The organism is Pseudomonas sp. MCal1, assembly GCF_026341415.1.
Taxonomy (GTDB): domain Bacteria; phylum Pseudomonadota; class Gammaproteobacteria; order Pseudomonadales; family Pseudomonadaceae; genus Aquipseudomonas.
The window spans coordinates 1-55704 of record NZ_JAKUMP010000005.1 but is presented as its reverse complement, the minus strand read 5'-3'; the positions used below and the strand labels follow the sequence as shown (position 1 = coordinate 55704).

The 55704-nt window shown below is 59.8% G+C and carries 58 protein-coding genes and 2 tRNA genes (1 of these 60 only partly in view); 40 read left to right on the top strand and 20 right to left on the bottom strand.

Features of this window, described 5'->3' with window-relative positions; translation table 11 throughout:
- The 31 genes from MKZ87_RS10135 to MKZ87_RS09985 all read left to right on the top strand — a co-directional run.
- Positions 1–1596: the 3' portion of a VapE domain-containing protein gene (locus tag MKZ87_RS10135; RefSeq protein WP_266200797.1), read on the top strand. Its footprint begins 624 nt before the window's first position; 1596 of the gene's 2220 nt are visible here — the last part of the coding sequence; its start codon lies off the left edge, out of view; its stop codon occupies positions 1594–1596.
- A complete protein-coding gene (locus MKZ87_RS10130; protein ID WP_038362361.1) occupies positions 1589–1948 on the top strand; it encodes a hypothetical protein in 360 nt (119 codons plus the stop codon). Before MKZ87_RS10135 ends, MKZ87_RS10130 begins: the two co-directional genes overlap by 8 nt.
- Positions 1949–2474: 526 nt before the next feature.
- The gene (locus MKZ87_RS10125) at positions 2475–2819 is read left to right on the top strand and encodes a phage holin family protein (RefSeq protein ID WP_266200796.1); all 345 of its coding nucleotides are present in this window, start codon (positions 2475–2477) and stop codon (positions 2817–2819) included.
- Positions 2820–2985: 166 nt separating this feature from the next.
- Complete coding sequence (locus MKZ87_RS10120; protein ID WP_266200795.1) at positions 2986–3588, top strand: terminase small subunit; 603 nt, start codon at positions 2986–2988, stop codon at positions 3586–3588.
- Between the two features lie 4 nt (positions 3589–3592).
- Positions 3593–5617, top strand: a complete 2025-nt coding sequence (locus MKZ87_RS10115) for a phage terminase large subunit family protein (RefSeq protein WP_266200794.1) — start codon at positions 3593–3595, stop codon at positions 5615–5617.
- Between the two features lies 1 nt (position 5618).
- Complete coding sequence (locus MKZ87_RS10110; RefSeq protein WP_266200793.1) at positions 5619–5825, top strand: phage head-tail joining protein; 207 nt, start codon at positions 5619–5621, stop codon at positions 5823–5825.
- Positions 5825–7309: a phage portal protein gene (locus tag MKZ87_RS10105; RefSeq protein ID WP_266200792.1), complete on the top strand. Its 1485-nt coding sequence runs from the start codon at positions 5825–5827 to the stop codon at positions 7307–7309. The genes MKZ87_RS10110 and MKZ87_RS10105 overlap by 1 nt, the downstream gene beginning before the upstream one ends.
- Positions 7306–8448, top strand: a complete 1143-nt coding sequence (locus MKZ87_RS10100; RefSeq protein WP_266200791.1) for a head maturation protease, ClpP-related — start codon at positions 7306–7308, stop codon at positions 8446–8448. The genes MKZ87_RS10105 and MKZ87_RS10100 overlap by 4 nt, the downstream gene beginning before the upstream one ends.
- Positions 8445–8789, top strand: coding sequence for a head decoration protein (locus MKZ87_RS10095; protein ID WP_103520674.1), 345 nt, complete (start codon positions 8445–8447; stop codon positions 8787–8789). The genes MKZ87_RS10100 and MKZ87_RS10095 overlap by 4 nt, the downstream gene beginning before the upstream one ends.
- Before the next feature lie 62 nt (positions 8790–8851).
- A complete protein-coding gene (locus MKZ87_RS10090; protein ID WP_098964724.1) occupies positions 8852–9847 on the top strand; it encodes a major capsid protein in 996 nt (331 codons plus the stop codon).
- Positions 9848–9849: 2 nt separating this feature from the next.
- A complete protein-coding gene (locus MKZ87_RS10085) occupies positions 9850–10170 on the top strand; it encodes a head-tail joining protein (RefSeq protein ID WP_145594951.1) in 321 nt (106 codons plus the stop codon).
- Complete coding sequence (locus MKZ87_RS10080; RefSeq protein ID WP_266200790.1) at positions 10167–10823, top strand: hypothetical protein; 657 nt, start codon at positions 10167–10169, stop codon at positions 10821–10823. The genes MKZ87_RS10085 and MKZ87_RS10080 overlap by 4 nt, the downstream gene beginning before the upstream one ends.
- 1 nt (position 10824) lies before the next feature.
- Complete coding sequence (locus tag MKZ87_RS10075; protein WP_266200789.1) at positions 10825–11364, top strand: hypothetical protein; 540 nt, start codon at positions 10825–10827, stop codon at positions 11362–11364.
- The gene (locus MKZ87_RS10070) at positions 11361–11945 is read left to right on the top strand and encodes a phage baseplate assembly protein V (protein ID WP_266200788.1); all 585 of its coding nucleotides are present in this window, start codon (positions 11361–11363) and stop codon (positions 11943–11945) included. The genes MKZ87_RS10075 and MKZ87_RS10070 overlap by 4 nt, the downstream gene beginning before the upstream one ends.
- Positions 11946–11998: 53 nt before the next feature.
- Positions 11999–12229, top strand: coding sequence for a hypothetical protein (locus MKZ87_RS10065; protein WP_266200786.1), 231 nt, complete (start codon positions 11999–12001; stop codon positions 12227–12229).
- Between the two features lie 5 nt (positions 12230–12234).
- Positions 12235–12561 (top strand): GPW/gp25 family protein, encoded by a 327-nt coding sequence (locus tag MKZ87_RS10060; protein WP_266200784.1) that lies wholly within the window; start codon positions 12235–12237, stop codon positions 12559–12561.
- Positions 12558–13442 carry a baseplate assembly protein gene (locus tag MKZ87_RS10055; RefSeq protein WP_266200783.1) on the top strand — a complete coding sequence of 295 codons (885 nt, stop codon included), beginning with the start codon at positions 12558–12560 and terminating at the stop codon, positions 13440–13442. The genes MKZ87_RS10060 and MKZ87_RS10055 overlap by 4 nt, the downstream gene beginning before the upstream one ends.
- Before the next feature lies 1 nt (position 13443).
- A complete protein-coding gene (locus MKZ87_RS10050) occupies positions 13444–14052 on the top strand; it encodes a phage tail protein I (RefSeq protein ID WP_266200781.1) in 609 nt (202 codons plus the stop codon).
- The gene (locus MKZ87_RS10045; RefSeq protein WP_266200779.1) at positions 14045–16021 is read left to right on the top strand and encodes a phage tail protein; all 1977 of its coding nucleotides are present in this window, start codon (positions 14045–14047) and stop codon (positions 16019–16021) included. Before MKZ87_RS10050 ends, MKZ87_RS10045 begins: the two co-directional genes overlap by 8 nt.
- A 2-nt stretch (positions 16022–16023) precedes the next feature.
- Positions 16024–16467, top strand: coding sequence for a phage tail assembly chaperone (locus MKZ87_RS10040; protein ID WP_266200777.1), 444 nt, complete (start codon positions 16024–16026; stop codon positions 16465–16467).
- A gap of 103 nt (positions 16468–16570) precedes the next feature.
- Positions 16571–17737, top strand: a complete 1167-nt coding sequence (locus MKZ87_RS10035; protein ID WP_266200775.1) for a phage tail sheath family protein — start codon at positions 16571–16573, stop codon at positions 17735–17737.
- Positions 17738–17749: 12 nt separating this feature from the next.
- Positions 17750–18253, top strand: coding sequence for a phage major tail tube protein (locus MKZ87_RS10030; RefSeq protein ID WP_047598893.1), 504 nt, complete (start codon positions 17750–17752; stop codon positions 18251–18253).
- Between the two features lie 12 nt (positions 18254–18265).
- Positions 18266–18586 carry a phage tail assembly protein gene (locus tag MKZ87_RS10025; RefSeq protein WP_266200771.1) on the top strand — a complete coding sequence of 107 codons (321 nt, stop codon included), beginning with the start codon at positions 18266–18268 and terminating at the stop codon, positions 18584–18586.
- A 148-nt stretch (positions 18587–18734) separates the two neighbouring features.
- The gene (locus MKZ87_RS10020) at positions 18735–21329 is read left to right on the top strand and encodes a phage tail tape measure protein (RefSeq protein WP_266200769.1); all 2595 of its coding nucleotides are present in this window, start codon (positions 18735–18737) and stop codon (positions 21327–21329) included.
- Between the two features lie 12 nt (positions 21330–21341).
- A complete protein-coding gene (locus MKZ87_RS10015) occupies positions 21342–22187 on the top strand; it encodes a phage tail protein (RefSeq protein WP_266200768.1) in 846 nt (281 codons plus the stop codon).
- Positions 22162–22368 (top strand): tail protein X, encoded by a 207-nt coding sequence (locus MKZ87_RS10010; RefSeq protein WP_266200767.1) that lies wholly within the window; start codon positions 22162–22164, stop codon positions 22366–22368. The genes MKZ87_RS10015 and MKZ87_RS10010 overlap by 26 nt, the downstream gene beginning before the upstream one ends.
- An 86-nt stretch (positions 22369–22454) precedes the next feature.
- Positions 22455–22778 carry a hypothetical protein gene (locus MKZ87_RS10005; RefSeq protein WP_266200766.1) on the top strand — a complete coding sequence of 108 codons (324 nt, stop codon included), beginning with the start codon at positions 22455–22457 and terminating at the stop codon, positions 22776–22778.
- A gap of 74 nt (positions 22779–22852) precedes the next feature.
- A complete protein-coding gene (locus tag MKZ87_RS10000; RefSeq protein WP_266200765.1) occupies positions 22853–23902 on the top strand; it encodes a phage late control D family protein in 1050 nt (349 codons plus the stop codon).
- 31 nt (positions 23903–23933) lie between these two features.
- Positions 23934–24497, top strand: coding sequence for a glycoside hydrolase family 19 protein (locus MKZ87_RS09995; RefSeq protein WP_266200764.1), 564 nt, complete (start codon positions 23934–23936; stop codon positions 24495–24497).
- The gene (locus MKZ87_RS09990; protein ID WP_266200762.1) at positions 24479–25021 is read left to right on the top strand and encodes a lysis protein; all 543 of its coding nucleotides are present in this window, start codon (positions 24479–24481) and stop codon (positions 25019–25021) included. Before MKZ87_RS09995 ends, MKZ87_RS09990 begins: the two co-directional genes overlap by 19 nt.
- A 150-nt stretch (positions 25022–25171) precedes the next feature.
- Complete coding sequence (locus MKZ87_RS09985; RefSeq protein WP_085683134.1) at positions 25172–25966, top strand: DNA adenine methylase; 795 nt, start codon at positions 25172–25174, stop codon at positions 25964–25966.
- 59 nt (positions 25967–26025) lie between these two features.
- On the opposite strand, the gene MKZ87_RS09980 is transcribed toward MKZ87_RS09985, so the two are convergent.
- Positions 26026–26835: a hypothetical protein gene (locus MKZ87_RS09980; protein ID WP_143492411.1), complete on the bottom strand. Its 810-nt coding sequence runs from the start codon at positions 26833–26835 to the stop codon at positions 26026–26028.
- A gap of 107 nt (positions 26836–26942) precedes the next feature.
- The gene (locus MKZ87_RS09975; RefSeq protein ID WP_085683133.1) at positions 26943–27623 is read right to left on the bottom strand and encodes an SOS response-associated peptidase; all 681 of its coding nucleotides are present in this window, start codon (positions 27621–27623) and stop codon (positions 26943–26945) included.
- Positions 27624–27718: 95 nt separating this feature from the next.
- On the opposite strand from MKZ87_RS09975, the gene MKZ87_RS09970 reads away from it, so the two are divergent.
- Both MKZ87_RS09970 and umuC read left to right on the top strand, forming a co-directional pair.
- The gene (locus MKZ87_RS09970; protein ID WP_085683350.1) at positions 27719–28144 is read left to right on the top strand and encodes a LexA family protein; all 426 of its coding nucleotides are present in this window, start codon (positions 27719–27721) and stop codon (positions 28142–28144) included.
- Entirely contained in the window at positions 28137–29414 is a 1278-nt protein-coding gene (gene umuC / locus MKZ87_RS09965) for a translesion error-prone DNA polymerase V subunit UmuC (RefSeq protein WP_266200760.1), read from the top strand. The genes MKZ87_RS09970 and umuC overlap by 8 nt, the downstream gene beginning before the upstream one ends.
- A 49-nt stretch (positions 29415–29463) precedes the next feature.
- Here umuC and MKZ87_RS09960 read toward each other — a convergent pair whose 3' ends face one another.
- Complete coding sequence (locus MKZ87_RS09960) at positions 29464–30369, bottom strand: DUF3800 domain-containing protein (protein WP_266200758.1); 906 nt, start codon at positions 30367–30369, stop codon at positions 29464–29466.
- A 617-nt stretch (positions 30370–30986) separates the two neighbouring features.
- On the opposite strand from MKZ87_RS09960, the gene MKZ87_RS09955 reads away from it, so the two are divergent.
- The 3 genes from MKZ87_RS09955 to MKZ87_RS09945 all read left to right on the top strand — a co-directional run bounded on the left by MKZ87_RS09955 (position 30987) and on the right by MKZ87_RS09945 (position 33590).
- Positions 30987–32828 carry a potassium transporter Kup gene (locus MKZ87_RS09955; protein WP_371918965.1) on the top strand — a complete coding sequence of 614 codons (1842 nt, stop codon included), beginning with the start codon at positions 30987–30989 and terminating at the stop codon, positions 32826–32828.
- A gap of 172 nt (positions 32829–33000) precedes the next feature.
- The gene (locus tag MKZ87_RS09950) at positions 33001–33291 is read left to right on the top strand and encodes a Phd-YefM (protein WP_085697396.1); all 291 of its coding nucleotides are present in this window, start codon (positions 33001–33003) and stop codon (positions 33289–33291) included.
- An 11-nt stretch (positions 33292–33302) separates the two neighbouring features.
- Positions 33303–33590, top strand: a complete 288-nt coding sequence (locus tag MKZ87_RS09945) for a type II toxin-antitoxin system RelE family toxin (RefSeq protein WP_007954964.1) — start codon at positions 33303–33305, stop codon at positions 33588–33590.
- 54 nt (positions 33591–33644) lie between these two features.
- On the opposite strand, the gene MKZ87_RS09940 is transcribed toward MKZ87_RS09945, so the two are convergent.
- The 5 genes from MKZ87_RS09940 to MKZ87_RS09920 all read right to left on the bottom strand — a co-directional run bounded on the left by MKZ87_RS09940 (position 33645) and on the right by MKZ87_RS09920 (position 39105).
- Positions 33645–33971 carry a DUF3077 domain-containing protein gene (locus tag MKZ87_RS09940; RefSeq protein WP_085702628.1) on the bottom strand — a complete coding sequence of 109 codons (327 nt, stop codon included), beginning with the start codon at positions 33969–33971 and terminating at the stop codon, positions 33645–33647.
- A 560-nt stretch (positions 33972–34531) separates the two neighbouring features.
- Positions 34532–35827, bottom strand: coding sequence for a virulence factor family protein (locus MKZ87_RS09935; RefSeq protein WP_085697398.1), 1296 nt, complete (start codon positions 35825–35827; stop codon positions 34532–34534).
- Positions 35827–38466 carry a bifunctional lysylphosphatidylglycerol flippase/synthetase MprF gene (mprF, locus tag MKZ87_RS09930; protein WP_085702629.1) on the bottom strand — a complete coding sequence of 880 codons (2640 nt, stop codon included), beginning with the start codon at positions 38464–38466 and terminating at the stop codon, positions 35827–35829. Before mprF ends, MKZ87_RS09935 begins: the two co-directional genes overlap by 1 nt.
- Positions 38467–38746: 280 nt before the next feature.
- Positions 38747–38823: transfer RNA gene (locus MKZ87_RS09925), tRNA-Met, on the bottom strand.
- A gap of 205 nt (positions 38824–39028) precedes the next feature.
- Positions 39029–39105, bottom strand: a tRNA-Met gene (locus tag MKZ87_RS09920).
- A 280-nt stretch (positions 39106–39385) separates the two neighbouring features.
- On the opposite strand from MKZ87_RS09920, the gene dinB reads away from it, so the two are divergent.
- The gene (gene dinB / locus MKZ87_RS09915; protein WP_085683305.1) at positions 39386–40447 is read left to right on the top strand and encodes a DNA polymerase IV; all 1062 of its coding nucleotides are present in this window, start codon (positions 39386–39388) and stop codon (positions 40445–40447) included.
- Between the two features lie 48 nt (positions 40448–40495).
- Here the strand turns inward: dinB and MKZ87_RS09910 are convergent, their stop codons facing one another.
- From MKZ87_RS09910 to MKZ87_RS09895, 4 genes are all read right to left on the bottom strand, one after another.
- Positions 40496–41449 carry a hypothetical protein gene (locus tag MKZ87_RS09910; RefSeq protein ID WP_085697400.1) on the bottom strand — a complete coding sequence of 318 codons (954 nt, stop codon included), beginning with the start codon at positions 41447–41449 and terminating at the stop codon, positions 40496–40498.
- A 17-nt stretch (positions 41450–41466) separates the two neighbouring features.
- Entirely contained in the window at positions 41467–43182 is a 1716-nt protein-coding gene (locus MKZ87_RS09905; RefSeq protein ID WP_085697401.1) for a proline--tRNA ligase, read from the bottom strand.
- 115 nt (positions 43183–43297) lie between these two features.
- Entirely contained in the window at positions 43298–44857 is a 1560-nt protein-coding gene (locus MKZ87_RS09900) for an AmpG family muropeptide MFS transporter (RefSeq protein WP_085697402.1), read from the bottom strand.
- Positions 44858–44900: 43 nt separating this feature from the next.
- Positions 44901–45242, bottom strand: coding sequence for an MGMT family protein (locus MKZ87_RS09895; protein ID WP_170929714.1), 342 nt, complete (start codon positions 45240–45242; stop codon positions 44901–44903).
- Between the two features lie 177 nt (positions 45243–45419).
- Here MKZ87_RS09895 and MKZ87_RS09890 point away from each other — a divergent pair, with 177 nt between their 5' ends.
- Positions 45420–46427 carry a DUF481 domain-containing protein gene (locus tag MKZ87_RS09890; protein ID WP_007954986.1) on the top strand — a complete coding sequence of 336 codons (1008 nt, stop codon included), beginning with the start codon at positions 45420–45422 and terminating at the stop codon, positions 46425–46427.
- Positions 46428–46545: 118 nt separating this feature from the next.
- On the opposite strand, the gene MKZ87_RS09885 is transcribed toward MKZ87_RS09890, so the two are convergent.
- A complete protein-coding gene (locus MKZ87_RS09885) occupies positions 46546–46755 on the bottom strand; it encodes a cold-shock protein (RefSeq protein WP_002554837.1) in 210 nt (69 codons plus the stop codon).
- Between the two features lie 353 nt (positions 46756–47108).
- Between MKZ87_RS09885 and dcd the strand changes: the two genes are divergently transcribed.
- Together dcd and MKZ87_RS09875 are read left to right on the top strand one after the other, a co-directional pair.
- A complete protein-coding gene (gene dcd, locus MKZ87_RS09880; protein ID WP_007954988.1) occupies positions 47109–47675 on the top strand; it encodes a dCTP deaminase in 567 nt (188 codons plus the stop codon).
- A 106-nt stretch (positions 47676–47781) separates the two neighbouring features.
- Positions 47782–47991: a hypothetical protein gene (locus tag MKZ87_RS09875; RefSeq protein ID WP_085697404.1), complete on the top strand. Its 210-nt coding sequence runs from the start codon at positions 47782–47784 to the stop codon at positions 47989–47991.
- 39 nt (positions 47992–48030) lie between these two features.
- Here MKZ87_RS09875 and pdeM read toward each other — a convergent pair whose 3' ends face one another.
- Genes pdeM through MKZ87_RS09840 form a run of 7 tightly spaced genes read right to left on the bottom strand, consistent with a single transcriptional unit; the run spans position 48031 to position 55416 of the window.
- Positions 48031–48687 carry a ligase-associated DNA damage response endonuclease PdeM gene (pdeM, locus tag MKZ87_RS09870; protein ID WP_085702630.1) on the bottom strand — a complete coding sequence of 219 codons (657 nt, stop codon included), beginning with the start codon at positions 48685–48687 and terminating at the stop codon, positions 48031–48033.
- Positions 48687–51173: a ligase-associated DNA damage response DEXH box helicase gene (locus MKZ87_RS09865; protein ID WP_085702631.1), complete on the bottom strand. Its 2487-nt coding sequence runs from the start codon at positions 51171–51173 to the stop codon at positions 48687–48689. Before MKZ87_RS09865 ends, pdeM begins: the two co-directional genes overlap by 1 nt.
- Positions 51174–51232: 59 nt before the next feature.
- Positions 51233–51997 (bottom strand): ABC transporter ATP-binding protein, encoded by a 765-nt coding sequence (locus tag MKZ87_RS09860; RefSeq protein ID WP_085697407.1) that lies wholly within the window; start codon positions 51995–51997, stop codon positions 51233–51235.
- A 13-nt stretch (positions 51998–52010) separates the two neighbouring features.
- Entirely contained in the window at positions 52011–53129 is a 1119-nt protein-coding gene (locus MKZ87_RS09855; RefSeq protein ID WP_085697408.1) for a succinylglutamate desuccinylase/aspartoacylase family protein, read from the bottom strand.
- A 12-nt stretch (positions 53130–53141) separates the two neighbouring features.
- Positions 53142–53852, bottom strand: coding sequence for an ABC transporter permease (locus MKZ87_RS09850; RefSeq protein WP_011332767.1), 711 nt, complete (start codon positions 53850–53852; stop codon positions 53142–53144).
- Positions 53849–54577: an ABC transporter permease gene (locus MKZ87_RS09845; RefSeq protein ID WP_085697409.1), complete on the bottom strand. Its 729-nt coding sequence runs from the start codon at positions 54575–54577 to the stop codon at positions 53849–53851. The genes MKZ87_RS09850 and MKZ87_RS09845 overlap by 4 nt, the downstream gene beginning before the upstream one ends.
- A 56-nt stretch (positions 54578–54633) precedes the next feature.
- Positions 54634–55416: a transporter substrate-binding domain-containing protein gene (locus tag MKZ87_RS09840; protein WP_234204592.1), complete on the bottom strand. Its 783-nt coding sequence runs from the start codon at positions 55414–55416 to the stop codon at positions 54634–54636.
- Positions 55417–55704: the final 288 nt, after the last annotated feature.

Genomic DNA, 55704 nt, shown 5'->3' with positions numbered 1-55704 from the left:
GCCACCGGCGCCAGCCTGCACATGGCGACTTCGCTGACCGTGGCGGTGGCATTCGACGCGGGTAACCTGCTGGCCGTGTGTAAGGCCATGCGCGAGCGGTTTGCCGGTTGCCCTCTGATCATTTGCAGGGATGATGACTGGAAGACCACGAAGCCAAACGGCGACGCCTGGAACCCAGGTGAAGAGAAGGCCAATAACGCGGCACTGATCGTCGGTGGCCAAGTGGTTGCGCCGATCTTCTCCAGTGAACGGGAAGTGAAGTGGACCGACTTCAACGATCTGCATGTCGCTGAGGGTTTGGAGGCGGTGCGCCGTCAGGTATTGGCCGTGGTCAAGCCACCGGCTGCAGGTGGTTGGAAAGATCTACTAGCTCGCAGCGATAGCGGCGCTCTGATCGCACACATGCAGAACGTTGAATTAATACTGGCCAATGATCCACGTTGGGCTGGGGTCATCAGCTACAGCGCCTTCAGTTCGAAGCTCGTCAAGCTACGTGCGGCGCCTTATGGCGGCGGCACGGGAGACTGGGCTGACATCGATGACGTGCGGGTGATGAAGTGGCTCGCGCAGCAATACAACCTTCGCGTCAAGGCGTCCCATGTGATCGAGGCGGTCAGTGTGGTCGCACATGATCATGCGTTTCATCCGGTGCGGCAGTACCTGCGCAAGCTCGAATGGGATCGCGTGCCACGTCTGGAAAGCTGGCTCACCGATGTCATGGGTGTGAAGGCCACCGACTACTCGTCCAAGGTTGGCAAGCGCTGGATGTTGTCGGCCGTGGCGCGAGTGATGAAGCCAGGCTGCAAGGCTGACTCGGTGATGATCCTTGAAGGTGCGCAGGGCGCCGGTAAGTCGACGGCGATGAGCATCCTCGGTGGCGAGTGGTTCATGGATACGCCGTTCGCGCTGGGCGACAAGGACGGCTTTCAGGCGATCAGGGGCAAATGGATTGTTGAGCTGGGCGAGTTGGACAGCTTTAACAAGGCCGAGAGTACCAAGGCCAAGCAGTTTTTCTCGGCGTCCACGGACACTTATCGCGAGAGCTACGGCCGTCGCACGATGGACGTGCCGCGTCAGTGCGTGTTCGTGGGTACGACGAACCAGGACGAATATCTCAAGGACGCTACCGGTAACCGCCGTTATTGGCCGGTGGCATGTACCAAAGTGGATCTGGAGTTGTTGCGCTCGATCCGCGACCAGCTTTGGGCCGAGGCGGTTTTCTGCTACGACGCGGGCGACCTCTGGTGGGTAACGCTGGATGAGGCGGCATTGTTCGCGGAGGAGCAGGACGAGCGCTTCGTAGTGGACGAATGGGAAACACCAATCTTGACCTGGTTGGAAGAGTCGCAGATTGGTGAGACCACGACCGGCAGCGAGGTGCTGACTCAGGCTCTCAAGCTCGACCCGGGACATTGGGGTAAGCCGGAGCAAATGCGTGTCGGTGCAATCCTGCATCGGTTGGGCTGGAGACGTTTCCGGCTCGGTGCAATGACCAAGAGTCGGCAGCGGTTGTGGGGCTACAAAAAGCCAGCGGACTGGGGGAAGGCGCCTGCCTTGGAGTTAGAAGCTTCAGAGGAGCCTTGTTTCGGTGATTAAGGAAATCGATTCGCTGCTTAGGCTGTGGGCGCAGGAGCTGCATTCCGAACATTCGAAAGGGGGGCTTGCTGGGGGGAACATGGTTGCCATGATGATGGAAAGCAATGGGCAACTGATTCGTGGACGGCGGGCCTTTCGTGCGCCGCTGGAGAGTTCACTCGACATCGAGCTGATCGTGAACAAGCATCTTCCGCCTGAGCTGGTGACGGTTGTTCGGGAGCATTACTGCACGCTCGACGTTGATATGCGCTTGCGGTACGCGCATTGCGGTTGTGGCCGTGACACGTACTACCAGCGCCTGCATGAGGCACACCTGCAGATCTTCGGCGTGATGATGGGGATGGCTGCGTGACCCCAGGCTTTCGTCAGGCTGTTGCTGTCCCACCGGCCCGCCTTGTCCCACTATGTTTAGACGTAGTGGGACAGGTGCGGGCCTTGTCTTTGCTGGGCTGTCCCACCGTCCCACCTTGCAACGTCACCCGCCCGCATATGCGTAGCAGACACAATGCACGCGCGCTTCACGCGCAAGCGTGTTTATAAATTTCTCTCTTTACACGAGAAAATAGATAAATAAGTAGGACGGTGGGGCCAAGCCCCGAATCTAGGTGCTCTCAGGCGTCCCACCTCAATTTTAAGAGGTGGGACAGATGGGACGCCGCCGAAACAACAGAATGCCGTGGTGAGTTATTCGCTCACATTCGCTAGACGTTCACCCCTCATTGACCACTTATTCACCGGGTGGCATTAAACCGGGGTTGCTGCCACCGGAATCGACCTGTAAAAAGTAGTCATCTTCGATAGGTGCGACCGCAGAGAGCGGCACGTACCAACCACCAAACCCGGCCATTGCGCCGGGTTTTTGCGTTTAGGGGTTGGCGATGACAAGCGAGCAACAAGCACTGGCAGAGATGCCGATCTGGTTAGTGATCGTCCTGGCCCTGGTCGGTGGCGTATCGGGAGAAATGTGGCGGGCCGACAAGGATGGGGCGCGAGGCTGGGCATTGTTGCGCAGGCTGGCACTTCGGTCAGGTGCCTGCATTGTCTGCGGGGTGTCGGCGATGATGTTGATGATCGCCGCCGGTATGACGATCTGGACGGCGGGGGCCTTGGGTTGTCTCACAGCGATGGCGGGTGCTGATGTGGCCATCGGGTTGTACGAACGCTGGGCTGCTAAACGGCTGGGCGTCAGCGAAGTCCCGCCCGCCGGGGGCGCGCAGGGTTGATGCACCGATCTGGGGCGCCCAAAATCGCCGGGGACCCTAGGGGTATCTGAAGGACACGGGGTCGGAAACCCGCGGGAAAGTGTTAGCGGGAGCGCCCCCAGCTTACTGAAATTCAATCCATTGAAATTGAAAGGTCTGCATTGAAAAGCCGTTGAAAGGAGGGCTTATGACAGAACCAACTTACCTGTCGAAAAGCGCCTTCGCGGCTCGGATCGGCAGGGCACCGAGCTACATCACCTGGTTGAAAAACAACAACCGCCTGGTGCTGTCGCCGGACGGAAAACTGGTGGACGTTCAGGCCAGCGAAGCGTTGATTCGCGACACCGCTGACCCGAGCAAATCCGCCGTCGCTGATCGGCACCAACAAGACCGGATTCAGCGTGACGTTTACAGCCAACTGTCGACTCAGACCGAGCCGACTTCCACGGCTGCGCCGCCGCAGGTGCTTACCGGCGACGGCAAGCTCCCCGACTTCCAGAAGGCCCGCGCCCTGCGCGAGCACAACATGGCCAAGCTGGCGGAGATCGAACTGGGCAAAGCCCAAGGCTCCCTGGTCTCCAAGGAGGCTGTCGAAACCGGTGCCTACAACGCCGGCCGATTGCTGCGTGACCAGCTGTTCGGGCCATTGCCGCAACTGTCACACGACCTTGCGGCAATGACCGATCCCTGGCTGATCGAGAAACACCTGACAGCCACCTTCCGTCGAACGCTGGAGGAAGCCGAGCGGCTCTCTTCAGCCGATCTTGAACACGCCATGACAACGGACTGAATCTATGCACACGGAATTTCCTGATGGTGCAGAGGTGTACCGTGAGGCTTATTTCCGTGGACTGCGCCCCGATCCCGATCTTTGGATCGACGAATGGGCCGACGAGTACATGCGAATCCCGCGTGACACCGGCGCCCCTGAACCCGGCCAGTACCGCACCTCACGGACACCTTATGCCCGCGAGCCAATGCGCTGCCTGTCGCCGGCTCACCCTTGCAGGCGCGTGGTCACCATGGTGGCCTCGCAGCTGATGAAAACGCAGATCGCCCTGAACTGGATGGGTGGCCTGATACACATGGCGCCGTCGAACATCCTGGCGCTGCTCCCCAGCCTTGGCCTATCTAAGCGGGTGTCTGGGCGGATCAGCAAGACCATCAAGGCCACCCCCGTTCTGCGCGAGCGCGTCGCGGCCACACGCTCGCGGGACGCACGCAACACGATGGATACCAAGGAATTCGAGGGTGGCTCGCTTTACGTCACCACCGCCGGTTCTGCGGCCAACCTGTCGGAGCTGTCGGCGCGTTACATCTACGGCGATGAAGTTGACCGCTGGGAGAACGACGTCGGTCAGGAGGGTGACCCCATCAAGCTGGCAGAGACACGGGCGACCAACTTCGGTCGCAACGCCAAGATCTACTTCTCCAGCTCGCCGACGATCAAAGGTGCCTCGCGGATCGCCGATCTGTTCGAGTCCAGCGACCAGCGCTACTACTACGTGCCATGCCCTACCTGCGGTCATATGCAAGTTCTGGAATGGGAACGGCTGCACTACAGCAAGGACTTCGGCACTGTGCATTACGAGTGTGCAGCACCTGAGTGCGACGTGCTGATCGAGGAGCACCACAAGAGTGACATGCTTGCCAGAGGCGAATGGCGCGCTCATGCCGGTGGCGACGGCAAAACCGTTGGTTTTCACCTCAATGCACTGTACTCGCCGACCGGCTGGATGGATTGGGCCGGCCTAGCCGTGGAGTTTGAAGACGCAAAAAAAGCCCAGGCCCAAGGTGACACGAGCCTGATGCAGGTGTTCTACAACACCCGTCTGGCCAAGGTTTGGGACAGCGCACTCGAACAGACCAAGGCGGAAGTGCTCATCGCCCGGGCGCGGCTGGAGACCTACACCCTCGGCGCGATGCCGGCCGGCGTGCTGATGCTGACCGGGGCCGTCGACGTTCAGGCCAATCGCCTAGAGCTGATGGTGATGGGCTTCGGCGTCGGCATGGAACGCTGGGTGGTCGATCACCAGGTCATCTGGGGCGATCCAGCAGACGACCGCACCTGGGCTGTGCTGGACGAGAAACTCAAGGCGCGTTACCGGCATCCTTGCGGTGTCGGGCTGGCGATTCTCGCCGTCGGCGTCGACTCCGGCGGTCACCACACCGACGAGGTCTACCAGTTCTGCCGCGTTCGCCGCTGGCGCAATATCTTCGCCATCAAGGGGGCGAGCAAGCCGGGCCGCCCGGTCATTGCACAGCGTCCGTCCATGGTCGACGTGACGTGGAAGGGGCAGACCGAACGCAACGGCGCCGAGCTGTGGTTCGTCGGTACCGACACAGCGAAAGACTGGATCTACAACCGCTACCCGTTCCCGGATGGTCCGGGTTCGCTGCATTTTGCCAACGACCTGCCGGACGAGTTCTTCGCCCAGTGCGTTGCCGAACGCAAAGTCGTTCGCTACGTGCGCGGACACAAGCGCATCGAATGGGTGAAGGGCAAGGCCGAGCGCAACGAAGCGCTCGACCTGATGGTGTACTGCCTCGCGATGGCGCATTACCTCGGCATCAATCGTTACCAGGAACACGACTGGGATCGGGTGCGCCAAGCGCTGGCCCAGTCCGGCTTGTTCGACGACGCTTTAGGCATCAAGCCTGTTCAGGGCGAGCGACTTGATGGCGAGCAAACACCAGCGCCTGCAGCTGTGCGCCAAGCTCAGCCCGCGCCCCCACCCGCTGCACCGGCTGCGCAATCGCGACCGGCAGCTCCCCCTCAACGCCGTAGTTCCACCAGCGGTTACCTGAAGAGACGCTGATATGTCCTTTACTCAAAAACACCTCGACGCCATCGAGCGCGCCATTGCGCGTGGCGAAAAGACCGTGCGCTACAGCGACCGAACGGTGGAATACCGCGACGTCGACGAACTGCTCCGCGCCCGTGAAGAAATCCGCAGCTCGCTCACCAGCGCTGCCGGCCCGCGCTCGCGGGTTGTGCGGCTCAGTCATGGAGGCAAGGGAATCTGATGGCTCGACAATTCCCGGCGCTCTCACGTAGCGGATTCTTGCTGCCATCGAACATCAAGGCCAGCTACGAAGGCGCCGGGGAGGGTCGCCGATCTGCTAGCTGGGATGCCACCGACAACGGCATCAACAGCATCAACACCCCGGCGCTGCGCAACCTGCGTGCCCGCTCACGGGCGGCGGTGCGCAATGACCCGTATGCGGCCAACGCCATCAACAAACGGGTCAGCAACCTAATTGGCACCGGCATCACGCCACGCCCAAAGGTCAAAGACGAAGCACTGCGCAACCTGCTGCAGGAACTATGGGACGACTGGGCTGACGAGTCGGATGCCGACGGTCTGTGCGACTTCTACGGCCAGCAGGCGCTGGTGGCTCGCACCGTGGAAACGGCGGGCGAGTGTTTTGTCCGCTTGCGTCCGCGCAGTCTGGACGAAGGCCTGGTGGTGCCGCTGCAACTGCAGACCCTGGCTCCGGAGTTCGTGCCGCACGACAAGTTCGAGATGACAAAGACCGGCAACATCATTCGCGCCGGAATCGAGTTCAACCCGGCCGGTAAGCGCGTGGCTTATTGGATGTACCGCTCGCACCCGCGTGATGCGTCGTCGCTCAACAGCGGCTACAACCAACTGGTGCGTGTACCGGCCAGCCAAGTACTGCACATCTTCGAACCGCTGGAACCGGGACAGTTGCGCGGCGTGCCGCGCATGTCTCCGGTGCTCAAGCGCCTGCGCAGTCTCGATAACTACGACGATGCGGTGCTGTTCCGACAGGAGGTCTCCAATCTGTTCGCCGGTTTCATCAAGCGCCCGTCGCCAGACATGGGGCAAGCGCCGCGTGACCCGGTTACCGGCCAACTGATCACCGCTGACCGCGACGGCTTCACACCGATGGTGGCACTCGAACCCGGCACGATGCAGGAGCTGGGCGCAGGTGAGGAGGTCGAGTTCTCCAAACCACCGGACGCCGGCAACAACTACCCGGACTTCATGCGTCAGCAACTGATGGCAGCGGCAGCGGGCACCGACACCCCCTACGAGATCCTCACCGGCGACATGAAAGGCATTAACGACCGTGCGCTGCGCGTCGTGCTCAACGAGTTCCGGCGCCGCCTCGAACAGCTGCAATTCAATGTCTACATCCACCAGCTTTGCCGGCCAGTCCGCGCCGCTTGGTTGGACATGGCGGTATTGAGCGGTGTGATCGAGTTGCCGGACTACGCCAAGCGCCGTCGTGAATTTCTGCGCACCCGCTGGGTGCCTCAAGGCTGGGCCTACATCCAGCCGGTGCAGGACGTGCAGGCGCGAATGCTTGAGGTCAATGCCGGGTTCGGTTCGCGCAGTGAGATGTGTCTGCGAACTGGTTACGACTCCGAAACGGTCGACGCGGAAAACGCCGCCGACGCTCAACGTGCCCGCGAATTGGGCCTCAATTATCGAACGCTCGTCGAGGTTGATATTGAACACGACGATCAGGAGAAACCATGAAACTGCCGTTCTCTCTACGAATCTTCAACAAACTGGACGGGCAACTGCCCGTGCAAGACAAACACTGGTACAGCCTCCGGGCCAGCGGTGAAGCCGAACAGCGCACTATCGAGGTGTACGTCTACGGCGAGATCGGCACCTGGGGTATTACGGCCAATCAGTTCGTGCGTGACTTGGCCGCGTTGGATGACGGTACTTCACCGATTGTAGTGGCGTTCAATAGCATCGGCGGCGACCTGTTTGATGGTCTGGCCATTCATAACGCCCTGTCGCGTCTGGGTGAGCGCTGCACCGGTCGTGTCGATGCCCTGGCCGCCAGTGCCGCGAGCGTTGCAGTCTGCGGCGCTCATCGGGTGGTAATCGCGGAAAACGCCGCACTGATGATCCACAACCCGTGGACTTATGCCTCGGGTGATGCCGAAGATATGCGCAAGGTAGCGACCGCTTTGGATCAAGCGCTGGAACTCATCATCACGGCCTACAAGGCCAAGGCACCGGATATCGACGAGGTAGAGTTGCGGCGCCTGGTCAATGCAGAAACCTGGCTGACAGCTCGCGAAGCGGTGGCCCTCGGATTGGCCGATGAAGTCGGCGACGGTGTGCAAATCAAGGCGTGTCTGGGGCAGGGCACGTTCATGCAGAAATACCAGCACACGCCCCAGGCGCTGCTGGATCTGCTCAACGAACCCGCGAAACCGACCGAGCCTGTGGTTGACAAGCCTGAGCCATCGGCACCTGGTGCGGATGCTGCGGCGCTGGCTCTGCTGATCACCCAGTCATGCACTCAGGCCGGTATCAGTAACTTGATCGAACCGCTGATTGCAGCGACCAAGCTGGTTGACGAAGCGACTGTGCAGGCCGCGATCACCCAGGCCAAGTCGATCCGCGATCTGTGCGTTGCTGCCCGGCTACCAGAGTTTGCGGTGGAGTTTGTACAGGCCGGACTGGACACCGGTGCCGTGCGTGCGCGGCTCTTCGACAAAGTCGTAGGGAAGGGCGGGGGCTTTGAGATCGACAACAGTCTGCCGCAGAACGAAGACCTGGCTCCCAAAATTCAAGCCAAGCAACCCGATCCGCCGTCCATTTGGGCGGCGCGTCAGGCCGCTCAATCTCAAGCCTTTAAAGGAGTAAGACCATGACTATCAAACGCGAACCGATGCATGCAGGTGAATTCCTGCTGTCCGAGGGCGCCGGAACCATCTCGCGAGAGGCAATCAACGTCGCTGCCGGTCACGCACTGGAGCCGGGTCAGATCCTCGGCCTGGTAACTGCGAGCAGTGAGTTCGCTCCGTACAACCCGACCGCCGAAGATGGCACGGAAAACGCCATCGCAATTCTCTACGGCCCGCTCGGTGAGTCGGATGTCGTTCGTCGCGGCCGCGCCGTGGTGCGGTTGGCCGAAGTCAGCGAGGCACACCTGACCGGCCTGGATCTGGCCGCCGAGAAAGCACTCGCCACTCATTTCGTGATCGTCCGCTAAGTCGATCCTTCTTTTATATGCATCCCGCCGCGTGCGGGATTTTTCGTTTCTGGAGAGTACCTATGGCCGATATCGCCATTTTTGACGACGAAGCATTCAGCGTCGATTCGCTGACCGCTGCACTCAACGATCAGCCTTACTTGCCCGGGCGCATCAGCGCGTTGGGACTGTTTCGCGAGGAAGGCATCACCACCCTGACCGTTCAGATTGAAAAGGACGGCGATACCCTGGCCCTGGTGCCGGCTGGTGAGCGAGGCACCTCCGGTCTGGTGGTTGCGGGCAGCAAGCGCACCCTGATCCCGTTCAACACCGTGCACCTGCCGGAGCGCTTCACGATCAAGGCCGACGAGATCCAAGGCATCCGTGCATTCGGTACTCGTACTGAGTTGCAGGCGGTGCAGGACGTGGTCAATGCACGTCTGGCCAAGGCACGGCGCCAGTTGGACGCCACGCACGAATTCCAGCGCATGGGTGCATTGAATGGCCAGATCCTTGATGCCGATGGGAAGACCGTACTGCTGGACCTCTATGACCGCTTCGGCGTGGATCGCCAGAAACTGTCCATGGGCTTGGCGGATTCGAGCACTGAACTGCGGGTCAAGTGCGGTGAAGCCCTGGACATGCAGGAAGACGCGCTCGGCAGCGTGACCAGCACCGGCTCCCGTGCCTTCTGCGGCAAGAACTTCTGGAACAAGCTGATCGTTCACAAGTCGGTCAAGGAGACCTACCTCAACAGCCAGCAGGCAGCAGCCCTGCGCGGTGATGCTCGTGAGAGCTTCGAGTTCGGCGGCATCATCTGGGAGCGCTACCGTGGCAAGGTGGCCGGTGTATCGTTCGTGCACGACGACAAGGCGCTGCTGATTCCCGAAGGCGTGCCCGACCTTTACATCTCGGTGTTCGCACCGGCTGACTACATGGAAACGGTCAACACCCAAGGCATTCCGTACTACAGCATGATCGAGCCGTTGCCGTTCAAAAAAGGTATGGCTGGTGAAGCCCAATCTAACCCGCTGCACCTTTGCACGCGGCCACGTGCGCAGATTCTCTTGGAACTCTGACCATGTCCTTCCGCGAATTGCTGGAAGACGTCGACGACACGGTGTTCGAAACCCTCGGCGACACGGCTCGGATTGAGGGCTACGACGAGCCGGTGCTGGGCATGTTCGCTGCACCGTGGTTGCAACCCAAGATGGGCAATACCAGGACGGCGTTGCGTGAGCCAAAGTTCGAGATCCGCGTCCGCGATTCGCATGGGTTGAAAAAAGGACTGTTGGTCAGCGTGGAGTTGCCGGCGTTGGACGGCGGTGGAGACTACGACCTGCTGCAGCTGGAGCCGGGCGGTGACGGTCTGGTTGCCTTGATTCTGAGGAAACGCTCATGAGCGTCGGCAGCTACTTCAAACCCTCGGCTGGTGGCGGGATGATCTCGCTGCAAACCTCGGCGGCAGACCTGAAAGCCTTTCAGGATTTCGCCGCCGTGCTGCCAAAGGCAGCGGCCAACGCCCAGCGCCGAGCGATCAACAAAACCTTGCGCTGGCTTGCCACACACATCGCCCGCGCCGTCGGCCGGCAGGAACGCATTGCGGTCGCTGCTGTGCGTCAGCGACTGCGGGCCTATCCGGTCAGCGGTGGGGCGAACAGCGGCAAATTGTGGTTCGGCCTCAATGCCATGGAGGCCAGTCGCATTGGTCGCCCTCGGCAGAGTCGGTCCGGTGTGTCCGTGGCCGGTCGACGCTTTCAGGGCGCGTTCTTCAAGAAGGTCTACGGCAACAGCGCGGACGTCTGGATCCGCACAGCGAGCAAGCATTTCGACGCCAGTGACTACCCCGACAGTGATGTCAGCGGGGCGGGTGGCGCCAGTTCAGGCTGGATCGCCGAACACGGTAGCCGTTTTCCGTTGGCGAAAGCCAAGGTATCGCTCGAGCAGGCGCGGCCACACTTCGAAAGCTGGATTCGCAAGGCTGACGAACAGTTGGTGCATGTCCTGCAGCAGGAACTCAATTTTGAAGTGCAGAAGCACTTGAAGGGGAAATGACGTGACGGATGAAGTCGACGAGCCGTTCAGTCTTGAGCAGTTGTATCAAGCCATTGAGCGGCGCATTCAGGATCATTTGCCGGACCTTCAGATCGTCGCGACTTGGCCCATCATCGAAAGCAGTATTCCACTGCCAGCGGTGCTGGTCGAACTGGCAGAGATGGAGCCAGGCATCGACCCTGGAACCGGTGAGACGGGCCTGTCGTGCAAGTTCGAAGCGCGGGTGATTACCGACCCGATTCAGCCCGATCACCATCAGCAAGCAGTGTTTATCGTCGGGCAATTGGCTGTGTTACTTCGGATGCAGTCCTGGGGTATCGAGGTCGAACCGGCCGAGTTTGTTCAGGCTATGCCGGACTGGACCAAGCCCGAGCTGGACGGCTACACGGTCTGGGTCGTGGAGTGGACGCAGCAGATCTACCTTGGCGAAGCGCAATGGCCGTGGCCAGATCAGCCACCGGGCACGCTGCTGTTCGGCGTTGAGCCAGACACGGGCCTGGCCAACAAGGAGAAGTATTTTGCTCCGGAGAATCTGCCATGAGCGGCTACGTCAGCGCCCAGCATGATCGCATGCTCGCTGGGCTTGTGAAGGACTGCTATGTGGTGGCGGTGGATCTCGCCGCGTCACCACCGGTGTGCCGGGTGTCGGACGGAGAATGGGTCAGTGGTTGGGTACGCTGGCACAGCATCGCCGCCGGCAAGGCGCGGCACTGGCGGGCGCCCAGCCTTAACGAGCAGGGCACCTTGATCAGTGCCAGTGGCGAGGTGGCGCAGGGCACATTCATTCCCGGCCTTTATGGTAATGGCGGCGCGCCGCCGGACAATCGCGATCACGTCGAAGTCTGGCGTTTCGACGATGGCGGATCTCTGGTCTACGACTGGCAGACGAGTAGCTACACCGTCAGCGTGCCAAGCGGTACGGTCACGATCAAGGTCGGATCAACCCTGGCCGAAGTCACCGACAATGCCATCGTGGTGAAGTCCGGAACGATCGATCTGGAGGGCGTTTTGAATATCAAAGGGCAGGTCAACATCGACGGCCCGCTGCACGCTACCCAAAGCATCACCAGCGATGCCGATATCCTGGCTGCCGGCCAAAGCGACAACCATCACAAGCACTAACTCAACATTTACTCAGCCCGCCGTGTGCGGGCTTTTTCATGCCTGGAGTTCCCATGGCCAAACACCAAGATGAAACGACTGCGTCTGAGTCCACTCCCATCAGCCCAGTGCTGATGCCCATGACCGTGACCTTCCGCGACAAGCTCTACACCTCGCGCACGGTTGTCCTGCCGGACGGCCGCACGCTCGCCGTGGCGAAGAACAAAGTCACGGTCGATAGCGCCGACGATGTGGCGTTAAAAACGCTTAAAGCCCATGCCGAGTTCGAGCAACTCAAGGAGTAAATCCGATGATCGGAATGGATCGCCACACCGGGCAACCCATCTCCGGCATCGAGCATTTACGCCAGTCCATCGGGGACATCCTCGGCACGCCATTGGTGAGCCGCCGTGAACGTCCGGAGTACGGCAGCAAGCTCCGGCGCATGGTCGACCTGCCTGTCAATGAGGGCTGGAAAAGCGCCGTGCAGGCTGAAGCCGCCCGGGCGCTGGATCGTTGGGAGCCACGTTTGAAGCTGGAACGGGTGCGTGTGCTGTCCGTGCTGGGCGGCAAAATCAACATACAAGTCAGCGGCGAATACCTCGGTGTGCGCGGCACGTTGGAGGTGTGGGTATGAGTACCCTGGTGGATCTGTCGGAGCTGCCGGCACCGGACGTGCTGGAACCGCTGGATTTTGAAGAAGTGTATGGCGAGGCACTCGACGTGTTTCGCGGCCACATGGGCGGGAACTGGACGGCCTCTCTGGAAAGTGATCCGGTGACCAAGCTGTTGGAGGTCGCCAGCTACATCAAGCTCGGCAACCGGGCACGGGTCAACGACGCGGCCAAATCGCAACTCCTGGCCTATGCGACGGGCGCCGATCTGGAGCACCTTGCGGCTAACGTCAATCTCAAGCGCCTGGTGATTCAACCTGCCGATCCGCTGGCGGTACCACCGGTCGAGGCGGTGATGGAATCACACGACGCTCTGCGCGAGCGCGTGCAATTGGCCTATGAGGGACTGACCACGGCAGGGCCGCGTAACAGTTACATACTGCATGCGCGCAATGCTTCAGCGCTGGTGGCAGATGCAACGGCTGAAAGCCCGTCACCGGCCTGTGTGGATGTCACGGTGTTGGGCCTTGAAGGTGACGGCACGGCCAGTCCTGAACTGTTGAAGTTGGTCGCCACGGCGGTGAATGACGACGATGTGCGCCCGGTGGGTGATCGCGTCACGGTGCGCGGCGCGCAGATCCTGCGCTACCGCGTAGACGCCGTGCTGCACATGAAAGGTGCTGGGCCGGAGAACGACGCCGCGCTTACCGAGGCGATTAAGCGGCTTGAGGCCTGGATCAATCCACGCCGCCGGTTGGGCGTCGAAGTGGCGCGTTCTGGCGTCGATGCGCAGCTGCACGTTGCCGGCGTGGCCCGTGTGGAGCTGACGGACTGGCTGGATCTCAAACCGACCAAGGCGCAGGCGGCGTACTGCACCGGTTATTCCGTCGTGCTGGGAGATTGATATGCGCAGTCTCTTGCCGCTAAACAGCACTCCCCTGGAGCGGGGTATCGAGGCGACGTTCGCCGAAAACACGTTGATTCCGCTGCGCACCTTGTACAACCCCGACACCTGTCCGGTGCACCTGCTGCCGCATCTGGCCTGGGCCTGGTCGGTCGACCGCTGGGACCCTTCGTGGTCGGAGTCGGTCAAGCGTGCCGCCATCAAGGCCTCGTTCTTCATCCACAAGCACAAGGGCACCATCGGCGCCTTGCGTCGAGTGGTTGAGCCGCTGGGCTACCTGATCGAGATCGTCGAATGGTTCAACACCGTGCCGCAGGGCGTGCCGGGCACCTTCGCGCTGAAGGTGGGGGTGCTGGACACCGGCATCACCGAGGAAATGTATCTCGAACTTGAACGCTTAATCGACGACGCCAAGCCCGTCAGCCGACAACTTACCGGCTTGGCCATCAGCCTGGAAACCCAAGGCAATTTAGACATTGCCGTGTCCCTCTACGACGGCGACGAAATCGACGTTTACCCGCCCGTCATGCGTGACATTGAGGTCACCGGCAGTATTGGCGTGGTCGGCCGCGAACACACCATAGACACTCTGGACGTTTATCATGATTGATGCGAATTCGCAGTTTTTCGCGATCCTCACGAACGTGGGGATGGCCAAACAGGCGAACGCCGACGCGCTCGGCATTGCCTGGAAGATCACGGAAATGGGGGTTGGCGATGCGAACCCGGGCGGGTTGGCCGACCCGCCGAATCCGATCCCGTCGGCCGATCAAACTAAGTTGCTCAACGAGTGGCGGCGCAAACCGTTGAATCAGCTACGGGTTGACCCGGTCAACTCGGCGGTGATCATCGCCGAGCAAATCATTCCGGCCGACGAGGGCGGTAAGTGGATTCGCGAAATCGGTCTCTACGACGCGGACGGAGATCTGGTGGCGGTGGCCAACTGTGCGCCGAGCTTCAAGCCGCTGCTGTCGCAAGGCTCCGGCCGCACGCAAGTGGTGCGGATGAACTTCGTGGTCAGCAGCACGGGCAACATCACGCTCAAGATTGACCCGGCGGTGGTGCTGGCGACCCGTGAGTGGGTGCTTGCGCAGATTCTGGAGGAATTGAGCAAGCTCGATATCAAACAGTCAGTGCGCGCTGCCACCACGGCCAACATCAATCTGGTCGGTTTGCAGGTGGTGGACGGTGTTTCGCTGAACGCTGGCGATCGGGTGCTGGTGAAAGACCAGACAGTGGCCAAGGACAACGGCCCGTATGTGGTGGCTGTGGGTGCGTGGGTACGGGCCAAGGATGCGGACAACAGCGCCAAGGTTACGCCGAATCTGACGGCGGCGGTCGAGGTCGGCGCGACGCAGGCCGACACGATTTGGCAACTGGTGACGGATGGCCCGATTGTCGTAGGCACCACTGCGCTGACATTCAAGAACATTACGGACGGTTTTGCCCGGTTGTTCTCACCGACGTTCGCCGGCAACCCCACGGCCCCGACGCCGGCACAGTTCGATAGCAGCAAGTCGCTGGCTACGACTGAGTTTCTCAGGCGTCGTGGTTTCGAGTTCTCGGGATTCACGACCAACGACGCGAGCCTTGTGCTTTCGGCGACGCACGTCGGCGGCCTACACAGTTTCTCCGCCGCCACGCAACTCACGGCAACCTTGCCACCGACGGCGGGTGTAGCGCAGGGGGCGACGATCACGCTGGTCAGTGCCGGTCCGGGTGGCTTGAAAATCGTGGGTTCGGGCGCTGACGTGGTGTACACCTCGACCGGTGCGGCCGGGCCTCTGGTGCTGGCCCTGGGCGACACGGCCGAATTTATCCGCCTGCAAGACCAGTGGCGACTGGTCGGCGGTTCGGTGCTGTTGCGCTTTGCGGGGACTATGAGCGGCGCGCACTTCATCACGCAGGCGCAGTTCGATAACGGCAAGGCGCTGGCAACGACGGAATTTGCGCAGCGGGCGCAGGGGAATTTTGCCGGGCGCGTGGATATTGGAGCATTGCCCGCAACGCTCAGTGCCTCGGCCGCCGGCTGCCGTATTGTGCTAGCGGCGTCAGGGACGCTGACCATGCCGCCAGTCGCTTCGGTGCCCACTGGCACGAAGTTTTTTCTATTCAACACGACGCCGGGTGTGGTCACCCTTGCTCGGCAGGGTACGGACGTTATTGCCGCGATGTCCGTTATCTCCCAGACTTCCGTGACTCTCCAATCGCTTTCTACCATCGTGATTACGGCGGGGAACGGGCAGTGGGTCGTTGAAGAAGGTATGTCTGCTCTGAAATATTCGCCCGAGTTCGCTTGCAGCAGTGGCGTGACTGGCTGGGTTAAGAACCCTAGCGGCTTGATCGAGCAGTGGGGCCAAGGGAAAACGGATGCAAACGGTCTAGTTTATGTGTCTTTCCCCTTGGCATTTACTGGGGCCGGGGTGCGTAACATTTCTATATTGCATCAAGGTGGATTGCCCGTGATGTCCTGTGTCGTCGCAGGGTCTGTGACGAATGCCGGCTGTACCCTTCGCGTTGCGCAAGCTTCGGGCGGTCAAGCTGATTGGTCGGTAATGTGGCGAGTGATAGGGTTTTAATCATGGATAAAGTAATTTTTTTTAGTCCCACCACCTGCGGCGCTTACAGGTTGGATGTGCATGGCGCGAACATGCCGGCGGACGTGGTGGAAGTGTCGGAAAGTGTTTGGCAAGCGCTGCTCGATGAGTTGGCGATCAGTCCAAAAAAAATGTCGTCGCGGCCTGACGGTCAGCCGGTGCTGATTGATCCCCCGCCGCTCGATGCTCAAGAACTGGCGGAGGTAGAACGTACCTGGCGCGATGCGCAATTGGCGCTGACTGATCCGCTGGTTTCCCGGCACCGCGACGAGATCGAGGAGGGCGGCGCGACCTCGATCACCGCTGAGCAGTACGCGGAGCTGCAGGCTTACCGCCGGCAGTTGCGCGACTGGCCGCAAGGCTCGCAATTCCCGCTAGCCGAACATCGACCAATCGCACCGCTGTGGTTGACCGAATCACTTCAATAACCGCCCCGCACTGACGGGGCGTCTTTCATTCCGCCACGCATAACATCAACACCTTGAGCCTCGCACACACGCGGGGCTTTTTCGTTTCTGGAGAACGAGCCTTATGAGTTTCTTTCACGGCGTCACGACCACCTCGGTCGATACCGGCGCACGCACTATCTCGCTCCCGTCCTCGTCGATCATCGGCCTGTGCGACACCTTCAGCCCTGGCTTGGTGGGTGGCGGTACGGCCAAGGCCGGCGAACTCAAGCTGATCACCACCGAACGTGAAGCCATTGCAGCGTTCGGCGCCGATTCAGCGATCACCAAGGCCTGCAAGGCGATTTACGCCAAGGCCAAGGCAGTAATCGTCGCCATCGGTGTGCCGAAGATGGACGACCCGGCGCTGCAGACCTCGGCCATCATCGGGGGTGAGTTGGCGTCCGGTCAGCGTACCGGTCTGCAGGCGCTGCTCGATGGCAAGAGCCTGTTCAACGCCCAGCCGCGATTGCTGATCGCCCCCGGCCATTCGGCTACGCAAGCAGTGGCCACGGCCATGGATAGCCTGGCGCAAAAGCTACGGGCTATCGGGATCATTGACGGGCCATGTACCACCGACGAGGCCGCCATGGCCTACGCGAAGAACTTCGGCAGTCGCAATCTGTTCATGGTCGACCCCGGTGTGCAGTTCTGGGACACCGGCGAAAGCAAGACGCTGGACGCGCCTGGTTCGGCCTGGACTGCCGGCCTGTTTGCCTGGACCGATGCCACCTACGGTTTTTGGGCTTCGCCGTCGAACAAGGAGCTTACCGGCATCACCGGTACCACCCGTGCGGTCGAGTACCTGGATGGCGATGAGACCTGCCGAGCCAACCTGCTTAACAACGCGAACATCACCACGATCATTCGTGACGACGGTTTCCGTCTCTGGGGTAACCGCACGCTGTCGAGCGATCCTAAATGGGCGTTCGTCACCCGCGTGCGCACGCTGTTCATCCTCATGGATGCGGTACAGGCCGGCCACAAATGGGCAGTCGATCGCTCGATCACCAAGACCTACGTCAAGGACGTCACCGACGGCCTGGAAGCGTTCATGCGCGACCTGAAAAATCAAGGCGCGGTGATCAACTTCGAGGTGTTCCCGGATCACGAATTGAACACGGCCAGCCAGATCGAGCAGGGCAAGGTGTACTGGCGGATCCGCTTCACCGACGTACCGCCGGCTGAAAACCCGAACTTCCTTTTCGAGGTCACCAACGAGTGGATGACCGAAGTGCTTGAACCTGCCTAAGGAGGCACCCTGATGATTCCTGAAGTTCTTTCCAACTGCGCCGGGTTTATCGACGGCGTCAGTTTTGCTGGCGAAATGCCGAGCCTTACGCTGCCCAAGGTGGTGCTTAAAACCGAAGCCTACCGAGGCGGCGGCATGGCCGGCGAGGTCGAGATCCCGACCGGCGTGGAAAAGCTCGAAGCCGGTTTCACCACCAACGGTGTGCGCCGCGAAGCGCTGAAGTTTTTCGGCCTGTCTGACCGCACCGCCTGTAGTGCGGTGTTCCGCGGCTCGTTCAAAGGCCTCAAAGGCAAGGTCACCCCGGTGATCGTCACCATGCGTGGCGGTATCAAGGAAGTCGACATGGGCGACTGGAAGCCCGGCGACAAGGCCGAGACCAAACACAACATGGCACTGACCTACTACAAGCTCGAAGTCGCCGGCCGCGTGGTTTACGAGATCGACATGCTGGGGATGGTCCTAGTCGTCGATGGCGTCGACCAGCTCGCTGACGAACGTTCGGCCCTTGGCCTTTAAGGACACGATGAAATGACGCAAACCAATCAAGCTACTCAAGAAAAACCACTGCCAAGCTGGCTGCAACTGACCGAGGAAGGTTTTCGCATCTCACTGCGACACCCCACCGAACTGTCGGGTGTGCTGGTCGACACGCTGACTATTCGTGCGCCGTGCGTTCGAGACATTCGAGCCGCGCAAGCGACCAGCAACGGCGATGAAGAAAAGCGCGAAATGTCGCTGTTCTCCTCGCTGACGCAGACCCCGGAACAGGATCTGATGGCCCTCAAACTGGTCGACTACATGCGCCTGCAGAAAGGCTATTTTCGTCTGGTCCAAGACGACGAGATTTGACGGGCCGACGTTGAAGGGACTGGCCAAGCGACTGGCCAAGGAGACGGGTTTCTCGGCAGCCGAGATCATGGCCATGCCCTTCAACGACATCGTGTGGTGGCTCACGGACTGAGCCATTTCCAATCATCCTCGACCCAGGGACACGCACATGGCGAAGAACATCGCACTCGGCTTTGTCATCGGCGGCGCCGTCGACCCGACGGTGGGCAAAGCGTTCAAGGACGTCGAAAGCAAGATCAAGCACCTGGACACGGTGGGCAGTAAAGCCCGGGTGCTGCAGAACACCATCGGCGACACCATGCGTCTGCGTGAGGAATGGCGCAAGGCGCACGCAACTGGCGCCGCCGGTGCCGACAAGCTGTTGTCCAAATACGAAAAGAACCTCGACCTTCTCAAGAAACAGGGCGTCGAGGTCGGACGGCTGAGTAAGGCCTACGCCACGATGGGTCGCGTTGCGGCCGGCGCTGAACTCAAGGCGCTCGGCCATCGGCAACTGGACGAAGGTCGGCAGGGGATGAAAACCACCCTCGGCCAAGCCGGTGCACTTACTGCTGCCGTAGCGATTCCTACCAAGGTCAGCGCGGATTACGGCGCGATCATTCGTGACATCGCGATCAAGGCCAATATTGCCAACACACCAGAAGAAACGCAGCTCTCCAAAACCGTGATCGACACATCGCGGGATACTGGCATGGCGCGCAATCAGGTGGCCGAGGTAGTCAACGCCCTGGTCGGCGCCGGTATGGAGTTGGACAAGGCGTTGTCCTATGCACCGACCGCAGCCAAATTCGCGGTGGGCCAAGGATCGGAAGGCACTGAAACGGCGAAGATGATCAACGCTTTGGGGCAGAACGCCAAGATCACTGACCCCAAGGTAATGCAGCAGGCGCTGGAGGCCATTGCTTACCAGGGACAGGCAGGCAGTTTTGAAGCGGTTGACATGGCCAAGTGGTTTCCTGAGTTGCTGGCCGGCATGGGCAAACTGGGTATCACCGGCATGGATTCGGTAACGCAACTGGGCGCGATGCTGCAGGTGCAAATGAAAACGGCCGGTGGTTCGGACGAGGCGGCGAACAACCTCAAGAACTGGATGGAGAAAATTGGCTCTGGTGAAACGGTCAAGGCTTACCAGAAGGCTGGGATCGACTATAAGGGGTCGATGCAGACCGGTTTGCAGAACGGCAAATCCACCTTGGAATCCAGTTTCGCTCTGGCACAGAAGTACATCGAAGCGACCGATCCGAAGCGGGCCGCCGAGATGGCCAAAGCCGTGGCCGGCATCAGCAAGGAGAGTGATCCGGAAAAGGCCAAGGGCATGATGAAGTCCCTGGAAGAGGCCTTGCGCACGGGCGACCTGTTCGCCGATATGCAGGTCAAGGCCGCTTTGACCGCGTACATGCAGAACAAGGATCTGTATGAGCAGTTGAAGAAGGATTCGGCCAATGCCACCGGGATCCTCGACAAGAACCTGGCTGAGCGCCGGCAAACGTCCGCGCAAAAATGGTCCGAGATGGCCCAGAGCATGGACGATGCCATGCGCAGCATCGGTGATGCGATTCGCCCGGTCACTGATGCGGTGGCGGAGGGCATTACCAATGTCAGTCGTCAGCTCGCAGGCCTGTCCGATGAGTCGCCACGTTTGGTGACGGCCATTGGCACCGCTGTAGCAGGCCTGGTCGCGCTCAAGGGGGCTGTCAGCGCATTCAAGATGGGTAAGGGCCTGATGAATATCGGGCGCGGCACCTTGATGGGCAACCCGAACATTCCGCAAAAAGTCATTGTCACCAACCTGCCTGGTGCTGGTGGTGGGCTAAATGGCGGTGATCTTGATGTCGGTGGAGAAGGTAAGAAGGGCAAGGGGGGGAAAGGCGGCGGGAGAGGAGGAGGTGGTGGGCGGGGTGCCAAGATCGTGGGCGGCATGAAAGGCCCAGCAATCCTTGCAGTCGCGCAGGCGGGTTATCAAGCTTATGACACCTATGAGAACGCCGAGACGCAGGATGAAAAAGCCGAAGGCTATGGAAAGGCTGCAGGTGGTTTGGCCGGCACGTTGGCCGGCGCCGCTGCTGGTGCGGCCATCGGTACGGCGGTGCCGATCATTGGCAACATCGTCGGCGGTTTGATCGGTGGTTATCTCGGGTACATGGGCGGCGACGCACTCGGCGGCTTTGCGGGCAAAGAGATGTTCGGAACCCCAGACTCACTCAAGAAAGTGCCGGACGCCGGCCCACTGATGATGGTCAATGCTGGGCAAAACATCCCGCCAGTGATGGGCGATATCGCCCGTTCATTCGCGCCGGTACCGGTTGTCAAAGATATGGTTCAGCCGCAACCTAAAATGTTGCCGCTGCTGACTGGAGCGGCGCTTGTGCCTCAAGCAGCTCACGACAGTACCAAGCCTACGCAAGTGTTGCCTCCACTCGTTCCAGCGCCGCCTGTTTCCAGGCCACTGCTGCCTGAGCGTGAGTCGGCTGCAACAGCATTGGGAGACGTCACGCGAGCACTGAGTCAGCCGGTATCTCCAGCGGTACCGGCGATGCTCGCACCGCCTGCTGCTGCGAAACCTCAGTCGACCAAGGTCGAGCAACGGTTCGATATTCAGGCACCTCTGCATGTCACCGTGCAGGGCGATGTGAAGGACCCGGCGCAACTGGCGCGAGAGCTTCAACCCTACATCGATCAGCAGTGGCGTCAGTCCACGCAGCAATTGCAAAACCGCTCGCTGTTCGATGAACCGCATGTGTAACGAGGAGGGCCAATGGCCTACATGGAACAGCTGCAGTCGGGATTGAAAAATCTGGCGGCAGCAGGAGAGAGCGGTCGGCGCAGTCTCGACGGCATGATGGGGCCAGTCAACGGTGCCATCAGCGAGATCAGCGGCGCGGCCTCGGAGCTGGAAGGGATTCCCTTTGTCGGTCCGGCGATTGGAGCAAAGCTGCAGCGTGTCATGCGCGGCGTCAACGCGGCTCAGGCCAAGGTCGGCCAGGTGGTGGCCACGTACAACAAAGCTACGCGTGCCGTATCGCAGATTGATGAGCGCATGGGCGAGCTGAAGGAACAGGCCGCCCGGGCGTCCACCGCAATCAACAAGGTCGCCGGCAAGGTCAGCCCGTCGCTGGCCAACATCGTCCCGACCGGTTCGCTGGGTGGTGATGCCACCCCATTGCCGGAAACGGTGAAGCCGTTCCCGCATCTACTGATCGTGCAACCACAGGATCCGCAGGCGCAGCCCTACTACTTCAATCTGGACACCGCAGCCTTTGATGAACTGCGGCGCTCGACTGAGTTTAGATGGGCTTCGCAGGAGCGACTCACCCGTCGGCCGGCACAACAAGCGGTCGGTATCGGTGAAGAAAAGATCACGCTCAAGGGCGCGATCTTTCCCGGCTTCAAAGGCGGGATCAAACAACTGGACACTCTGCGCAGCCTCGGTGCCCAACTCAAGCCGCTGACCTTGACCACCGGCTATGGCGACGTGCTCGGCACCTGGTGCCTGAAGAGCATTGAAGAAGAACAGAGCGCGCTGCTGCAGGGCGGGATCCCGCGCAAGCAGGCGTTTACTTTGGAGTTTGTGCGTTATGGCGACGACCTGCAGAACGTCTGATGGGGATCTGCTGGACACCCTGTGTTACCACGCCTATGGGCATCTTGAGGGCACGGTTGAGGCGGTGCTCGATGCCAATCAGGGCTTGGCCGATGAGGTGCAACCTTACCGCGCCGGCATCGTAATCGAGTTCCCGGATCTGCCAGCACCCAGTAATGATGGGGTAATGTTGTGGGAGTAATCGGGCATAAGTCGCTGATGTCAATTTGCCGTTGATTTCAGGCGCCGATAGACTCGCTTTTTTTTGCAAGGCGTGAGAGACCCTTTATGGAAAGATCGACAGAGTTAAGGAAAGTAAAACGGAGCCTTTGGGGGGAACTCAACTATCGCCTGAACTGGATAATTTTCGGAACCATCGGCGCAATCCTCCTGTGTTTCATCCCTGTGCTGGGCTGGTTTCTGGCCTTGGGAATGGCGTTCGCGATCCTCTACAAAACCTTCGGGTTTCGTGAAACCTTCTTAGAGGGAAGCTGCCCGGCCTGCACCAAGTTGCTCCCTGTCGACCCCAAGACGGATGTGTTCGCCTGCCCGGTATGCCACAGCTGCATTGCCGTGCGAGAAGACAGCTTGGTGATTATCAAAATCGATTGATCTGCAACGCTTCGTCTGCAGACAACGTCATCAACTCAGCCCGCCTTGTGCGGGCTTTTTTATGGACAGCACAAATGACTCCAGCCTTTCGCGTGGTGGCCGATGGTGCCGATATCACCGCGCTAATCAATGACCGGCTTCTGCAGCTGAAAACCACCGACAAGCCCGGCATGGAATCCGATGAGTTCGAGCTGCGCATTGATGACCGCGATGGCGCGGTAGTGCTGCCCCCTCGCGGGGCCAGCATCGAGATCTTTTTGGGTTACGCTGAAACGTCGCTGACACGCATCGGCCGCTATGTCGTCGACGAGATCGAGTTATCCGGCCCGCCGGATACGCTGGTGATCACCGGCAAGGCCAGCGACATGCGCGGCAGTGGCAAAACGATCCGCAGCGGTAGTTGGGAAAACGTACCGTTGTCACGAATTGTGGCCGACGTCGCTGCACGCAATGGCTGGCAATCGGTGTGCCCGGTGCTAACCAAGGTGCCGCGTGCCGATCAGCTCAATGAATCGGACTTCAATTTCATCACCCGTCTGGCCAAGCAGTACGACTGCACGGCCAAGGTCGCCGACGGCAAGCTTCTGGTGATGTCACGTCAGGGCGGGCAGAGCGCCTCGGGCAAATCCTTCGGTGTGGTGCTGATCCAACGGCGCGACGTCAGTCGCTTTCAGTTTCGTCTCGGGGATCGCAACACGCACAAGGCTGTCTCGACCAAGCACCAGGACAAGAAAACTGGAAAGCTCGCGGTAGTCACCTTGGACAACGACGAGTCGCCGGACGGGTTGCCGCCGGTGCACAGCGACCGCCACATCTATCCGAACAAGTCTGCAGCCGAAGCCGCCGCCAAAGCACGTCTCACTGCGTTCAACCGTTCCACCGCCGGTGTCCGGCTGGAAATGGCAGGGCGCATCGACCTATTCGCCGAACGCTCGATCAATGCCCAGGGATTCAAGGTCGGCCTCGATGGCGAGTACCTGGTCGACTCGGTGGAGCAGGTATTCACCCAGGCCGGCTGGAGCACGACGGTCGAGTGCAACGGCGGCAAGAAGGGTAAAGCCAAAGCCAAGGGCAAGAAGAAAAAAGCGACGAAGGATCTGAAGGTCGTTCAGCTCAAGCAATAGCGCCGCATCCTCGCAAATCAAGGAGACATCAATGTCACTGACCGAACAGCAACTGCAATCCATCATGCCCAACGCCCGCCGCCAAGCGGGCGTTTTTGTATCTGCGCTCAACGCAGCCATGGCCCGCCGGCAGATCAACACTCCGAAACGCCAAGCCGCTTTCCTGGCTCAAATCGGACACGAGTCCGGTCAGCTGCAGTACGTCCGGGAGCTGGGCGGCGACCAATACCTGAGCAAATACGACACCGGTGCCCTGGCCACGAAACTGGGCAACACCCCGGCAGCGGACGGCGATGGCCAGCGTTATCGCGGTCGCGGACTGATCCAGGTCACCGGCCACGACAACTACCTGCGCTGCAGCCTCGCGCTGTTCGGCGACGAGCGATTGCTCCGTACCCCTGAACTGCTGGAGCTGCCGCAGTGGGCCGCTGAATCGGCCGCGTGGTTCTGGTCCGTGACTGGGCTGAACGCACTGGCAGATCAAAACGAGTTCAACACGATCACCCGCAGGATCAACGGAGGCCTCAACGGCCTGCAGGATCGGCTGGAGTTGTGGGGGCGGGCGAGGGCGGTGCTATGCGTCTCGGCGAACTGATCCCAACGCCGTATCGACTGGTGGCCAAAGGTGTGCTGCTGGCCGTTTTAGCCGGTGCTTCCGCCGCCATCGCCTGGCAATTACAGGATTGGCGCTACGGCAAACAGCTCGCCGAGCAGGCCAGACTCCACACCGAAACCCTCAATCAACTGGCCCTGGCCTCGGCCGCGCAGCAGCGTGCCGAACAGGATAAACGCCTCGCGCTCGAGCAGCGCTTGGCAACCAGTGAACAAACCCATTACCGAGCCTTGAGCGATGTCCAACGTGATCAAGGTCGCCTGCGCGACCGCCTTGCCACTGCTGATCTGCGCTTGTCAGTCCTACTCGACGCCACCACCGGCGCCGGTAACGGATCGGTGTCAGCCGCCACCGCCACCGGCGGCGTGGTTCATGGCCCCACAAGAGCCGAACTTGACCCAGCGCATGCTCAACGAATTATCGGCGTCACCGATGACGGCGACCGGGGGCTGATTGCCCTCGCGGCCTGTCAGGCATACGCCAAAGAAGTCTCAACACCGAAGTGAAAAAGAGCGGCTGAGCCGGATGCGTCAACATCCGGATCAGCCGCCGTCCCTGCAGATGGTCCCTGCAAGTCCAGCCAAGGCTCTTGCTCCGTGCACAAAGCGCGGCGAGCCTAGCACCTGTTTATCCATACAGTAAAGGTCTTGCTATTTATGTCTACACCCATCATCCCTTGGATGGGCGGCAAACGTCGCCTGGCCGACCGCCTCATCCCGCTTTTTCCGCCACACGAATGCTACGTCGAAGTCTTTGCCGGCGGGGCCGCGCTCTACTTCATGAAGCCCCAGCCATCGCCCGTCGAAGTTCTCAACGACATCAACGGCGACCTGGTCACGCTTTACCGCGTCGTGCAGAACCACCTCGAAGAGTTTGTGCGCCAATTCAAATGGGCGCTCAGCTCGCGGCAGGTGTTCGAATGGCAGAAAATGACCCGCCCCGAGACCCTCACCGACATCCAGCGCGCCGCCCGTTTCTTCTACCTGCAGCACCATGCCTTCGCCGGCAAGGTCTCCGGTCAGACATTCGGCACGGCAACTACCGCACCGGCCATCAACCTGCTGCGCATCGAGGAAAACCTCTCGGCCGCGTGGCAACGCCTGTCAGGCACCTACGTCGAAAACCTCCCCTGGCTTGAATGCGCAGAACGCTACGACCGTGTCCACACCTTCCACTACATGGATCCGCCTTACTGGCAGACCGCCGGTTATGGCGTGGACTTTCCGTTCGAGAATTACGAACGGATGGCCGACTTCATGCGCCGCTGCAAAGGCAAAGTTATGGTCAGCATCAACGATCATCCCGATATCCGTCGCGTGTTCGACGGCTTCCACTTCGAGACGCTGGATATCCGCTATACCACCGCCAATCAACGACAGGGCAAAGCTGAGGTCACCGGTGAATTGGTGATCATGAACTGGGAGCCGGCGGCGCTTGGTGGATTGTTCTAACCTATGCGTAGCGCGAGATTCGTAAATCTCGCTCGCTACGCTGGATGACGCTTAAAAGCTCACCATATAAACCTTCCATCATACTCTTCGCCTTTTGCGTTTTTAATAATTTGAAAATCATACATTCCGAATTTGTACTTTTTTGTAATTTTCAACACAAAGCTCGCTTGCATCTGTAAAGAGTGTTCAGCGGAGCTAGGTTTTATTGCATAGTTTCGAGAAGATTCCAGAGCTACGCCGCTATAGGCAATTGCATCTAATTCGGGGTTTCGACTAAAAATTAAATTAGCAAGAATTCTTGAGTGAATATAGTTCGTGTTTTTTGCATTTTTGTCTTTTAATAATGAGGAGAGAAAGGAATCTGTGAATACAAAGCTTTTGCCGAATTCATGAGGCATGTTGCTCATGAATTTGTTTAGTAGGTTTCCTACAGTTTCAGACGTTAAGCCGCTGCCCCATCTGTTCATGTGGGTTATTTCGCCAATAGTCCCGCAGCGGATGGGGCGGTCTGCTAGTTGTTCATAGGCGACAATGTGTATATGGTCACCTTCTTCTGCTTTGATCTCGTCTAGAGTTGAATACTGATTGATTGATGTATACAGAATGGGGTCATTGACTTCGTTGAGTCTTCCTTCTCGCGTCAGCTCCTTAGGAGGGGGGCCAAGCTCTGATATATTGCCGAATCCATTTTCATCATTGCATTTTCTCGCACGCCAAAATGCATGGCTATAATGGAATTCGTAATTAATGACTTGATAATGATCAAGTATGAGGTTGAGTTTTTCACGAATGAATATAGGGTCTGTGCTTTTCAATATTAAAGATGATAGCTCGTCAAGGTAGCTGAGGTGCAGCGTGCTAAATTTCATTGAGAGACCCTGTTGATTTGGTGGACCCGCTACTCGGTGAGTTCCATTGGGAGTGCCTGACTGTTGAACACTGTAAAGCAGTAGACGCCAAATTAAAGCTGACTAAATTAATCTATTCGGTTGATCAATTCAGGCCCGTGATTTCGTACATTGCCGATTGCTGGGTCCACCTTGAACCACTCGAACGCCTCGGTGTGCTCACCCTGCAGCAGCGCTATCTGCTCGGCGCGGTCTTTTGGCGTAGCCGGGTCCAGCCATTCGCGAGCCAATTCCGGCGATAGCGTCACAGGCCGACGGTCGTGAATGTCCACCATGCCACCAGCGCTGTCTGCCGTGATGATCACAAAGCCGTCGTGCTCCCCTGGTGGGTGTTCGGTGCTGGGGTACTGCCCAATCGCGGCGCACAGGATCGGCGCTCGGTCTCGCCGGCGAATCAAGTAGGGCTGCTTCTTGGGGCCGCCTTCGTCGACCCATTCAAACCAGTTGTTGATTGCAATTATCGCCCGGTGCGGCCAGATCGCACGGAAGAAGGGGCCATGGGCGACTTTCTCTACCCGGGCGTTGATCGGCGCGGCGCGGTCCTTCGCCCAGTGTGGACGCCATCCCCAGCGGACCATGTCGGCATGCAGGTACTGACCCTCCTGATGGAAAATCGCCAGCTGGGTGGTAGGAGCCGCGTTGTACCGCTCGAAAGGTTGGTCGCCGGTGTGATTGACCAGCGCGTTGGGCATGCTCAGCGCCGCTACAAAGTCGTGGATGCCGTCGTATTGTGAAAGTCGTCCGCACATATGTCGCCCGCCTATCAGATAATTCCTACAGAAATTGACCGCGAGCGCTTCTGAAAGTTAACTGTATGTTCGTACAGTGTTGGAAGTCGTGCGTCATGAGCTATTCGATTTTAGGCCCAATTGCCGAGGTCGGCCTAAAGCTGCCTCTTTGTTTGTTCCAGGTGCCCGCTGGGTTTCCTTCGCCGGCGGCGGATCACATTGAGGCACACATCTCCTTAGATGAGGTGCTCAACATCCGTGCCCCGCATGTCTATCTTGTGAAAATCACCGGGGAAAGCATGCAGGGCGCGGGCATCTTTGACGGAGACCTAGCGGTAGTAGATCGTTCGCTGGAGCCGGCCCACGGTCACATCGTCGTTGCGCTGCTGAACAACGATCCGCTCTGCAAACGACTATGCATTCGGGGAAAGGACGTGATCCTTCTGTCTGAGAACCCCAAGTATCCGCCTCGCTATGTGCTGGAAGGTGATGAACTAGCCATCTGGGGCGTAATCATCGGCAGCGTGCGCAGCCATGTCTAAGGTGGCGCCGGTATTTGGCCTGATCGATTGCAACAGTTTCTACGCCAGTTGCGAACGCGTGTTCCGTCCTGACCTGGCCAAGGTACCCATTGTGGTGCTGTCCAACAACGACGGCTGCGTCATCGCCCGAAGCTACGATGCCAAGCCTTACGTGAGAATGGGCGAGCCGTACTTCCAGATCAAGCACAAGCTCAAGCAGCACGGTATCGTCCCTTTCTCCTCGAACTACGCGCTGTACGGCGACATGAGCGAACGCGTCATGACCCTGATCGAGGCAATGGTGCCGGCCGTTGAGGTGTACAGCATCGACGAGGCTTTTGCCGATCTCACAGGAATTGAAGGTCTGGACTCGCTGGGTCGGCAGATCCGCAGCAAAGTGCTGCGTTGCACCGGCATTCCGGTCGGGGTGGGAATCGCTCACACCAAAACCCTTGCGAAGTTGGCAAATCACACTGCCAAGCGGCTGCAGGTGCAAACGGGCGGCGTGGTTGATATCTGCGACCCGTTCAAGCGCGACTGGGTACTGCGTAATACCGACGTGTCTGAAGTGTGGGGCGTCGGTCGCAAGATGACACTTCATCTGGACGCCATGGGTATCAAGACTGCGATGGATTTGGCGAAGGCCGACCCATGGACGCTACGTAGGAAGTTCAGCGTGGTGATCGAGAAGACTGCCCGCGAGCTTGGCGGCACGCCGTGCTTGGAGCTGGACGAGCCGGATCCGCCCAAGCAGGAGATTTGCTGTAGCCGGATGTTTGGTAAGCGGCTCACGGAGCTGGCATCGATCAAGGAGGCGGTGGCCACCTACATGATGCGCGCCTCGGAAAAGCTGAGGGCGCAGAAGTCGCTTTGCAAGAAGATCCGCGTCAGCATCCGCACCGGCATGTTCAACCCTGAGGAGGCGAAGTACGCCAATGGTATTCTGATTGACATGCCGTACCCTACCGACGATGTCCGATTGTTGACCAAGGCTGCAGTGGACTCCCTTGATAGGGTCTATCGGCCGGGGTTCAAGTACAGTAAGGCAGAGGTGCTTTTGATGAATCTCTGTCAGCCAGGGGAGTACACCGACGACCTGTTTGCGATCTCGCAGCCTGGAGATGCCACGAAGTTGATGATAGTAATGGACCAAATCAACGAGCGGTGGGGTAGGGGGACACTGCGATCAGCCAGCGTGCCCGTCAACCCTGACTGGAGTATGCGGCGAGAGATGATGAGCCAGAGCTATACAACGCGGCTTGACCAGCTTTGGTCGGTTGCCTGCGAGTAGTTTCAGCTTGCTTTGATCTACCTATAGAAATATGTCTGAATCGCCTGACCTACACGACCCCATCATTGGAGCTGGCCTGTAGTGGGACGGCCACTTGTGCTGGTGCCAGAGGTTGCGGTTGGGGGAAAATCGAAGTGCGGCCACCATGTGGATCGTCCACTGTAATTCCCCAGCGCTTTTGACCGTTCTCTGCGCAGTGATACTGCATAGCCTTGATGCGTTTGGAATATCGCTGAACTATCGAATCATAATTCGGATGAGTGTGAACGTTGTTGAAAGAACCGTCACAAACGATGCGACCAGCGATAGGGTAGAGGATCGTTGAACAGATCAAGTCGGCTATCTGCAGGCAGGCGTGGTTGTCGCTGATACCGAAAACAGCGGCTTCCTCAATCGAGGGATAGGCATCTCCGCCTTTCCCCAGTTTGTGCTTTTGAGTAAAGATTGAGTGAGCCACATACCGATTGCGCGCAGGGTCGCGAAAATCCGCGATTATCATGCCCCGGGATTCTTGATCAATCAGAAAATGCTGGAATCGCTTCGCAATGTTCTGAGCAGTGATGGTGTAGACAGACGTGTCATCAAGAGCCTGCCCGTATTTCTTGACCCATACTCGCGCTACAAGCTTGATTCCGTGAGCTTTGCATATGCTCAATACACCATCGATAAATTTGAAGTGATGCTCGATACGTGAGTGAGTAGCAGGGTGTTTTCTTACGTCGCTTCTCAAGTCCGACCCTTTAATTTCCTTGAGTAGGACGTTTAGGGCGTGCCGCTCATTTTTGAAGAGCTTAGGATAGAACTGGCGTTTGAGGCTGATGAACTCATCGGTGATTCTGCTGATGCGTTGCGCATCCACAAACAGCCCTGCAACGATCAGCATAGGCTGCTTATCGTCAACGTCGCTTTGAACAGGTTGGGAATCGCCAGACTCGTCGATATAGCAGATATGCATTCACAACCCCCAGAAATAGAACAGCCACCTTAAAGGTGGCTGTGGTCTGCATTCGCAGTATCTTGCATCGGACTTAACCGACACTTTGGTCAACCGTTCGACGGCTGTGCACATATATTGAGCATGGCCAATCACCTTGTCAACCCTTGTAGATGCTTGCGAACCGAGTGAGGCGCTGAGCCTTCAAAGGATAGATAGCGTATCTTTCGGGCAACCCAGAGAAACGAAGCCAACCTTTGGATTGGCCGGCGCAGGAGTGGTGGACATGTCTAACCTCGGTGTTTTGTGACGTCGCTTGCCTGATGGCGGAAGCCGACGGACGGGCGCTTGAAGTGCGCCTCTGATCAAAAAGTGCGCAATTCTAGCGATGAGCAACGCACTTGACCAGCTTTATGCAGGGAAATACGACGAGTGCTGCGCTATGCTTCGCGCCGTTGAGCTTTACCAATTTTTTACAGTCAACAAAACGTCTGTAACAGCAGGTAAAACAGCGCATGCTGCACCACAAAGCATAGTGCTTCATTCAAGAAGCCGGTTCTGAGAAGTAGGAGTGTTGGATGGGTCAGGCAAGTAGTCATGCGGCAGGCGCCGAAGGTTCGGCCACCAAGCCGCTGAGTATGCTGGTCGCGGCAGTCGGGGTAGTTTACGGCGACATCGGCACGAGCCCGTTGTACACCCTCAAAGAAGTGTTTTCCGGCGGTTACGGCGTACCGGTGAACCACGACGGAGTGCTGGGCATTCTGTCGTTGATCTTCTGGTCGCTGATCTGGGTCGTGTCGATCAAATACATGATGTTCGTGCTGCGTGCCGACAACCAGGGCGAGGGCGGCATCATGGCGCTCACCGCACTGGCACGGCGGGCAGCGGGGGAGCGCAGAAAATTGCGTTCGCTGCTGGTGGTCTGCGGCTTGATCGGCGCAGCGCTGTTCTATGGCGACAGCATGATCACCCCGGCGATCTCTGTGCTGTCGGCCATCGAGGGTCTGGGCCTGGCATTTGAGGGGATCGACCATTGGGTCGTGCCGTTGTCATTGGTGGTGCTGGTCGGGCTGTTTCTGATCCAGAGCCATGGCACAGCACGGATCGGCATTCTTTTCGGGCCGATCATGGTCACCTGGTTCCTCGTTCTCGGCGCTCTGGGCGTGTACGGCATCAGCCATTCCCCGGAAGTGCTGAAGGCCCTGAACCCGATCTGGGCCGTGCGCTTTTTCATGGTGCATACCGGCATGGGCGTGGCGATTCTCGGCGCCGTGGTGCTGGCGCTGACCGGTGCCGAAGCGCTGTACGCCGATATGGGCCACTTCGGTCGCAAGCCTATCGCCCGGGCTTGGTTCCTGCTGGTGCTGCCGGCGCTGGTGCTTAACTACTTCGGACAGGGCGCCTTGCTGCTGGACAACCCGGAAGCGGCGCGCAACCCGTTCTACCTGCTGGCCCCGGGCTGGGCGCTGATTCCGCTGGTCGGTCTGTCGACCCTGGCCACCGTCATTGCGTCCCAGGCGGTGATTTCCGGCGCGTTCTCCCTGACCCGTCAGGCGATTCAGCTTGGTTACATTCCGCGTATGTACATCCAGCACACGTCCAGCGACGAGCAGGGCCAGATTTATATTGGCGCAGTGAACTGGGCGCTGATGGTCGGCGTTGTCCTGTTGGTGCTGGGCTTCGAATCCTCCGGCGCACTGGCCTCGGCCTATGGTGTTGCGGTAACCGGCACCATGCTGATGACTACGATTCTGGTGTCGGCGGTCATGTTGCTGTTGTGGAAATGGCCGCCGGTGCTGGCCGTGCCGGTGCTGATCGGCTTCCTGCTGGTGGACGGTCTGTACTTCGCCGCCAACGTGCCGAAGATTGTGCAGGGCGGTGCCTTCCCAGTGATCGCCGGTATCGCGCTGTTCGTACTGATGACCACCTGGAAACGCGGTAAGCAGTTGCTGGTCGAGCGCCTTGACGAAGGCGCTCTGCCGCTGCCGATCTTCATCAGCAGTATCCGCGTGCAGCCGCCACATCGTGTGCAGGGCACTGCCGTGTTCCTGACTGCGCGCTCCGACGCAGTGCCACACGCGCTGTTGCACAACCTGCTGCACAACCAGGTCTTGCACGAGCAGGTTGTGCTGTTGACCGTGGTCTACGAAGACATTCCGCGCGTACCACCATCCCGACGCTTCGAAGTCGAGGCCCATGGCGAAGGCTTCTTCCGGGTGATCCTGCACTTCGGCTTCACTGATGAGCCGGACGTGCCGCAGGCACTGAAGCTGTGCCATCTGGACGACCTCGACTTCAGCCCGATGCGCACCACCTACTTCCTCAGCCGCGAAACGGTCATCGCCTCGAAACTCGAAGGCATGGCACGTTGGCGTGAAGCGCTGTTTGCGTTCATGTTGAAGAACGCCAACGGGAACCTGCGGTTCTTCAATCTGCCGCTGAACCGGGTGATTGAGTTGGGGACGCAGGTGGAGATGTAGGCTCCGTCTGAACTGAAAGCCCCCGTCAGCCTTGTGGCTGTCGGGGGCTTTTTTGTGCGTGTCCGGTTGGAGTGCTTGGTCGGATAGTGGAAACAGCAAGTTGCACTGTGTTTAATTCAGCACAATACTTTGTGCATTAACGTACGCATCAGCATGTGAGTGAGAGGTGATTATGACGGCATTATTAGAGCGTGCTGACCAAGCAATTTCCGTGACTGCCATGGTCAGGAGCTTCAGCGCGAAGCTCAAGGAGATTTCCAGTCGTGCCACTGAGCGTCTGGTCATCTTCAAGGACAATCAACCGGCAGCGGTCATCATCAACGTGCAGGCCTATCAGGAAATGCTGGATGAACTTGAGGACCTTCGCATTGAAGCGGCAGCCCGCGAACGTCTGAGCAATTTTGATCAGACCAAGGCTGTCAGCCATGAGGATATGCGGGCAAGGTACGCCCGGAAGGATTAAGGGAGCGCTGGATGGTTTGGGGAGTGATTTATCATCCGGAAGTCCAAGGGGATCTTGATCAATTGGGATCAGCAGCTGCCAACCGGATACTGGATGTGATCGAAGAACGGATCATCCACGGCGAGCCGGATAAAAGTGGCAAGCCTCTGAGAGCCAGTCTTGCGGGGTGCAGACGAATTCGAACGGGCGACACGCGAATCGTTTATAGAGTTGATGGCCGGGCCATCCAGGTGTTGATCGTTGCGGTGGGGGCTCGACGTGACGAAGAGGTGTATGGCGCTGCTGAAAGGCGCCTCTGAACAAAAGGCCACCGTCAGCCTTTTGGCTGGCGGGGCTTTTTCGTTTTTATGCCGTTACATGCTTTTGGGCAACTCTGCTTCAGACTCGGTTTTCGTTCTCGCGGGTCGCAGCATCAGGGCCTTCATCACGTCGTCGACCAAGGCTTTGCCGATTATCGTCAGGTAGTGCGCGGCCCAGGCGTGACGGTCGCTCTCCTTGTCGTAGGCGGCATCCTCGGCGAAGGATTTGGCGAGGAACAATAGGTCTGAAGCCTGGGACAGTGCTTCGACGATCGGGACGCCGGAGCGAACGTTGAGTAACGCCTGATCCGAGCTGTAGAGGAAAGAGGTGAAGCCGATTGTTGTGAGATCTGCGGGGGACGGCGATTTCGTTTCGGTCATGGTGTTACTCCTTGGTTCGAGGAGCTGCGACTTCCGTTACCACACGAAAGGGAGGCAGCTGTACGCAGGGTGGTAAACCGGGAACCAAGGAAACCGGCACGCCCGAAGGCGTCCCACGCACAGCTGCCATAACTCGAAATCACAGGCTTGAAAGTGTCTGTGATTGTGATGAGGGTGCTGTTGCGCTGGTTTATCCGGGTTACCACACCCGATCGCTGAAAGGGTCAGCGACCTCTGGAGAGTATCCCGTCGGAAAACAGCGCAATAGGGCGGCAAAGTGCTCAAGCAGGAGATTAGGAGTTTGCCTACAAGGTATGCGGACGTCATCTGATATTGCGACACCAGACGTAAACGAAATTCAATGTTGATGGAGGTTTTGCGCGTCTTTGATGCGGCAGATGAATGTGGAGTTGACGACTCGAAAAGGCCAATGAAGCAGGTGTCCACGTTTTATGGAATGTGGACGCCTGGCGTTTTCAATTTCATGAAGAGTCAAGCATTGAGTGAAAAAGCCCCCGCAACTGCGAAGTTGCGGGGGCTTTTTTGGGGGGCGCTTCAGATCACTCTTCCGCCACCTGCGCCGTGTTCTGGCGCTTCTCGATCAAGTCCACCAGACGCTTGGCCAGCGCCGGGTAGTTCTCGTCGAAGTGGTGGCCGCCAGGCAGCTTCACCGCTTCGCCCACTGCGGTCTTGTCGGTGCAGCCGCTTTCGTCGGTTTCTTCTTCACCGTAGATGCACACGACCTTGGCCGGTGGCAGCTTGGCCATTTCCGGGCCGGTGGCGGCTTCTTTGCCGGCATTGCCGAGCCAGCCTTCGACTTCGATTTCGAAACTGCCGGTGCGGGCGAAGGCCAGCAGGATGATTGCGTCGACGCGTTGCTGCTCGGTTTCCGGCAGGCGGTTGTAGATGGCCGGCAGGACGTCGGCGCCGAACGAGTAACCGGTCAGGATGAAGCGTTTGGTGCCCCATTTCTGGCGGTAGTGCTGCATCAGTTCGGTCAGGTCCAGCGCGCTCTGTTCCGGGCTCTTGTGCTGCCAGTAATAGCGCAGGGTGTCGATGCCGACGACCGGGTAGCCGATCTTGGCCATTTCACCGGCCACGTCGCGGTCCAGGTCACGCCAGCCGCCGTCGCCGGACAGGAACAGGGTCACGGTGTCCTTGGCCTGGCCGGCCGGGACTTCCACCACCGGGATCTGCAGGCCGCCGTTGGCCTTGTCGCCGCCGACGAGGATCTTGCGCAGTTCGTTGTTCAGCACTTGCGGCAGGTTGATGTCGTAGTCGCTGATGCTGGTTTCGGCGTTCGGTTGATCGCGCACGAAACCGGCGCTGGTGTCGTCCGGGTTGTCGTTCCACGCCACCAGCCAGTGACCGTGGGCGGAGGATTTTGGCAGCAGATGGGTGCAGCCGGGTTTTTCCAGGGCCAGGTCGACGGAGACGGCCTGGGCCTTGTCGTCTTTCTGTTCGGACAACCAGCGCCACGCCAGCACGGCGCCGGGGCCGATGCCACTGACCAGCGTCGCCGGGCCGTTCAGTTCGCGCAGGCCGGCTTGCAGGGCGCGGCTCTGCAGCAGGCAGTCCTTGGGCAGGATCACCTGAACGATCTGCGCCGAGGCGCTGCGGCTCAGGGTGCTCAGTTGCTTGTCGCTGAGTTTCTGGTCGTCGTTGACCGCCACCAGCACCTGAGCCTTGGGCTTGGTGCCGGGGATGACCCGGGTCATGGCGGCGCCATCGGCCGGGGTGAGCTGTTCGAGGGTCGGTTCCGGTGCCGGGCGTTTGAGGTACCAGAAACCGCCACCGGCAATCGCGGCCAGCACCAGCAGTGCGACCAGGATGTACTTCAGGGAGCGTTGAATCATCAGCGTTTCACCAATCCAGTCAAGCCGCCCGCGATCAGGGCAGCAGTGTCGGCCAGCGCCACCAGCGGATCGAGTCCGGCGGGCACGGCCATATAACGGGGTTCCCAGTCAGGCTGGAACTTGTCTTTGAAGCGGCGCAAGCCTTGGAAGTTGTACAGCTGCTCACCACGGCGGAAAACCATCGAGCCCAGACGCTGGGTCAGCGGTGCCCCGCGCCGGGGTTGCAACCCCGACAGCGGCACCATGCCCAGGCTGAAGCGCGCGTATCCGTGACTCTTATAGTGTTGAATCAGACCGACCATCATGAATTCCATGGTCAGCTTGGGGGCGTCCGGGTGCGCGCGCATCAGGTCGAGACTGGCCAGATCATGGCTGTAGGTCTCGAGCAGGTTGGCGAACGCCACCGGGCGGCCTTCGAAGCGAATCACCGCGATGCGGAAATGCCTCAGGTAATCGTCGCTGAAACGGCCGAGGGAGAAGCCTTTCTCGCGCACGTTCTTGCCGGTGAGCCAGGCATCGGAAATCACCTTGAGCTCATCCATCGGTGCATGGCCCGGCTCATGGATTTCCAGCGACAGACCATCGCGGGTGCCACGATTCCAGGTGTAGCGCAGGTCCTTCATCTCCTTGCCCTTGGCTTCCAGGTCAAAGCGATGCAGATCGACCCGGGCTTCTTCGCCCAGCTTGATCGCGGTCAGGCCGATGTCCATGTAGTACGGCAGGTTCTCGGCGCGCACCTGATAGAACACCGGGCGGGCGTGATGGATGTCGCACAGGTCGCGGAACTGCCAGATCATCTCGGCCCGTTGCTGGCCGGGGCCGATCGGGTCGTACAGGGCCACCAGACTGCGGCCGCGACGGGCATACATCAGGAAGGCTTCATCATTGGGGTGAAACAGCAGCGCCTTGTCGCCGGTCAGGGCCAGGCCGCCGTCCGGTTGCGAAGAGGCCATCAGGATTTTCGAGGCGCGTTCCAGCTCATCGGGTGTCGGCAAGTGGATCACCGGGCGAGCGGTGCGCAGCAGCCAGGTCAGGGCGATCACCAGCAACAACACGGCGGCACCGAGCAGCGAGCGCAGACCGCGCGGGGCGTCGGCGTCGAGGGTGAACTGCCACCACAGTTGATGGCTGTACGGAACGTCCTGATAAGCGAACAGCAAAAGCCAGGTCGAAGCACCGAGTACGCACAGGCTGGCCACCAGATACAGCGGCGAGAACGGCAGTTCGGTCAGACGGCTCGGGCGATAGAACGAACGACGGAACACCCCCAGCAGCGCGGCGGTGAGGGTCATCAGGGTTGCCTCTTCCCAGTCGAAACCCTTGAGCAGCGAGAGCAGGGCGCCCACCAGCAACAGAATGGTGGTCAGCATCCATGCCGCCGACAACCGGCGACGCAGGCCTTGAGCGAGCATCAGGCACAGCACGCCGATCAGGCTGGCGCCAAAGTGCGAGGCGTCGACCAGACGGTGAGGAATCAGAAAACCGATGTGCTCCAGACGAGTGTCGATCTCTGGCGTCGCGCCGGAAAACAGCAGCACCACGCCGGACAGGAACACCAGCACCGCGAGGATCGGTGCCGCCAGACCGGACGCTGCACGCATGGTCTGCGACTGAAACAGGCGCTGGCCTTCGTTGAGCAGCAACAGCACGCAGGCCACCAGCAACGGCAGCACTACATAGATCAGGCGATACAGCAGCAGGGCGGCAGCCAGCGGCGCGGCGCCGAGTTTGTCGGCGAACGCAGCGAGCAGAATCGCTTCAAAAACACCCACACCACCCGGAACGTGGCTGAGTACACCGGCCGCCAGTGCCAGCAGATAGACCAACAGGAATGCACCGAAGGGCGGCGCTTGCGGCAGCAGCAGATAAAGCACGGTTGCAGCGGCGGCGACGTCGAGGGCGGTAATGACCAGTTGCAGGAACGTCAGGCGACGACCCGGCAGACGCAGGGTGCGACGACCGGCCCGGACCAGCAGGTTGTCCGGATAAGGTTGCTCCGGCAGGCGACGGCGATAGATGCCGATGGCCAGAATCGCACCGAGCAGCAACACCACGCCGGCAATCGTACCCAACAAGGTCTCGGACAGTCCCAGTGCCTGTGAGGCGGCCGGCAGGTTGCTCAGGGTCGCTAGGGCGGCCAGTGGCGGCAGGGCGCAGCCCAGCGACAGGCTGGCGAACAAGGTCATGTGCGCGACTTCGGAAGCGCCCAGGCCATGCCTTGCATATAGACGGTAACGCACCGAGCCACCGGACAGCATCGACAGGCCGATGGCATTGCCGATGGCAAACGCGGTGAAGCCGCCCAGAGCCAGGGTTTTCGGTGTCAGCGTCACGCGCGCATATCGACTGGCCGACCATTCGTAGCCGAGCAGAATGATGAAGCCGATGACTGTCGCACCGAGGGCGCCGAGAAGGGCCGGTTTCGGCACCTCGAGAATCGAGTCGTGCAGTGCGTCGAGATCGAGTTCGCTGAGCAGATGGCGACAGGCAATCAGCGCGATGGCGAACAGCAGCAAAGTGACCGCCAGACCGATCGGTTGCCGGTATTTGCTGATCCGATCCAGCAGGCGCAGACGCTCAGGCTTGATCGGTGGGTTCGCTGTGACGGTGTCTTGTGAATCAGACGAGTTGGCGCGCATCAATCACCTCTTGGATTGTGCGCGACAGGATGGAGGTATCCAGCCAAGTTACCAATCCCTGTAGAAAAAAATAATCACAAAATACTACGCCTCTCACCAGGTATCGGCGAGGGCAGCTCCTGGATTGCAGACGCCTTGCCTGCGACTTCAAGCATAGTCGCAACCTGGCGGGACTGAAGATCCTGAACGGTTCACTGCACAGTGACAGATCATTGTTGCGAAAGGACTTTTTCCACAGATACAAAAAAGGCCACTCTTTCGAGTAGCCTTTTTTGATGTTTGGTTGCGGGAGCCGGATTTGAACCGACGACCTTCGGGTTATGAGCCCGACGAGCTACCAGACTGCTCCATCCCGCGTCTGTGTGGCGGCATTCTACAGGCGAACGGCGGGGTGTCAACCGATAATCCCGTGAAGGGTCAAATAAGTGTGCAATCGCGGCAAACGGTCGCAGGGAAAGCGCTAAGTTTCGGAATCGGAACGATTTCCGGAGTGTTCGACTGGATCCGAAAAAACCGACGCGCACAAAAAAGGCCAATCTTTCGATTGGCCTTTTCTGATGTTTGGTTGCGGGAGCCGGATTTGAACCGACGACCTTCGGGTTATGAGCCCGACGAGCTACCAGACTGCTCCATCCCGCGTCTGTGTGGCGGCATTCTACAGAGGAATGCTGTGGTGTCAACCTTCAATTCGGATAAAACCTGTTGAGCTTCAATCGGTTAGCGCTGACGGACGGTCTTTTTATTGAGCGCAGGGCATACAGGGCAAGGGTTTCAGCTCTATTGGGGATTGGTTTTCGATTGAGTAAATAAATTCAAAGTCCTTTTCCTACAAACTGAAAAGAACATTCGTACCACTGGTGCTATATACAGGTGTCAGTGAGATACTGCCGGTCCGGCTCGCCATGTTTCCTTTTCTGTCATGACTCAGCGAAAAATCATCCACGTCGACTGTGACTGTTTCTACGCCGCCATCGAGATGCGGGATGACCCGAGCCTCGCCGGCAAGCCGTTGGCGGTCGGTGGTTCGGCGGACAGGCGCGGGGTGATCGCCACCTGCAACTATGAGGCGCGGGCTTACGGCGTTCGCTCGGCGATGTCGTCCGGGCATGCCTTGAAGCTGTGCCCGGACCTGACCATCGTCAAGCCGCGAATGGATGCCTATCGCGAGGCGTCGAAGGAAATTCATACGATCTTCAGCGATTACACCGACCTGATCGAGCCGCTTTCGCTGGACGAGGCCTATCTCGACGTCTCGGACAGCGCGCATTTCGGCGGCAGCGCCACGCGCATCGCCCAGGACATTCGTCGCCGGGTTTCCAATCAACTGCACATCACGGTCTCCGCCGGCGTGGCGCCGAACAAGTTTCTGGCCAAGATCGCCAGCGACTGGAGAAAGCCCAACGGCTTGTTCGTGATTACCCCGGACCAGGTCGAAGACTTCGTCAGTGGCCTGCCGGTGAGCAAGTTGCACGGGGTGGGCAAGGTCACGGCCGACAAGTTGAGCAGGCTTGGTATCAGTGACTGTCTGCAGTTGCGCGAGTGGGACAAGCTGGCGCTGGTGCGGGAATTCGGCAGTTTCGGCGAGCGCTTGTGGAGTCTGGCCCGTGGGATCGATGAGCGGTTGGTGCACAACGACAGCCGCCGTCAGTCGATCAGCGTCGAAAATACCTACGACGTCGATCTGCCGGATCTGCGCAGTTGCCTCGACAAGCTTCCGGAATTGCTGGAAACCCTGAAAACCCGCATGGCGCGGATCGACAGCAGTTACCGCCCCGGCAAGCCATTCGTCAAAGTGAAGTTTCACGATTTCACCCAGACCACGCTGGAGCAGGCCGGGGCAGGGCGGGATCTTGGCAGTTACCAATTGATGCTGACGCAGGCGTTCAACCGCGGTGGCAAACCGGTACGGCTATTAGGAGTGGGCGTGCGGCTGGAGGATTTGCGCGGCGGGTTCGAACAAATGGAATTGTTCGAGCGATAAGCGGACAAAAAAATGCCCGACTCAGGTTCGGGCATTTTTTCAGGGTTTTCAGTTCGGCCCCGGATCCGCCACCAGGCGCCCCGCATCCCGGGTCAGGGATTTGAGGAACTCGGTCTGCAACTCGGGATCGTTGCGGGTCAGTTCGATCAGACTTTGCTCCAGCTCACTGGCTTCTTCTTCCAGACCCAGTTCCGACAGACGCTTGACCCGGTGCACCCACTGGCTCACTTCGTCGTCTTCCAGATCGTCGTAGATCAGTGCGTGAGCCTCCAGCAACTTGCCGCGCAGGTGAGTGCTGATCGCCAAAGACGAATCGGAGTGCACGTCGTCCTTGCTGTCTTCGACAATGATCTGCAGTTTGCCTACATGATTGAGGTCGTTTTCGGCGAACGGGCTGTCCAGCAGGTTCAGACGCAGCACGCCGTGGCGATCGGTGGTCATGTCGAAGGTCTGCTTGCCGGCCTTGATCTGAACCGGGCGCTCGCTCCACGGCAGGCTCGAATACTCCGTGCGCTTGTCGCGCTGGACTTCGTCGATACCGGCCAGGTTCTGTTGCGCGCGACCATTGGATTGCACGTTCATGAACGGGTTGAGCCCGGCGAAACCGTAACTGAGCCAGTCACGGGTCACGCTGTCGGGCAGATTGCCAAGGGCAAACACGTTGACCACGTTCGCACCGATGCCGCCGACCACCGCCACCGCGCCCAGCGGAATCTCGTAGATCTCCCGCCATGGCTGGTAAGGCGTGTAACGGTCGTAATGGCGCGTGACCTCGAACTCGGTGACCTCGAAGGTCTTCTGTTCGTTGATCTTCACCCGCCGTTGCGGCAGCTCAAGCACCTTGGGCTCGCCGACATCGATCTGCAGGCTGTGATCGAGCAGTTTGCGCTCGACACGTTCCTCGTGCTCGCTGCGTTGTGACATGTGATTGGCACAGCCGCTGACCAGCAGGGTGCCGCACAGGGCGGCACCACCGAGGCCTAAGGTGTTTCGCTTGAACATGACGTCTCTATCTGGTTTCAGCGGCGGATACGGGCCTGAAGGAAGGACAGCACGTCGGCAACCGGCAGCGCTTGCGCCTGGCCTTCGGTACGGCTCTTGTATTCCAGGTTGCCTTCGGCAAGGCCGCGATCGCTGACCACGATCCGGTGCGGAATGCCGATCAGCTCCATGTCCGCGAACTTGATGCCCGGGCTGGTTTTCTTGTCGCGGTCGTCCAGCAACACTTCGAAGCCAGCCGCGGTCAGTTCCGCGTACAGCTTGTCGGTGGCTTCGCGCACCAGCTCGGTTTCATAGCGCAGTGGTACCAGGGCGATCTGGAACGGTGCCAGGGCGTCGCTCCAGATGATGCCGTTCTCGTCGTTGTTCTGCTCGATGGCGGCGGCCACCACGCGGGAAACGCCGATGCCGTAGCAACCCATTTCCAGGGTCACCGGCTTGCCGTTCTCGCCCAGCACTTCGCACTTCATCGCCTTGCTGTACTTGTTGCCCAGCTGGAAGATGTGCCCGACTTCGATGCCGCGCTTGATTTCCAGGGTGCCCTTGCCGTCCGGGCTCGGGTCGCCGGCCACGACGTTACGCAGGTCGGCCACGGTCGGAACCGGCAGATCACGCTCCCAGTTCACGCCGAAGTAGTGCTTGTCGTCGATGTTCGCACCGATGCCGAAGTCGCTCATCAGCTCGACCGAGCGGTCGATGATGATCGGCAGCGGCAGGTTCAGCGGGCCGAGGGAACCGGCGCCGGCGCCAATGGCGTCACGCAGTTCGGCATCGGAAGCCATGACCAGCGGGCTGGCAACACCTGGCTGGTTGGCAGCCTTGATTTCGTTCAGTTCGTGGTCGCCACGGATGATCAGCGCGATCAGCTTGCCTTCTTCTTCGGCGTGCACGATCAGGGTCTTGATGGTCTTTTCGATCGGCAGACCGAATTTTTCCACCAGGGCCGCGATGGTCTTGGTGTCTGGCGTGTCGACCAGGCGCAGCTCTTCGCTTGGCGCGGCACGCGAGGTTTCACGCGGTACGGCTTCCGCTTTCTCGATGTTCGCGGCGTAGTCGGAACCGTTGCTGAAAACGATATCGTCTTCGCCGGACTCGGCCAGCACGTGGAACTCGTGGGAACCGGCACCGCCGATCGAGCCGTTGTCGGCTTCCACCGGACGGAACTTCAGGCCCAGACGGGTGAAGATGTTGCAGTACGCTTCGTGCATGCGGTCATAGGTGACCTGCAGCGACGCCTGATCCGCATGGAAGGAGTACGAGTCTTTCATGATGAATTCGCGACCGCGCATCAGGCCGAAGCGTGGACGGATTTCGTCACGGAATTTGGTCTGGATCTGGTACAGGTTGATCGGCAGCTGTTTGTAGCTGCTCAACTCGTTGCGCATCAGATCGGTGATCACTTCTTCGTGGGTCGGGCCCGCGCAGAAATCACGACCGTGGCGGTCTTTGATGCGCAGCAGCTCAGGGCCGTATTCTTCCCAGCGCCCCGATTCCTGCCACAGCTCGGCCGGTTGGGTGCTCGGCATCAACACTTCCAGAGAGCCGGCGGCGTTCATCTCTTCGCGAACGATGGCTTCCACCTTGCGCATCACTCGCAAGCCCATCGGCAGCCATGTGTACAGGCCCGAGGCGAGTTTGCGGATCATGCCGGCGCGCAGCATCAGCTGATGGCTGATCACGACCGCGTCGGAAGGCGTTTCTTTCTGTGTGGCGAGCAAAAATTGACTGGTGCGCATGGTTGGCCGTTGTCGGTTGCTATGACTGGAAATGACGGAGCAGTGTAACGGCGAGATCCGCCGACGTACAGAAGTGCAACCCCGGCGCGAACCCTCTCGCCGGGTGCGAGATGTCTTACGATTCTTCCACGACGGAGGTCGGTGCAGGTTCCGGCGTCGGCGTCGGACCTTCGCGGCGGCTTTCCTGGAACCAGTGCAGGGCAATCAGCACCAGGGTCGGCACGCCGAGCAGCGCGGTGATCAGGAAGAAGTTGTGATAACCGAATTTCTCCACCATCACGCCGGAGTAGCCGCCGATCAGGCGTGGCAGCAGGAGCATGATCGAGCTGAGCAGGGCGTATTGAGTGGCGGAGAACTTCAGGTTGGTCAGGCTCGACAGGTAGGCGACGAACGCCGAGGTGGCCAGACCGGAACTGAAGTTGTCGAGAGAGATCGTCACCACCAGCATCTGCAGGTTCGGGCCCATGTCCGCCAGCATGAGGAACAGCAGGTTGGTGGCCGCCGACGCAGCGCCGCCGATGAACAGGATCGGCAGGATGCCGAAGCGCACGATCAGCAGACCGCCCATGCCGGCGCCGACGAGGGTCATGATCAGACCGAAAATCTTGCTGACGCTGGCGATCTGGTCCTTGGTGAAGCCCTGGTCGATGTAGAACACGTTGGCCATCACGCCCATCACCGTGTCGGACATCCGATAGGTGGCGATCAGGCCGAGCAGCAGCAGCGCCTGCCAGCGGTAGCGTAGGATGAAGTCGTTGACCGGCGTCAGCACCGGCGCCAGACCGCGACGGCCCATGGCCGAGAGGCACAGGCAGGTCAGCGTGGTGTAAAGAATCGCGCGCAGGAACGCCCGGTCTTCAAGCAGCAGGTCCAGCGGGCTCATGTCACCAAACAGCACGCTGGCGAAATCGGTGTTGTAGAGCTGGGTGAACATCGCCGGGACGGAGACCAGCAAAATGATCAGCACGAACACCGACATCAACTGATGCATGAAGGTGTAGCGCCCGGCCTGCAACTGAGTGCGCAATGGCACCGGCGGCTCGCGCATCAGCAGGGTGGTGAGCAGGGCAGGGACCATCAAGGCGCCGAACAGCACGTAGGTGCCGGTCCAGGCGGAGTGCTGGTAGTTGAACCCGGTGGAGCCGAAGCCTTCGGCGAAGAACAGTGCACCGGCGGTCGCGAGCAGGGCCGCCACCCGATAACCGGACATGTAACTGGCGGCCAGAGCGGCCTGACGGTTGTCTTCGGCGATTTCCAGGCGATAGGCGTCGACGGCGATGTCCTGGGTGGCGGAAGCGAAGGCGACGATCACTGCGATAGCGATCAGCCAGGACAGGTGTTTCTGCGGGTCGCAAAAGCCCATGCCGATCAGGCCGAGGATCACCAGCGTCTGTGAGAGCACCAGCCACGAGCGACGGCGCCCCAGCTTGCCGAGCAACGGCAGGCGCCATTGATCGAGCAGGGGCGACCAGACCCATTTGAAGGCATAGGCCAGACCGATCAGGCTGGCGTAGCCGATCGTCTCGCGGGCCACACCGGCTTCACGCAGCCAGACCGAAAGTGTCGAGAACACCAGCATGTACGGCAGGCCGGCGGCGAAACCCAGCAACAACAGCACGAGCGTCGAAGGACTGGCATAGGCGGCGAGCGCGGCGCGCCAGGTTTTACGGGGCATGGGCTGAAGTCTGCCTCAAGATTGCGAAAACAAAGCGCGCACTCTAACCGCTGTGCTCTACCGGACGCCAGCCATGGCGCCGAATATCCACACGATTGTTCAGGATGGTGATGCCTTCCATGCGCAATCGCGCCCGCTGTTCGTCCCCGGACGGGCTGCCCGCCGGCAGGCTGATCCGACCGCCGGCGCCGAGTACGCGGTGCCAGGGCAGTTTGGTATCGCCGGGCAATTGGCTCAGGGTCCGGCCGACCCAGCGGGCGGCGCGCCCCAACCCCGCCAGTTCGGCCAACTGACCATAGCTGACGACCTTGCCCTCGGGCACTTGGGCGAGGGTGGAATAGAGTGCCGTGCGTCGGATTTGCGGATCGTTTTCGCAGGCATGCATCGGGTCTGTCACGTGCGCGGTTCCTGAACTTGATCGCGTTATGTCCTCAAGCGTAATCGGTGCAAGGGCAATTGAGAAATGAACTCAATAGAAATAGCCGGGTCATTCCTTGTCAGGGAATTATTCCTACGGATAATGCCGACCATTTTTTCGCAAACTTGAGTCCCCGATTTGCTTATGTTGTCCAGAACCCTGCTGTGCCTTGCTGTCTTCAGTGCGTCCACACCCCTGCTTGCCGACACCGTCTGGTTGAAGAACGGTGACAAGCTGAGCGGCAAAATCACGCTGTTCGACGGTGGCAAGTTGCTGGTCCAGACCCAGTACGCGGGCGCAGTGACCATTGACTGGAAGCAGGTCAAGACGCTGGAGAGCGATCAGGAGTTGCTGGTCAAGCAGGACGCCTACAACGGCGAGAAGGCCAAGTCGCTGAGCGCTGCCGAAGACGGCAAGGTCACCCTGGCCAACGGCGAAGCGCCGAAAACCGTGGAGTTGGCGAGCATTCAGCAGATTCTCAAACCCAAACCGGTGGTCGAGGATCTGGTGTGGAAGGGCAACGTCGATCTGGCGCTGGATTATCAGCGCGCGGAAAAGGACACCGACGATTACGACATCGGCTTCAAGACGTCCGCCCGCCATGGTCGCTGGCGCCACACCGCCGAGGGCGAGTACAACCGCGAAGTGCAGGACGACGTGACCACCACCGACAACTGGCGCGCCGAGTATGCACTCGACCGTTTCCTGACGGACAAGTGGTTCTGGCAGGGGCGCCTGAATTACAAGCGCGACCACATCGAAGAGCTGGCGCGTCAGCGCGTGGTCGGTACAGGTCCGGGTTACCAGTTCTGGGATGACGAGCTGGGGGCATTCTCCCTGGGCTCGCTGCTCAACCGCACCGACTACCAGTATCGCGATGGCAGCAAGGACAACTTCTATTCGGTCGCGATGAAGTGGGATTACAACCGCTACCTGATCGGCAAGAAAGTCGAGTTCTTCACCAATGGCGAAGTCGGCAAGCCGCTGTCCGGTGTGGCCGACTATGCTCTGGATGCGGAAATGGGCCTGCGCTACAAGGTCACCGACTGGGCCTCCCTCAACCTCAAGGCCGAGCGCGACATCATCAGCGGCACCGAGGACGCGGACCTGAGCAAGACCCGCTACACCGCCGGTTTCGGCGTCGCCTGGTAAACAACAAAAAAGATCGCAGCCTGCGAAGGCTGCGATCTTTTTTTGCGCCCGGAAAAACAGACGCTCACAAAAAAGCCCCGCTTTTGAGGGCGGGGCCTTTTACTAAAGAAGCTACAAGTTAGATAACTTGTACTTCTTCAGCTTGCATGCCTTTCTGACCGCGGGTAGCGATGAAAGAAACCTGTTGGCCTTCTTTCAGGCTTTTGAAGCCGTCGGATTGGATAGCTTTGAAGTGAACGAACAGGTCGTCACCGGATTGTGGGGTGATGAAGCCGAAGCCTTTTTCATCGTTGAACCACTTAACGGTACCGGTTTGGCGATTAGACATGGTGTAACTCCTTGAACAAAGATAACTGCGACTCAGGAAGAACCCTGGCCGAGACTGAGTGCAAAGAGCAGGAAAAATTCTTGTAGATGGTTGGATCGAAATTCAACATATCGTGTAGAGATTCTCAGTGACACAAGCAGCACAGTGGCGCCACCTTAACCCTTTTTCCGGAACGTGCCAATGCTTCTTGCGAAGGTTTCTCTGTTTTAGGGATCGGCGGTCTGACGGTTCGTCGCCAGGCCGCGTAATTCCTGCACGTTCGGCGAGATTTGCAGCCCGGACTTTGAACCCGGCGGCGCGCCCGGTAAGATGCCGGACAGATTTTTTCCACCTCGCTATTCAGGACACCCGCCATGAGCATCAAATCGGACAAGTGGATTCGCCGCATGGCGCAGGAACACGGCATGATCGAGCCGTTCGTCGAGCGCCAGGTACGTGGCAGCGACGACAGCCGTGTGATCTCCTACGGTGTGTCGAGCTATGGCTACGATGTGCGTTGCACCAATCATTTCAAGGTGTTCACCAACATCAATTCAGCCATCGTCGATCCGAAAAACTTCGATGCCGGCAGCTTCGTCGACGTCCACAGCGACGTCTGCATCATTCCGCCGAACTCCTTCGCCCTGGCCACGACCGTTGAATACTTCCGTATTCCACGCAACGTCCTGACCATCTGCCTGGGCAAGAGCACCTACGCTCGCTGCGGCATCATCGTCAACGTCACCCCGCTCGAGCCCGAGTGGGAAGGCCAGGTGACCCTGGAGTTCTCGAACACCACCAACCTGCCGGCGAAGATCTACGCCAACGAAGGCGTGGCGCAGATGCTGTTCCTTGAATCCGACGAGGAATGCGAAGTCTCCTACAAGGATCGCGCCGGCAAGTACCAGGGCCAGCGTGGCGTGACCTTGCCACGTACCTGAGCCGTCCATCCGGCAGTTACCGGGAATTCTTCGGCGGGTAGACACTCTATGAGGTGTACTGCCCGATTCGCGGACAGCGAAACGGGCCTTCGCCGAGGAGTGCTCCATGAAGATCGATCCGCAAATCACTGCCGAACTGGCAAGGCTCGAGCCCAATCAGGTTGGCGTATTGGCCTGGTCCTTGTTGGCACACCCACCCATCGCCATGGCTGGCGGAATTCCTCACCAGCCCGATCCCGATACCCCCAACGAAGAACCGACCGAGCCCGGCGAGCCTACGTTGCCGGACAAACCGCCACCCGCGCCTGTCGCTTGATTGAATGTATGGCCCGTCGGCTGAGTCCTGAGCAGGACTTCAGCCGACGGGCCATATTTCGTTGTCGCCAATGACAAAGATCCGACAGCTGTCTTCCTTCTCCACCGGATAACCGCCGGTGAAGGCCCCGAAGGCCGGCAGCAGACTGATGCGTTCTCCCAGCCTGAAGCACGCCAGCCGCAAACGCTGACGCCCCTTGCCGTTCAATCGAAAAACCGGGTGTACGTGGCCTGCAAGGACGTGGCGTTCAGGGTGCGGTTCGGGTTCGTGCTGCAACGCGAAAGGCCCTAGCAACAGGGGTTCGGGCACCACTCGAATGTTCAGGATCTGCGGTGGATCACCGGCACGTTTATCGTGATTGCCGCGAATCAGCGTGATCGGCAGATCGGCGTGCCGCGCCCGCCATTGCGCCAATGCCTGCAAGGTGTCGGGAGCGTGGGAGCCGGGCCCGTGCAGAAAGTCCCCAAGAAAGATCAGTTGCCGACACGGCAGTTTCGCCAGCAGCTGCTCGATCACGGCGATGTTGCTCGCCGTGGTGCCCTGCGGCACCGGTTGCCCCAGGCGCCGGTAAGCGGCAGCCTTGCCGAAATGCACATCAGCGATCAGCAACGCCTGTTGCGCCGGCCAGTACAGCGCCTTTTCCGGCAGCAACCAGAGGTCTTCGCCTGCCAGGCGCACAGGATAGGGCGCGTTCATCAGGATTGGCCCTTGTCGGCGGTTTTCTCCAGGTCGCCAACCATGCGGCGGATGCGGTCGGCGAGCTTTTCCGAACTCATGCTTTCGCGCATGCGCTCCACCAGCAATGGAAAGCCGAGCGGTGTGGGACGTTTGATCAGGTGCATGTCCAGTTTCATCCGGTTGACTCGCTCCAATGTCTGTTCCAGCCGACGAATATCCAGCTCTTCGCGCAGGACCTCTTCCCCGGCCTGTGCCAGTAGCAGATTGTCGGCGTCGTATTGTTTGAACACTTCAAAGAACAGCCCGCTGGAGGCCTGCACCTGACGAGTGCTTTTCGGCGCACCGGGGTAACCGGCGAACACCAGACCGGCAATCCGGGCGATTTCCCGAAACCTGCGCAGCGCCAGTTCGCCCGCGTTGAGGCTGGCCAGCACATCCCTCAATAAATCCTCGGGACTGAGCAGCGCGTCATCCAGTTGCACAGGCCAGTCAACGGGCGTCGCGCTGAGCAATTCCAGGCCGTAATCGTTGACCGCAATCGAGAAGGTCACAGGCAGGCGCTGACTGACCCGCCACGCCAGCAGGCTGGCCAGTCCCAGATGCACCTGGCGTCCGGCGAACGGGTAGAGGAAAAGGTGCCAGCCTTCGCGGGATTTCAGCACTTCGGCCAGCAGATTGTTAACGGTCGGCAGGCCCGACCAGCGCAGCTGCGTTTCCAGCAACGGTCGCAACGCCTGCATTTCCGGGCCGGCAAACTCACCGTTTGCCGCCGCGCTGAACCGGCTGACCACCGCTTGCGCCAGTTCGCTGGACAGCGGCATACGCCCGCCATTCCAGCGCGGTACAGCGGCTTTTTTCGCCGTGCTGCGTTTGACGTAGGCAGTCATGTTTTCCACCCGCACCAACTCCAGCAAGCGCCCGGCGAACAAGAAGCCGTCGCCGGGTTTGAGGCGGGCGATAAAGCCCTCTTCAACGCTGCCCAGTTGCTTGCCGCCACCGCCCTTGCTCCAGAATTTCAAATGGATCGAAGCGTCGCTGACGATGGTGCCGACGCTCATGCGATGGCGGCGTGCGAGCCGTGCATCGGGGACCCGCCAGATCCCGTGCTCATCCGGTTCGACCCGGCGGTAATCCGGGTACGCCGTCAGCGACATCCCGCCGTGGCGTACGAACGCCAGCGCCCAGGCCCAGTCTGCACGTGTCAGGTCGCGATAGGCCCAGGCACCACGGACTTCCTCGTACAACTCATCGGGAATAAAGCCACCGCCCAGGGCCATGCTGACCAGATGCTGCACCAGCACATCCAGCGGTTTGTGCGGTGACAATCGAGGTTCGATCCGCCGCTGTGCTACGGCATCACCAGCAGCAGCGGCTTCGATCAGTTCCAGGCTATGGGTCGGCACCAATGTTACCCGCGACGTTCGACCGGGCGCATGGCCCGAACGCCCGGCACGCTGCATCAGCCGCGCGACACCTTTGGCCGAACCAATCTGCAGCACCCGCTCCACTGGCAGGAAGTCCACCCCCAGATCCAGACTCGACGTGCAGACCACGGCCTTGAGCTGACCATTCTTCAGCGCCTGCTCAACCCAGTCGCGGGTGTCGCGGGACAGAGAACTGTGATGCAAGGCGATCAACCCGGCCCAGTCCGGCCGCGCTTCCAGCAAGGCCTGATACCAGATTTCCGATTGCGCCCGGGTATTGGTGAACACCAGGCTGCTGGCGCAGACGTCCAGTTCGGCGACCACCTGCGGCAACATCTTCAAACCGATATGCCCGGCCCATGGAAAGCGTTCGATGGCCGGTGGGAGCAAGGTGTCGACCTTGAGCGACTTTTCGCTTTTCCCCTGAATGCTGATGCCACCGCCTTGTGGGATCAGTACCTGTTCGGCGTGGGATTGATTGCCGAGCGTCGCAGAAACACCCCAGACGATCAGTCCCGGGTGCCAGCGCCGCAACCGGGCGAGGGCCAGTTGTAGTTGGACGCCGCGCTTGTTGCCGAGCAATTCGTGCCATTCATCCACCACGACCATGCGCAGCGTCGAGAGCGCCGTTTGCGCGTCGGCGCGGGCGAGCATCAAGGTCAGGCTTTCCGGGGTGGTGATCAGTGTGGTGGGCAGTCGCCGGTTCTGCCGGGCGCGTTCGCTGCTGCCGGTGTCGCCAGTGCGCAGGCCGACGCTCCAGGGAATCTGCAGATCGTCCAGCGGCGTTTGCAAGGCGCGCGCGGTGTCGGCGGCCAGCGCCCGCATCGGCGTGATCCACAAGACAGTCAGCGGTTCGGCGGGCGGTGGACGTTTACGGGTGGTTTCGGCAACAGGCCCGGAGCGGGCAAAGCGATTGAGCGCGGCAAACCACACCGCGTAGGTTTTACCGGCGCCGGTGCTGGCGTGCAGCAGGCCGGATTCGCCACGTTTGACCGCCGCCCACACCTGTTTTTGAAAGGCGAACGGCTTCCAGTCGCGGGCGCTGAACCAAAGTTTGGCGAAGTCGGTGGAAGTGCCCATGCCGGCGACGTGTGCTCTGAAAGTGTTCCTTCAGAGACCGCGCCGGTGGGGCAATAGTTTTACTTGAGATTGCCGCTGAGGAATTGCTTCAGGCGTTCGCTTTTCGGATTACCCAGCACTTCTTCGGGCGCACCTTCTTCTTCCACCAGCCCCTGGTGCAGAAACAGCACCTGGCTCGAGACCTTGCGCGCAAAGCTCATTTCATGGGTGACCATGATCATGGTCCGGCCTTCCTCGGCCAGGCCCTGGATCACCTTGAGCACTTCACCGACCAGTTCCGGGTCGAGTGCCGAAGTCGGTTCGTCGAACAGCATGACTTCCGGTTCCATGGCCAGCGCGCGGGCAATCGCCACCCGTTGTTGCTGGCCGCCGGAGAGGAACGCCGGGTACTGATCGGCCACCCGCGCCGGCAAACCGACCTTTTCCAGATATCGCCGGGCGCGGTCGTCGGCTTCCTGTTTGCTGCAACCCAGCACCCGGCGCGGGGCCATGGTGATGTTTTCCAGCACGGTCATGTGGCTCCACAGATTGAAATGCTGGAACACCATCGCCAGGCGCGTGCGCAGGCGTTGCAGTTCATTGGGGTCGGCGACGTGCATGCCGTGGCGGTCGGTGACCATGCGGATCGCCTGGCCGTCGAGGCTCATCGCGCCGTCGTTGGGTTGTTCGAGAAAGTTGATGCAGCGCAAAAAGGTGCTTTTGCCCGAGCCGCTGGCGCCGATCAGGCTGATCACGTCGCCGGTCTTGGCCTTGAGCGAGACGCCTTTGAGCACCTGATGGTCGCCATAGCTTTTGTGCAGGCCTTCAACGGTCAATTTGTACATGGAACAGGCATCCTCAAGGCGAAAGTAGATAGCCGCTGCGATAGGCTTCGGCGCCCGCGACGTGGGCGATCACCATCCCGGCGGTGGCCATGCGCCGCAGCGAGCGGGCATAGAGCAGACCGGAAGCGGTGCAATGGACTGGCGTGACCCGGTCGTTGATCGGGTCGATGATTTCGGCGATTTTCTGCCCGGCTTCCAGCCACTGGCCGGGTGTGGCGCTGTAGACCAGCAGGCCGCCGACGGGAGTGGCCACCGGTTCCACGCCGGCCAGAGGTGTGGCGGGATGTGGCAGTGCCGGCAAGGCTTTTGGTTCGCCGACGATGGCGCCGAAATGGATCAGGTAATCGATCAGCGCCTGGCAGTCGCCACTGGCCAGCGGATGGGTGACATCTCCCTGACCGCGCAACTCGACGGTGACCGAGAAACTGCCGAGCGGAATGTCGAAGTGTTCGCCGAAGCGCTCCTTCAATTGCCACCACAGCAGGGTGAAGCACTCATCGAATGACTGGCCGCCGGAGTCGGTGGCCAGCAGGCTCGCTTGGGATTCGATATAGCGCGCCAGCGGCTCGACCTGCGGCCAGGCCTCGGGCGTGGTGTAGAGGTGAACCACGGATTCGAAATCGCAATGCAGGTCCAAAACCATGTCCGCATCGCAGGCCAGCCGTTGCAGGGTCAGGCGTTGGGATTGCAACTGAGTCGTGGCGGTGTGGCGGTCGAGGGCGTTGCGCAGGCTGGATCGGATCAATTCGAGGTTGCGCTGCGGGTCGTCGCTCAGTTGCGCTTCGATTTCGTTGCCGATTTCTTCGCTGAGGTCGACGAACCAGCGGTTGAAATTCTGCCCGCTCTCCAGCTCGTAGCGGCCCAGCGGCACATCCATCAGCACCTGTTCGAGGCCAACCGGGTTGGCCACCGGCACCAGCACGATTTCGCTGCGCAGGCGCCCGGCGGCTTCCAGCTCCGCCAGACGCTGCTTGAGGTGCCAGGCCACGAGCATGCCGGGCAGTTCGTCGGCATGCAGCGAGGACTGGATGTAAATCTTGCCCTGAGCCTTGTCCGGGCCGAAGTGAAAGCTGTGAATCTGTCGTGCGGTCCCCGGCAGCGGGGCCAGCAGGTCGTGTATCTGGTGGCGCATCTCAAAAGGGTCCTAGTGGGTCGGGCCGAGAAAGGCCAGCCATCGGCGTTCGGCAAGACGGAACAGGCCGACCAGCGCAAAGGTGATGGTCAGGTAGATCAGGGCGGCGATGCCGAACGACTGGAAGGTCAGGAAGGTCGCCGAGTTGGCGTCCCGCGCGACCTTGAGGATGTCGGGGATGGTCGCGGTAAAGGCCACGGTGGTCGAGTGCAGCATCAGGATCACTTCGTTGCTGTAGTACGGCAACGACCGGCGCAGCGCCGACGGCATGATGACGTAGGCATAGAGTTTCCACCCGGTCAGCCCGTAAGCCTTGGCCGCTTCGACTTCGCCATGGTTCATGCTGCGGATCGCCCCGGCGAATATCTCCGTGGTGTAGGCGCAGGTGTTCAGGGCGAAGGCCAGGATCGTGCAGTTCATCGCATCGCGGAAGAAACTGTCGAGCAGCGGTTGCGCGCGCACGGCGGCCAGGCTGTAGATCCCGGTGTAGCAGATCAGCAACTGGATATAGAGCGGCGTGCCACGGAACAGGTAGGTGTAGAACTGCACTGGCCAGCGGATGTAGAAGTGCGGCGAGACGCGGGCGATCGACAGCGGAATCGACACGATGAAACCGAAGAAGATCGAGGCGCTGAGCAGCCACATCGTCATCGCAAGGCCAGTGATGTTCTGGCCGTCTGTATAAAGGAAGGCTTTCCAGTATTCCTGCAGAAGTTCGATCATCGTACGGCCTCCCGTGCACCGGCGGCGTAGCGGCGTTCGAGCCAGCGCAGAATGAAGTTCGAGGCACTGGTGATCAGCAGGTAAATCAACGCGGCGAGAACCAGAAAATAGAACAGCTGATAGGTGCTCTTGCCGGCGTCCTGCGCGGCCTTGACCAGATCGGCCAGGCCGATGATCGAGACCAGCGCGGTGGCCTTGAGCATCACCATCCAGTTGTTGCCGATGCCCGGCAGGGCGAAGCGCATCATTTGCGGGAACACCACGAAACGAAAGCGCTGGCCGCGCTTGAGACCATAGGCGGTGGCGGCTTCGACCTGACCGCGTGGCACGGCGAGAATCGCCCCGCGGAAGGTTTCAGTGAAGTACGCGCCATAAATGAAGCCCAGGGTCAGGACCCCGGCGCTGAACGGGTCGATCTCGATGTATTCCCATTCCAGGTAATCGGTGAGCGTCGTCAGCCAGGTTTGCAGGCTGTAGAAGATCAGCAGCATCAGCACCAGGTCCGGCACCCCGCGAATCAGCGTGGTGTAGATCTGGGCGGGCAGGCGCAGCAGTTTGACTTTTGACAGCTTGGCACTGGCGCCGAGCAGGCCGAGCAACACGGCCACCAGCAGCGACAACGCCGACAATTTGATGGTCATCCAGGTGCCTTCCAACAGCAACGGGCCAAAGCCCTTGAGGCTGAAGGCGGAGAGCCCCAGATTTTGTAAGAGGTTTTCGAACATAAATCAGCAACCTGACTGAATGAAAAAGGCGCCCATCGAGGATGGGCGCCGGGGCATTATTTGCCGCTGTACAGATTCAGATCGCCAAAGTGTTTCTTTTGAATCTCGGCGTATTTGCCATCATCGTGTAACGCTTTGATACCTTTATCCAAAAGCGCTTTCAGCTCGGTGTTACCTTTCTTAATACCGACAGCGGTCTTGGCTGGCAGCAAGTGGTTGTCGACCGGCTCGCTGACGGCATAGTCGGCACCCTGTGGCGACTTCAGAAAGCCCAGTTCGGCCTGCAACATGTCCTGAATGCCCGCATCGAGACGGCCGGAAGTCAGGTCGGCATACACCTGATCCTGGTTCTGATAGGCCTGGGTTTTCACGCCGGCCTTGTCCAGCACGGCTTTGGCATAGGCTTCCTGGATGGTGCCTTGCTCGTAGCCGACGGTTTTGCCTTTCAGCGAAGCGACGTCGTTGGTGATGCCGGAACCCTTCTTCGACACGTAGGCAGTCGGGCCGGAGAACAGCTCGCTGGAGAAGTCGATGACTTTTTCACGGGCTTCGGTCACGGTCATCGACGAGATCACACCGTCGAATTTATTGGCCTTGAGGCCCGGAATCATGCCGTCGAAGTCACTTTCGACCCATTTGCACTTGACCTTCAACTCGGCGCAGATCGCGTTGCCCAGATCGATGTCGAAGCCAACCAGGCTGCCGTCTGCCGCTTTCGACTCGAACGGTGCGTAGGAAGGGTCAACGCCAAACCGCAGTTCTTTGTATTCCTTGGCCAGCGCGGAGCCGGCGGCCATGCACAACGCCAGTGCAGAAAGGGTCAGCAATGCTTTTTTCATTATTCAATCCCTAAGAACCAATATGAGCGCTTGTGGCGCGGAATGATTGTTACTGGAGCGCTTACGACTTATAGAAAGTAGCAATTTCCGAACCAGAGTCCCGAACAAGTGTTTTAAAAGGTGCAGGAAGTGCATGCCGGGGCCGGTCAGTGCACGAAAACGGGCGCGCCGCAAAAGCTGCACCAGGATGGTTCAGGGGATCGTTCCCACGCTCTGCGTGGGAATGCAGCCCGGGACGCTCCGCGTCCCAAAGCGGACGCAGAGCGTCCATTGAGGCATTCCCACGCG

Bases quoted from the DNA above. Each gene is read 5' to 3' on its own strand.
- MKZ87_RS09990 (WP_266200762.1), top strand. From the start codon at position 24,479: ATGCGTCTCGGCGAACTGATCCCAACGCCGTATCGACTGGTGGCCAAA.
- MKZ87_RS10080 (WP_266200790.1), top strand. From the start codon at position 10,167: ATGAGCGTCGGCAGCTACTTCAAACCCTCGGCTGGTGGCGGGATGATC.
- MKZ87_RS09890 (WP_007954986.1), top strand. From the start codon at position 45,420: ATGTTGTCCAGAACCCTGCTGTGCCTTGCTGTCTTCAGTGCGTCCACA.
- MKZ87_RS09885 (WP_002554837.1), bottom strand. From the start codon at position 46,755: ATGTCTAATCGCCAAACCGGTACCGTTAAGTGGTTCAACGATGAAAAA.
- MKZ87_RS09940 (WP_085702628.1), bottom strand. From the start codon at position 33,971: ATGACCGAAACGAAATCGCCGTCCCCCGCAGATCTCACAACAATCGGC.
- MKZ87_RS09980 (WP_143492411.1), bottom strand. From the start codon at position 26,835: ATGAAATTTAGCACGCTGCACCTCAGCTACCTTGACGAGCTATCATCT.
- MKZ87_RS09950 (WP_085697396.1), top strand. From the start codon at position 33,001: ATGACGGCATTATTAGAGCGTGCTGACCAAGCAATTTCCGTGACTGCC.
- MKZ87_RS09955 (WP_371918965.1), top strand. From the start codon at position 30,987: ATGCTGGTCGCGGCAGTCGGGGTAGTTTACGGCGACATCGGCACGAGC.
- MKZ87_RS09850 (WP_011332767.1), bottom strand. From the start codon at position 53,852: ATGATCGAACTTCTGCAGGAATACTGGAAAGCCTTCCTTTATACAGAC.
- MKZ87_RS10020 (WP_266200769.1), top strand. From the start codon at position 18,735: ATGGCGAAGAACATCGCACTCGGCTTTGTCATCGGCGGCGCCGTCGAC.
- MKZ87_RS10105 (WP_266200792.1), top strand. From the start codon at position 5,825: ATGGCTCGACAATTCCCGGCGCTCTCACGTAGCGGATTCTTGCTGCCA.
- MKZ87_RS10015 (WP_266200768.1), top strand. From the start codon at position 21,342: ATGGCCTACATGGAACAGCTGCAGTCGGGATTGAAAAATCTGGCGGCA.
- MKZ87_RS10035 (WP_266200775.1), top strand. From the start codon at position 16,571: ATGAGTTTCTTTCACGGCGTCACGACCACCTCGGTCGATACCGGCGCA.
- MKZ87_RS10100 (WP_266200791.1), top strand. From the start codon at position 7,306: ATGAAACTGCCGTTCTCTCTACGAATCTTCAACAAACTGGACGGGCAA.
- MKZ87_RS09865 (WP_085702631.1), bottom strand. From the start codon at position 51,173: ATGGGCACTTCCACCGACTTCGCCAAACTTTGGTTCAGCGCCCGCGAC.
- MKZ87_RS10125 (WP_266200796.1), top strand. From the start codon at position 2,475: ATGACAAGCGAGCAACAAGCACTGGCAGAGATGCCGATCTGGTTAGTG.
- MKZ87_RS09845 (WP_085697409.1), bottom strand. From the start codon at position 54,577: ATGTTCGAAAACCTCTTACAAAATCTGGGGCTCTCCGCCTTCAGCCTC.
- MKZ87_RS10050 (WP_266200781.1), top strand. From the start codon at position 13,444: ATGCGCAGTCTCTTGCCGCTAAACAGCACTCCCCTGGAGCGGGGTATC.
- MKZ87_RS10040 (WP_266200777.1), top strand. From the start codon at position 16,024: ATGGATAAAGTAATTTTTTTTAGTCCCACCACCTGCGGCGCTTACAGG.
- MKZ87_RS10005 (WP_266200766.1), top strand. From the start codon at position 22,455: ATGGAAAGATCGACAGAGTTAAGGAAAGTAAAACGGAGCCTTTGGGGG.
- MKZ87_RS10115 (WP_266200794.1), top strand. From the start codon at position 3,593: ATGCACACGGAATTTCCTGATGGTGCAGAGGTGTACCGTGAGGCTTAT.
- MKZ87_RS09855 (WP_085697408.1), bottom strand. From the start codon at position 53,129: ATGCGCCACCAGATACACGACCTGCTGGCCCCGCTGCCGGGGACCGCA.
- MKZ87_RS10025 (WP_266200771.1), top strand. From the start codon at position 18,266: ATGACGCAAACCAATCAAGCTACTCAAGAAAAACCACTGCCAAGCTGG.
- MKZ87_RS09905 (WP_085697401.1), bottom strand. From the start codon at position 43,182: ATGCGCACCAGTCAATTTTTGCTCGCCACACAGAAAGAAACGCCTTCC.
- MKZ87_RS10120 (WP_266200795.1), top strand. From the start codon at position 2,986: ATGACAGAACCAACTTACCTGTCGAAAAGCGCCTTCGCGGCTCGGATC.
- MKZ87_RS10065 (WP_266200786.1), top strand. From the start codon at position 11,999: ATGGCCAAACACCAAGATGAAACGACTGCGTCTGAGTCCACTCCCATC.
- MKZ87_RS09895 (WP_170929714.1), bottom strand. From the start codon at position 45,242: ATGCATGCCTGCGAAAACGATCCGCAAATCCGACGCACGGCACTCTAT.
- MKZ87_RS09910 (WP_085697400.1), bottom strand. From the start codon at position 41,449: ATGTTCAAGCGAAACACCTTAGGCCTCGGTGGTGCCGCCCTGTGCGGC.
- MKZ87_RS09935 (WP_085697398.1), bottom strand. From the start codon at position 35,827: ATGATTCAACGCTCCCTGAAGTACATCCTGGTCGCACTGCTGGTGCTG.
- MKZ87_RS09860 (WP_085697407.1), bottom strand. From the start codon at position 51,997: ATGTACAAATTGACCGTTGAAGGCCTGCACAAAAGCTATGGCGACCAT.
- MKZ87_RS09995 (WP_266200764.1), top strand. From the start codon at position 23,934: ATGTCACTGACCGAACAGCAACTGCAATCCATCATGCCCAACGCCCGC.
- MKZ87_RS10030 (WP_047598893.1), top strand. From the start codon at position 17,750: ATGATTCCTGAAGTTCTTTCCAACTGCGCCGGGTTTATCGACGGCGTC.
- MKZ87_RS10070 (WP_266200788.1), top strand. From the start codon at position 11,361: ATGAGCGGCTACGTCAGCGCCCAGCATGATCGCATGCTCGCTGGGCTT.
- MKZ87_RS09945 (WP_007954964.1), top strand. From the start codon at position 33,303: ATGGTTTGGGGAGTGATTTATCATCCGGAAGTCCAAGGGGATCTTGAT.
- MKZ87_RS10090 (WP_098964724.1), top strand. From the start codon at position 8,852: ATGGCCGATATCGCCATTTTTGACGACGAAGCATTCAGCGTCGATTCG.
- MKZ87_RS10110 (WP_266200793.1), top strand. From the start codon at position 5,619: ATGTCCTTTACTCAAAAACACCTCGACGCCATCGAGCGCGCCATTGCG.
- MKZ87_RS09840 (WP_234204592.1), bottom strand. From the start codon at position 55,416: ATGAAAAAAGCATTGCTGACCCTTTCTGCACTGGCGTTGTGCATGGCC.
- MKZ87_RS09985 (WP_085683134.1), top strand. From the start codon at position 25,172: ATGTCTACACCCATCATCCCTTGGATGGGCGGCAAACGTCGCCTGGCC.
- mprF (WP_085702629.1), bottom strand. From the start codon at position 38,466: ATGCGCGCCAACTCGTCTGATTCACAAGACACCGTCACAGCGAACCCA.
- umuC (WP_266200760.1), top strand. From the start codon at position 28,137: ATGTCTAAGGTGGCGCCGGTATTTGGCCTGATCGATTGCAACAGTTTC.
- MKZ87_RS10010 (WP_266200767.1), top strand. From the start codon at position 22,162: ATGGCGACGACCTGCAGAACGTCTGATGGGGATCTGCTGGACACCCTG.
- MKZ87_RS10055 (WP_266200783.1), top strand. From the start codon at position 12,558: ATGAGTACCCTGGTGGATCTGTCGGAGCTGCCGGCACCGGACGTGCTG.
- MKZ87_RS09875 (WP_085697404.1), top strand. From the start codon at position 47,782: ATGAAGATCGATCCGCAAATCACTGCCGAACTGGCAAGGCTCGAGCCC.
- dcd (WP_007954988.1), top strand. From the start codon at position 47,109: ATGAGCATCAAATCGGACAAGTGGATTCGCCGCATGGCGCAGGAACAC.
- pdeM (WP_085702630.1), bottom strand. From the start codon at position 48,687: ATGAACGCGCCCTATCCTGTGCGCCTGGCAGGCGAAGACCTCTGGTTG.
- dinB (WP_085683305.1), top strand. From the start codon at position 39,386: ATGACTCAGCGAAAAATCATCCACGTCGACTGTGACTGTTTCTACGCC.
- MKZ87_RS10045 (WP_266200779.1), top strand. From the start codon at position 14,045: ATGATTGATGCGAATTCGCAGTTTTTCGCGATCCTCACGAACGTGGGG.
- MKZ87_RS10060 (WP_266200784.1), top strand. From the start codon at position 12,235: ATGATCGGAATGGATCGCCACACCGGGCAACCCATCTCCGGCATCGAG.
- MKZ87_RS10085 (WP_145594951.1), top strand. From the start codon at position 9,850: ATGTCCTTCCGCGAATTGCTGGAAGACGTCGACGACACGGTGTTCGAA.
- MKZ87_RS09960 (WP_266200758.1), bottom strand. From the start codon at position 30,369: ATGCATATCTGCTATATCGACGAGTCTGGCGATTCCCAACCTGTTCAA.
- MKZ87_RS09975 (WP_085683133.1), bottom strand. From the start codon at position 27,623: ATGTGCGGACGACTTTCACAATACGACGGCATCCACGACTTTGTAGCG.
- MKZ87_RS10095 (WP_103520674.1), top strand. From the start codon at position 8,445: ATGACTATCAAACGCGAACCGATGCATGCAGGTGAATTCCTGCTGTCC.
- MKZ87_RS09970 (WP_085683350.1), top strand. From the start codon at position 27,719: ATGAGCTATTCGATTTTAGGCCCAATTGCCGAGGTCGGCCTAAAGCTG.
- MKZ87_RS09900 (WP_085697402.1), bottom strand. From the start codon at position 44,857: ATGCCCCGTAAAACCTGGCGCGCCGCGCTCGCCGCCTATGCCAGTCCT.
- MKZ87_RS10000 (WP_266200765.1), top strand. From the start codon at position 22,853: ATGACTCCAGCCTTTCGCGTGGTGGCCGATGGTGCCGATATCACCGCG.